This is a genomic window from Microcoleus sp. B3-D2, assembly GCF_036705345.1.
Classification (GTDB): domain Bacteria; phylum Cyanobacteriota; class Cyanobacteriia; order Cyanobacteriales; family Microcoleaceae; genus Microcoleus.
Window position 1 is genome coordinate 1 of the sequence record NZ_JAUBUG010000015.1, and the last position, 57,671, is coordinate 57,671.

The window sequence follows — 57,671 nt, forward strand, 5'->3', positions numbered from 1 at the left end:
GGGCGTGGAGGAAGCATAAGACTATCCCAGGATAGCAGCACCCAAAGAAGCGCTAACCCACCAGAATTTAAGCAATTATCAATTTTTGATTTGCTTGAATAGATGGAATCCCCGTGCGTTCACGCCGGGGTGGATGTCAAATTCTACCTAAATCCTGTAAAATATATAATTTCAAATCTAATGATAATTTATTTTTATAAAGTAGAGGAGCCTTACGGCTGCTTTTCTAATTTTTCACCACACGACATTTGTATGCACGGTCAATATTGGTTGACTGTGGAACATTACTATCAAGCCCAAAAATTTGTCAGCACTGATAAAAGATTAGTGGCGGCGATTCAAGCCGTAGCAACTCCTCAAGAAGCCGCTAAATTAGGTCGCGATCCCAACCACCGGATTCGCGCTGATTGGGAAGCCGTGAAAATTCCTATTATGCGCGAAGCAGTTTTAACTAAGTTTCTCGCTCATACAGACATTCAAGCGATTCTACTCGCCACAGGGGATCGAGTGATTGTCGAGGATTCGCCAACGGATTATTACTGGGGCTGTGGCTGCGACCGAACCGGTCAAAATCATTTGGGTAAAATTCTGATGAGCGTGCGCCAAGAAATTAGTCAGCGCCTTGCGGGCTGATCGAAACTCAAATTCTTTCGTTAATTATCATTATATGAAGTTATACAACAAATGTCAAGTTATCCTAACAATGAAGAATTCTCATAGTGAGAGTTTAAGATTGCGAGAAATTTATAAGAGCATTAAAATAATAATAATTATTTCCTTAAGTCGCTCTGCCTGTTGAAGGCAAGGATTAAACTGGCGCGATCTCAGATTTTACTTACCCCAGCTCACCCTAGGCGATACACCGTCGTCTCTCACAAGTGCGCGACCGATTAATTGTACAGATCGGTTTACTCAAAAATTCCGGGTAATATATTTGAGTTTGAATGTTCCAACAGCACATCAAAACTTCTTATTATTGTATAAGTACAAAAGGAGATTTATGCAACTCACAGAAAATACGGAAGAATTACATTATAAACTAGACAGAGAAGTTTTGATACGGCGGATAACTGAACGTATCCGCCAATCTCTAGAATTAGAAGATATTTTAACCAGTACGGTAGCAGAAGTGCGGTCTTTTTTGAAAACAGATCGCATTATGATTTACAGGTTTAGTGCCGACGGAAGTGGAGAAGTTGTTGCTGAGTCAATTAATAACAACTGTCTCCCTTCCTTGAAAGGACTGCATTTCCCAGCAGACGACATTCCCGCGAGCGCCAGGGAGATGTATGTCGCTTTGCGCCAGCGGACAATAATAGATGTTAACTCAGGGACGATCGTCCTAAGTCCCCTCGATGCAGCAGACACCGGTCAACCTTTAGTAAAGGAGGAGATGCACTACCGAGCGCTCGATCCTTGCCACACCGCTTACCTGATGGCAATGGGAGTGCAATTTTCCTTAGTCGTGCCGATTTTGCATCGCAGGATCGCGTCGCCAAACAGCAAAACAGATATCTGCGAGGCGGCCACGTGTCTGACTCGATACGAGCCAGGAAATAATCAAAAAATTCACATCGAACTGTGGGGACTTTTAGTGTCTCACCACTCTGCGCCCCTCAATATTTCCCCAGCAGATTTAGAAGTAGTTCAGCTCGTATCAGATCAATTGTCTAGCGCTATAGCCCACGCGCTTCTCCTCCAGCAAACCCGCTCTCAAGCCGCCCGCGAAGCTACCGTGAGCCGCATAGCAGCGCTGTTGTACGGTCACGTCAACATTCAACTGCAACAGGGTTTAGAAGCCACCGTCACCGCTTTGGGCGGCAGCGGTGGCAGACTCTATCTCAACCAGCCGAAAATCAACGGTGAAAAGTTATCCAGTCCCAAGATTGAAGGAGAATTGGCAATTGCCCCGGCCCACCGCGATGCTACCTTTGAACTGTTCACCACAGGAGAACAACCGACACTTCCCAACTGGGAAAAAGTTAAGGCTATCGAAGCTCATCCCCTCTGGCAGGAATGGCTAACCAAAGGATTCAAAAATACCGAAGAAATTCCCAAATTTTCAACTTTTACTAATTCTCAATTCCCAGTTTTGATAATTACCGACTTATACAAAGAACCTCTATTTAGAGTTTTAGCTCCCGCTTTCCAATCTACTAAAATTCGGGGTTTGCTGGTAATTCCTCTCCACTACAAACAACAAGTAGTCGGCTGTTTGACCATTTTTCGCAATGCAATAGATACCGAAAAAATGTGGGCGGGGCGCTTTGACAGCAACGCTGCACAAACCCTTCCCAGACAATCCTTTGAACTCTGGCGAGAAATAAAAAAAGGTCAGTCGCCCGAGTGGAAGTACGAGGAAATCGAGCAAGCTTTAGCTATAGGCAGCCAATTTTGTTCGGCAATTGGGCAGTACGTTCTTTATAAAGAAGTGCAAACCCTGAATGCCAACTTGGAGCGCCAAGTTCAAGAACGCACCGCCCAATTGCAACAATCCTTGGACTTTGCCAAAGTATTGACGCGAGTTAGAGACCAGATTCGCAGCACCTTAGATTTAAAAATCATACTGCAAACTATTGTGCGAGAAGTCAGAGTTTTGTTGGATACCGATCGCACGGTAATCTACCAATTTGCAGCAGACAAACAGGGCGAGGTAGTTGTCGAAGCTGTTTGCGGCCAGTGGCGGTCAATTTTGGGTATCACATCTCCACAAGGATGCTTTCCCGAAGGCTCAGAGTGCTTTTATCGAGCCGGAGGGGTGCGAGTAATTAATGATATTTATACTGAGGATTTAACACCCTGTCACCGCGAATTTTTGGAAGAGTTGCAGGTGAGAGGAAGTTTAATTGTACCCATGAGAGGCAAAGATTCCCAATTGTGGGGGTTGTTGATTGCCCATGAGTGTTCGGGGCCGAGAGTGTGGCAAACAGCAGAACAGGAATTGGTGCAACATTTAGCGGCTCAAGCTGCGATCGCCATTCACCAAGCAGAACTTTATCAAGAAAGTCTCAATGCAGCAACTGCCGAGCGATTAAAAGCCGAACAGCTAGCTAAAACAGTCACAGAACTGCACAATACCCAAGCCCAACTGATTCAAACCGAAAAAATGTCCAGTCTCGGACAACTCCTGGCCGGAGTCGCCCACGAAATCAATAACCCCGTTAACTTTATCTACGGCAATCTGTCCCACGCGAGCGAATACACCAAAGATTTGCTCTGCTTGGTGGAACTCTACCGCCAGCACTACCCCAATCCCAACCCAGAAATTAGCGAGTGCTCCGAAGCAATCGACATCGAATTTCTTGCCGAAGATTTGCCAAAAATTTTGGGTTCCATGACAGTCGGAGTTGAGCGCATCCGCCAGTTAGTTGTATCTTTGCGTAATTTTTCCAGGAGCGATCAAGCCGAGAAAAAAGCCGTTGACATTCACGAAGGCATCGACAGTACCCTGTTGATTTTGCAGCACCGGATCAAAGCCAATTCCGATCGCAACACCGTAGAAATCATTAAAGAATACGGCAATTTGCCCTTAGTAGAATGCTATGCCAGCTCGCTCAATCAGGTATTTATGAATCTGATCGGTAATGCCCTTGACGCCCTAGAAATGGGAAAAAAAGAGCGAGTTATGAATCTTCCCTTTAAAGCTGCAAGTGCAGGGGCGACACATTTAAGCTCCCAAATACTGCCTATCGAGTCAGGAGATATAAATGCCACCACCGAGTGTTTGATTCCTGATTTCCCATCTCCTTGCATTCGGATTCGCACTGAATTAATCGATGAAAAAACGGTAGGAATTTGCATTGCCGACAATGGTCACGGCATCCCCCAAGAGTTAATCTCTCACATATTTAATCCGTTTTTTACTACTAAACCCGTAGGTCGGGGCACGGGTTTAGGACTGTCTATCAGTTACCAAATTGTAGTTGAGAAACACCAAGGCGTACTTAAGTGTGTTTCTGTACCCGGTCATGGTACAGAGTTCTGGATCGAGATTCCCCTGAATTAGGTAACCGTCAAGGCAAGATTAGCTTCACCAGCACAGAACCGATCGAGCCCAGAAGACTCATAAAGTTGCCACCGCCGCCCGTGCGGGGTTCCGTAGGCTTTTGACGTGCAACAATGGCTTCGGCTAACTGCTTTGACAAATCCTGACCTTGGGGATTTCCTTGAGCTGCAAAGAGTTTGTTTGCTTGATCGGCGTCTTGAGTCGCGCCGGCGAAGTCTCCCAAGTCAGCGCGAGACATACTGCGCGCAAAATAAACGGCTGCTAAATCCGATTTCAGATTCAGCGCTTGATTGTAATAATCAATGGCGTTTCTGTAGTTTCCTGCTTGAGCTTCCAGCACTCCCAACCGGTAGAAGTCTTCAGCGGTGCCGATATTGGTTGGCATTCCTCTAACTCCGAGCAGTTGCGCGTTAGTTAAATTGGCGTTGAGCAAATTGGCGTCCGTGAGATAGGCACTTCTCAAGTCAGCACCGCTGAGGTTGGCACCGGTGAGGTTCGCCCCTGTCAGGTTGACGCCAAACAGGCTGGTGCCGCTGAGGTTGGCACCGCTGAGGTCAGCCCCGGTGAGGTTGGCTCGACTGAGGTTAGCCAACCTCAAGTCAGCACCTTTGAGATTGGCTCCTGTTAAATTGGCTAAAACCAAGCCCGCACTGCTGAGGTCGCAGTTGGGGCACTGTCGGGTGGCTAGTAATTGTTGCGTGTGTTGGATGTTCTCGGCGGGTGCAGGAGCGATCGGGGCGATCGCGCTCAGCAGCGTTGCCGCAGCGAGGATTCTGAGTTTCATTTTAACCGTCCAAAATCCAAAATATTAAATCTAAAATAGCTTTTATCGAAGCAATTGAAAATCACCATAACACAAGTTCACCCAACAAATCTTTTTGACTTGCCGTATGTAGGAGTTCTGGGCGCCATCAGCACCCTAAATTGAAGTTATCCGCCTTACCTTAGTGTCAAATAAAGATTTCGCTGCCAATAAATTAGGGTAATGAATTACTCATTACCCTTTAGCCGCTGTTCTCGGCAACCATAAAAATTAACAAATAAATTAGTCGTGAATCGTGCCGTCGGGCATCGTTGTACCCTTAAGATATACTCCGCTCAGGTTAACTTTTGTAAGGTTTGCTCCCAACAGGTTTGCTCCGCTTAAGTCTGACGCACTTAAAATCGCTTCAGTCAAGTCTGCCCTAATTAGACTCGCCCCCATTAAGTCGGCTCCGCTAAGGTCTACTTTGCTCAAGTTTGCGCCAATTAAATCGCATTCTGTGAGCACCGCCCTACGCAAGTTTACCCCGTAAAGATTTACTCCGTGCAAGTCTGCACGGCTGAGTGTGGCCCGAGATATGTTGGCTCCAATTAAAGTTGCTTGGATGAGGTTCGCTCCGCTCAAGTCTGCTTTGCTGAGGTTCGCTCCCATCAACTCAGCTCGATTCAGGTTAGCTTCAACTAAAAGTGCTTCTGTGAGGTCGGCTCCACCTAAGTCTGCTCTCCTCAAATTAATTTTGCACAAATTGGCTTTGCCAAAGTTGACTCTGTTGAGTTTGGCTTTGCTGAGATTGGCCCCAATCAGGTCGGCTTCATACAGATTGGCTCCAATCAATTCTGCTTCGTAGAGGTAGACCTCGTGCAGGTAGACCCCGCTAAAATTTCTTTCTCCTATTGCGTATAGCTTGAGCAGTTCGTCAACGTTCATTGTGGCTTCTCTACACCTTTTAAATGAAGAATACTGTCAGCAAGCTGGTTGCACCGGATGTTCTGCTATTTTAGATTCTGAAATATTCACACCCAGCCTGAAACTTCCCTCAATCTGCAAGGTTTGAGTATAAATTAGAGGGTTTGGTGAGGGTGAAGGACAAAGCTGCATTCTATTTTCCCTTTGGTTAAAAATTAATATTTAAAAATTTTAACAACAAGTTTGCTCGCACTTCGTAACTAAATCCCCAAGATTCTACGTGGAAACTCTGATCGAACCCATAACTTTTTGTGGCTAGTTGAGCTTACTGAGTAAGCCTGTGACCAAGATCACAAAGCGAGGTTAGTAGTATCACATAGAAACCCCCCTTTCGATCACAGCAGGCGGGCAAAAATAGCCGATACTTATACTGTAATGCTGGAAAATTGACAATGCCACCCTCGCCGTGTTTTACTCAATTGGCAATAAAGTCAGTAGTTTCACAGATACTTGCCCGCGGCAAGAAAGTCGGTGGCAACGTCACTCGGCGCTACCCGCTCTGACCGATGAGAGTGCTGATATCTAAGGATTTTTCGCACAGCGAAAGCCAAAAATGCACTTCGGGGACTAGGGGAATGTCTGTATAAAAATGCGATCGCTGGTGTACATTCGCCTGTTTGCTAGCACCTAATGACTAAAAATCGCCCGTACGTTCGCAAAAAATACCACTAAATACCAGGAAAACCATGATAGATGTTTAACAATAAGAGAATAAATGGTATTCCTTAAGGGTCACCTATTGCCGCTCATGTTACAGTCGAGCGGTTAACGGCTATCAGTATTAGCAATGACGCTTGTCCATCAAATACAAAACTGACCCAGAAACCGGGTTTTTACTAAAAAAAATCGTTGCAACCTTGCTCCAGGTTAAAATAATCCGGTTTCTGAGCGTCTGAGTGCCTCCCGGAAGGAAAAAGTTTAATGAGAACGAACGCTTTTGTATTGCTTCAGGGCAAACAAAAGGTCAGCATTTAGGATAGGAGCAGCTTTTGCTCCATTGTCAAACAAAGGTACTGTAGAACGCGAATTGTGAGGTAATTGATATGGCTGGAGTATGTAAACTTAGCATCACAGAGACAACTGAAGAACTAAAAAACCTGTTAACGGAACAAAAAACAGCAAGCGGCTTTCAAAAAATTCAAGCACTTTACCTGTTCAAAATTTGTCACGTTAAGACAGTTAAAGAATTGGCAATGACGATCGGGGTTAACCGAATTACAGTGCAGCGGTGGCTGAGAAAGTACCGCTCTGACGGACTCGAAGGACTCCTCGAAACAAAGCACAGCGGCGGCCGCAAGCCCGCCATTCCTCCTCTGGCCCGCGCTAGTTTGGCAATGCGCCTCAGCAACCCCCAGGAAGGCTTTAAAAGCTATGGAGAGATTCAAGAGTGGTTGCAGCAGGAATACAGCATTGAAGCTTCCTATAAAGCGGTTTACGCAACAGTCAGATACCACCTAAAAGCCAAGCTGACGAAAGTCTAGACATTTCATACCATGTGGGATTAATCACTGGTCATCTAATGGTTTGCAGTCAGCTTTTGAAGCTTTTGAGGAGTTCCTTCGTCACGAAAAACCTGATTAATTCTTTTTTAACAAAACTCGCTCTCATAAATTGCGAAGCATATATAGCAATCCTAAATCAGTTGTAAAAATATGTAGGGGTAGTGCTAAGAGTGCCTACCCCAGCCTGCATCGGGGCAACCACGGGGGGTTGGCCCCTACAAGAATTACACAAATCATTTAGGATTGCTATATAGCCAGCCTAAATCATTTGTGAATTTCTTACTCCCTCCCCTTGATAAGGGGAGGGTTGGGGTGGGGTCAAAAATTTACGACTCCTGCAAGGATTGCTATACAGCGTATCCCTGGTTTATGAAGCAGCTTTAGACACGGGGCACTGCCGTGTCTCTACAGGGATTAATTGATAGGCGGGTCTACTTCATAAACCTGCACTCTGCTGTAAATTAGATGTTGCGGCGATTGGGGTGAGGGCGAGAAGATTGGACGCTTTTCTCCTGTTTGTGAAAGATGCTTAAAAAAGGAGCCAGAAATCATAACTTGCAAGTTTTCTCTAATTTGCAGGTTTTGTTATATGGATTTGAAATACTCTGGAGCCGTCAATGCGTGGAGATTCTAATTCATGCTTCATCGAAGTCCACTTGCTATCTCAGGGTGCATCGTCACGAGTAGAGATGGTCTTCTCCCCATGCTTTCCCTGTTTCGAGGCGGATTCCTCTTGTCCAGAGGTACTGTTTTGCTGCTCCAATCGGTTCAGCAGTTTCTTCGTTAAAAAAATATTTGGAAATGATGTTAGACATCAAGCACAAATCGTTGTTTGCGATCGCTCTCATCTGTTGGGTAAAAAAATGCACAACTATTGCATCATTTTTTAGCAAACTTTTTGTGGGAGATATAGAAACTCAAGCAGAGGCAAATCTTACTGTTATTAAAAGCGCTCAAAGGTAGGTCAATTATTAGACCTGATTTTAAGTCTTCTCCGCTGTACCCAATAAGCGTCAAACACGAATCCAAGGGAGATTGTTTGTTCGGCTAGAAGCAGCCAATGACCCTGAATACCCATAAGACCGGCGCAAGTAATATTCCCTAGCATCAGCCAGAAATATCCATGAGGCTTGTCTTTGGAAAGCAGATAAGTTCCCATTAGGAATCCAGAAGCCATTCCTAGTTCCAGCACCTGACTGAGACTTGTGAGGCCTCCGAAGTCATACAAGCTCAATCCCAGACCGATTGCTAAGGCTAGTTTTGCAAAATGGTCAAGCCATAGGGGTGCGTGCCCTTGACCCCTCCGCGCGTTAATCAGCCCAACCAGCATAGCTGGAGCGCCCCCAGTTTCGATAGCTGCGGCTATCCAGTTGCGTCCCGATACCAGGACTATGACCCATGCTGGTACACCAATGAGATAGAATGCCCAGGCCCAAAAACGCGATTTTTGCTTGCCTTGACTGTTTTTACTGCGTTCCGCCCTTGAGAAAAAAACTTTGTTGAGAAGATAAAATAATCCTCCCCATACTTGAAGAAGTAAGTTGAGCACAGGTTACACTTTGATAGAAGATATAGCCATCTTAAATGAGTCGTAAATTTTTGACCCCACCCCAACCCTCCCCTTATCAAGGGGAGGGAGTAAGAAATTCACAAATGATTTAGGATGGCTATAGTCGATAAAATATTCCCAACAACATTAGGCTTAAAACTTAATGTCCTTTGGAAAAGGAACAGCTCGTTATGCCAATTATAACTCGTAGCTTTCTAAACACTTAAAACCCTCCACAAAGTATTGGTAGTGCTACACAAGTAATGATAGATTGTAGTGATGAATGAAATACCAGATGGCACCAAAGTGATTCTCCAACGATTTTAAAAAGGACAAGGTTTTTCGGACTAGCCGAGACACCCGTTGCCTCAATGTATTGTTGAATCGCTCTTCGGTAGCTGGTTTTGCTGTCGGACAGCGGGCGTAGAACGGCTCCATACGCTGCCTAGAAATTGGCGATAGACCGGAGGCAACGATTCCCACAATTTGCGGGCTGCTGCTTCATCCCGTGCGCCAATGTAAACGCCAACAGTCTCACTCTTTGTCTGCATCAAGCGCCAACGGAACCCACTGCTTGTTGTCTTTGTTTTCTACCAATGACCATAACTCATCGCATTGAAACGCTCACGCCTCCCTTTTTTTTGGGTGTTACCTGCACGCTTCGGGCCACCTTGGCATATTTCTCGTTTTTAGTGCGGGGCCTTCAACCCAAATTTTCGGTAAAAATTGGCAGCGGCTAAGGCAAAAACCGATCCAAAGCCGCTTTCAACTCTTCGATTTCCGTATCGATATTGCCTTCTTTAGCGGCTCTGCCAATACACTCAGTTAAATGTTCATCAAGAATGATTCTCGCTACGCGATCGAGCGCGCCTCGAACCGCAGCAACTTGCACGAGAACTTCGGGACAGGGACGGTTTTCTTGGACCATTGTTTTAATGCCGCGGACGTGCCCTTCAATCCGAGACAAGCGATTTACCAGCCGCCGCATCGATTCTTCATCGTGATGGTGAGGGTGGACTGATTTATCGTCGTGATGGTGGTGGGAATTTGAGGGCAAGGATTTGTCAGTAGAAGTATCAGATAGAATCATTGGGGTTACGAGGGAATTTTTAAAAGTTAGAATTCTGAATATGTTGAGTTGGTGCGGGCTCCTGACTCATGTATTGTAACTGTCAAAATATATTTAGGATCTTCATAGCGGCAGATTATTGAGTCCGCACGATCGCACACGTTTACCAGACTAACCCAGACTAACAAAGATTGACGCTATGCGACTATTTAAGTTTTTTCGCCCCACACCTCGAATCGGTGCTCGTTGGTTCGCCCTAATTTTAGCAATGACGATCGCCCTGAGTGCCCTGGGTATCAATGCTGCACCCGCTGCCGCCGCTGATGGCACAAATCCGCCCAACTTACAGTTCCAGAGTTCCCCCGCCACCCCCCCGAATCCGCAACAGTTAGCGCTGCGGGGCGGGGAACTCCCGGCGGATACGGCCAGTTTTGTGACGGCGGCTGTCGATCGAGTCGGGCCGGCAGTTGTCCGCATTGATACCGAGCGCACTGTCAGTCGCAACATCGACCCCTTAATGGAAGACCCCTTCTTCCGCAGATTTTTGGGAGAAGATTTGCGGAGCCTGACCCCCAGACAAGAACGGTTGCGGGGTCAAGGTTCCGGCTTCATCATTGACAAAAGCGGGATTGTTTTAACCAACGCTCACGTAGTTGACAAAGCCGATCGAGTGACTGTCACCTTAAACGACGGCAGGACATTTCCAGGAGAAGTCCAAGGTACTGACGAAGTAACAGATTTGGCTGTTGTCAAAATTAATACCAAGCAATTAAACCTGCCGACGGCCACCTTGGGAGATTCCGACGCGGTGAAAGTGGGAGATTGGGCGATCGCTGTGGGCAACCCCCTGGGATTTGACAACACCGTCACCTTGGGCATTATCAGCACCCTCAAACGCTCCAGTGCAGCCGTCGGCATTCCCGACAAGCGGCTCGATTTCATTCAAACCGACGCCGCCATCAATCCCGGCAATTCCGGCGGCCCGCTGTTAAACAGCAGAGGAGAAGTGATTGGCATCAACACGGCGATTCGAGCCGACGCAATGGGTATTGGGTTTGCGATTCCGATCGACAAAGCTAAGGCTATCTACGCGCAGTTAGCCAAGGGAGAACAAGTCAGCCATCCGTTTTTGGGGATTCAGATGATTGCTTTGACTCCTGAAATGGCCAGAGAGAATAATTCTGACCCCAATGCTCCTTTGATTGTGCCGGAAGTCCAAGGGGTGTTAGTGATGCGAGTTGTGCCAAATACGCCTGCTGAGGAAGCAGGGGTTCGCAAGGGGGATGTCATCGTTCAAATTGACGGCGAGGCAGTGACTGAACCCGAACAGTTGCAAAATTTGGTGGAAAACAGCAAAATCGGTCAAATTCTGCAACTGAAGGTGCGCCGCGGTGCCCAGATTAAAGAAGTTCCGGTTCAAACTGCTCAACTGAGGGATTTTTAACTAGAAGGGGAAGGGGGGAAATCGTTAAAGCCCCCTCCTCGGCTCGATCGCGTGCTGGGCATACAAATTGTTCACAAATGAATTAGGATTGCTATCATAGATGATTTAACTTAACGCAACTATGACCGAATATTGCGTCTACTTTTAACTCAAATCCTGATGCAAAAGGATCTCGCCCTTCAGTCTAGATCGCACTCTAACCGCTTCAGCTCAAATTCGCGCTTCATCGGAATTACAAAGTTGAGTCAAGTCGCAATCATATGTATCTTCGATATATCAGCGCAATTTTGAGTTTATCGACTCACAGTCAACTTTCCACTGTCAACAATAAAAACTCTTGATTGACTTAAATACGGATGGATTTCTAACTATTTAATTTACCCACTAAAAGGCCCAGTCATTGCGATAACCCTGGCAACTATGCAGCGTTATAGTATCATTGGTAACAGTTGCGTAATTCATCAGGCATTAAAGTAAGTGGGTTCAAATAAACATTACAGGGTAGCGCGGTTTTTGCACTCATCACATCTCTCTTAGTATATATTCTAGGCTAAACCAACCCCTACAAAAGCTTACAAAATATTATTGTTTTTTTGTGATTACCTACTTATATTGGCCATAATTAATAGATATAAAATAAAAATATCTGGGAGAATTTAGTATGACCTCTGTGGAGTTTGAAAAAAAAACCATGACTGAAGAAGAGGTGGCAAAGTTATGGGAAGTGTTCAAAGTATTGGACGCGGACGGGAGCGGTGCTATTTCATCAGAAGAACTCGGTCAAGTGATGCGATCGCTAGGCCAGAGTCCTAATGAAACCGAGCTGCGCGACATGATCGAAGAAGTGGACGTAGACTTGTCGGGCAGTATCGATTTTGAGGAATTCAAAATGCTAATGGTGTCCCAGCAAGGCGATCGCCAGAGTCGTCTCAAAATGTCATTTAGTGTATTTGATGAAAACGGTAGCGGTCAAATCACTAAAAACGAGATGCAGGATGTGATGAGCCCGTTTGGGCTGACAGAGCCAGAGCTCGATGAGATCATCGAAGAGGCAGACCATGACGGCAATGCCTTAATTGACTTTGAGGAATTCTGCACACTAATACCCGATGAGCCAGAGATCGCAACAGCAGATCGAGACTCGCCGATTCCGGTTGTCAGTACACAAACAACCGAGATTTCAGATAGTACAGCCGCTGCGCTCGAAAGTATAGCCACTGCTGTCAACGAGACAGCTTCTGCCACTATTGAACCTAATCTAGAAGATCTACAAGAACCACCCACCGAGTGCAATCGAGAAATAGCGCGGCTAAAAGAACTACTCGCCCAACACCCACAAGCCCAGAAGAAGCGCGGTACGTCCCGCTTGGAGATGCAGATTGGTTTGTTTCGTCTGATCCAGGGAGCAGCCTACCGCAGCTTCCGCGAGAGTTTCTGCGCCAACCACGAGACTCACCTGTGCGTGAGAGACTTGCCATACAAAATTGCTGATTTTGTGCGATTTGTCAGGAGTACGATCGCGCTTTATAAAGGATTGGGTGTAGTAGAGCCGGCGTGCAACCCTCTACTGGATGCTGTAGTTAAATCGGTCGAAGATGAATATGCCCGACTAGAGCATCGCATCAAGAACTGGAAAACGATAGAAAAAACTCCTGAAATGTTGGCCCAAGAACAAGCCATGTTGCAGGCGCGGGATAAGTCTGCCACCGCCAAGGAGAAGTTTGGGGCGGCAGTCGAGTTGGCAATGACCATCAAAAAGGATAGTGTCAACTTGCGTGACATTGCCGAGGGTGTGCTTGCGATCAACGAACTCAACCGACTGCGAAACCTGGAGCTGAGTGAGAACATGGCAGCGCCACCAGCCAAATCCGAGGGAGATCCCAAGGAGTACCTGAAGAAGTGGAACCGCGTCATCCTGTCGGAGGCATCAGAGGAAATAGATGGTGCGATGATGCCACTAGCATATTGGTATGAAGACTTTATGCCGAAGTTGCTGGCTGCCTTCAGCGTCATTACCGAAGCAGACATTCCCTTCAACACGGTGCCTGATGAAGCAGCTTTAAACCAGTGGTACGAAGCGACTAAAACGTCAGGGGAATTTGGGCGCTATGGGGCGGATGTTGCAGAAAACTTTCCCAAATGCGCTCCTCAACAGAAGCTGATGCTTCAACAGGCATGGCGCTTGACGCACCACTACCTCAATGGCATACAGAAACGGCGCGAACGCTTAGAGTCTGGGCGCGAGTCTGGGGAACTCTCGCAATATGTGGCGTTCATCGATGTGTATATCGATCGCACTGAAGTAAAGAATTCACAAATGCGGGTCAGCTTCCCTTACTATATTGGCCCTGCGGTGTGGCGTTTCTTGCACACTACGGCTGAGATAGTCTCTACCAAGACCCCAGAACAGCAAAAAACTCTGGTGGCCATCTTCAAGCACTTCTTCAACCTGTTTGCGAGTATGTATCCCTGCCCCTACTGCCGCCACCACCTCAACGCCTACGTCGTGCAGAATAAAGAGGTGGAAATTTACCCTGTGGAGTACCTCGTGCTGGGGCGCGACCCGCGTCTGAATAGCTTTGAGGTATCAATGGAGGCAAAGCTGTCCACCGTAGTAGATGGCCCTTCTCTGCGCTTATTCTTCTGGAAGTTGCACAACACTGTCTCCTCATCAATTGCGCGATCGGAGGAGTGGTATCAAAAGGATGAGGAAGCATTGTACACAACCCGTTATTGGCCCAGCATTGAGTCTGAGCTAGCACAAGCCAAAGCCCTCAAACAAATCAGCATTGCCACCGATCGGATGTACCGCCTCTACGGTATCCTGAAGCCCGCAGCACGACTGACAGGGGTGAGAGCAATATTGCATAAGCTGTTGGATAAGAGGGATGAGGAAGGCATCAAGGAGGTATGCTTAGTTGCCCAAGATTACATCCAGGAGTTGGACGAGGCGATCGTCACCGGACAATTCCTACAAGAGACATACTACTTTGACCCTGACCTTGTGGATGAACCTCCTGTATTCACTCCTGAAGAAGAGGAGTTTGCTCGCAGCGGTGTGTTCGTCGAGGCTAGTTGTTGAATATCAGTAAGTAAAAAGTTAAGCTTTTAAACTTAACTTTTTACGCCTTGATATATATAGCAATCCTCCTGGATTTCGCTACGGGAAAAACCGCGATCGTTTTATGGCAAACGCTTTCGTCGGTTATGGCGTAAACTGAGAATAGTCTCTTTTGTTGCGGAGCGATCGTCTTCGAGGGCTTCACTAACGCACGACTTATGCTACTTGCCTATCCCAAAATTCCAGATAGTAAAAATTGCCCTAACGAACAATGTGTAGCTTTTGAGAAGTACGATGGCACTAATTTGCATTGGGTTTGGGAAGTTGAACTTGGTTGGTATGCTTTTGGTACGCGCCGCAGTAGATTTGATGTGGATGAGATGGGAATTGCAGAATTTAATGCTGCACATCCAGGTTTAGAAGAAGCACCGGAAATATTTAAAAGAGACTTTGCTAGTCCCTTAGAGTCTATATTTCGAGAGAACGAACAGTATCACTGCCCTGAAATTACTGTATTTACAGAGTTTTTGGGTGCTAACTCGTTTGCGGGAAAGCACAAAAAGGACGATCGCAAACAACTGGTGCTTTTTGATGTGGAAACTGAGACCGGTATGGTTGTTCCCGATCGGTTTATTCAGGATTTTGGTAAATTAAATATTGCGCGAGTGATTTATCGCGGCAAACTGACGGGCAAGTTTATGGACGATCTTCGCAAGGGGAAATACGGTGTGGATGAAGGTGTTGTGTGCAAGGGAGGCCGCAATGCTAATAATCTGTGGATGGTGAAGATTAAGACTGATGCGTATATGCAGAGATTGCAGCAAGCTTTTAAGGATGATTGGGAAAATTACTGGGAGTAATATAAAATCTGAAGACTAACTTTTTTCATGAATCGATCGAGTAGCGCGATCGTTAAAACCTCGTCTTTTGCTTGAGTACAATTAACCTTGTCGTTTTCTTCAACCTAATCTGGATTCAATACTTGGTTCAATCAGAGCCATGTGCTAAGGAATTAGCTATCTCATCCCCTAGTCTTCTTGCTCCTAGCGCGTCAATTTCCTGTAACTGCCCCAACAAAGTTCTCAGACCACTACGTCGAAGTGGGCTATGTATTATCCAACTGGGATCTGAATCCCAGAGTTCAGCAAGAAGTTGAACTAAAAGTTCACTTTCGTCATTTCTGCTAATGGGTAAGATTTCCGGGTTTTGAATGAGCCTTTTGAAAAGTAAACGGCGGAAGAGTCTATAATTCGTTGATTTGCCAACACGGTACAATTTTCTTCTTAACCACCAATCAGGAAGTAATACTTCTTGAAAACGCTCTAAAAACTCCATAAGCCATTGATCTGCTTGAGTTGCATACTTAAGATTTTCCTGAGACCATTGCCACAGCAGGTCAATCAATTTTTCCCAAATATCCCTGACGCTACCGAAGCATCGCAGATTTGACTCCTCCTGGTTTCTAAGGTCAAAAAGATATTCTCCCACTGTACAAGCTGTGTATTTTCTAAATGAGTGGTCAATTATATCCGAAGAATTGCCCTCAACAATGCAGTAACTCAAAGCATCTACAACATGACCTAAAACAATACAATCTACTATGTTAACATTTTTGAGAACCTGGAGAATTACATTAATTCGTCTAGCAACTTCGGTAGAAGTGGATTTTACTATTGTATCTATTATTTGAGATTGAGCTGAAGAAAGTTGTGTTTCTACAGAATCATTTCCATCCTCTTCTTGCTCTGCTTTGTTATCTACATAAACTGTTGCCCTTTCGTGAAACAAAGCAAAAAGCACTTGTTCGCGTAATAAACTGATTAAATCCAGCTCTCTCTCGCTATCTGGCTTTGCTTCTAGCACCGGAATCAAGGCTGCTGCTAAAAAATCCCAATCCAAGTAATTGTGTAACCAGCGAGGTTGTTGTTGCAGAGGTTGGAGCAGCATTTCTGGCATCCATTGAGAAGCATCAATTATAGAAATCAGTAGATTGCTTTTCTCCTCAAACTCATTTTGAAAACTAGACCATGCCTCTTCAATTTGAGGATCTTCTCCTTTGCTTATTTCTTCATCAATAAATTCCGGACGCGGAACTAGATAAGACCCATCTGGGTTAGCAAAATTTTGGATAACCTTAGCATAGGATACTGCATGAGTCAGGGAAATGAGGCGGGCTATTCGGGGTACAATATTGATGAGTTCTTGGGTGAGAGGGTGAACAAGCCCATATTCTCTCATCCATGAACTCATAAAAGCAGATGTATTGCAATTGCGGACACCAATAAAGCAACGGAAAGCAGATGATCGAAGTAAGGTTTCAGATTTGCATCTTCGCAGTAATTTAGGGGCTGCATGAGCGATAAAAGCTTCACCATCTCTATTATAATTCTGACAACGACTGCCGTCATCTAAACTTATAGGTAGATTAGAAAAATCACTAGCATAATCAGTGAGATAGTTCTCCAGTTCTGGGTTGAGATTATCAATAGGAAACTCTAGAAGAACAGCAATGGTTGCCCAAATTGTATCGATCAAAGCTTTTTTACCCAAGCGTTCTTGTATAAAAGTAAGCGGTTCTTCACTGGTCAGAAGAGTAACAAACTCCCTATGTAGTTCCGGTGTCTTTTGCAACTCACCATCTAGAATTTTTCGGCACATCATTACGATTTGAAGATGCTGAAGATTCCAAAGGGCAGATTCGGCTTGAGCCTCAACTTCAGTATCTTCAGGTAGAGTACCGACGAAACCAAAGCTTCTAGTTCCATGTTCATCCTTTTCCGACAGCCAGTTGTTGCCCTCAAACCAAGCTCGGATTTTTAATGCACGATACCGACTGACCGCTGGAATAAAATTAAGTTGGTGATTATCCCAGTCTGCCAAAATCTGAGATGTTGCATCAAAAGGAATGTCTCCCTCTAGCCACATTCGGAGTGCTATCTCTAAAAGGGGTATTTTCCTGTGAGATAACTGATGAAATTCAGCTAACTCTTGATATTGTTCCTGTGACAGTCGGTTCCATGCCTTCAAAGAATCGAAGGCAAAATCTTGTCCCTGATCAATTAATTCAATCTCTAACCATACCCAAAGTTGTAATGACGACTGTAGAGGTAGTAAGGAACCTTTCAAAAGATTGGGATCGCATTTAGCCAGCGAAATGAGTACCCCAAGCATTGCAACAGTGTCAGCACGCTCAAAGATAATTGATATAGAACGTTCGAGTGCTGCTTTAGTCGGACGACTGTAGAGCCATCCCTCCAGCGTCATTAAGAAACAAGCGACAATATTTGGTGACCAAGTATACTTGCGATGCCAGTACAGAGCATGACGACCACCTTTGAAGTGTTTTCTGTTCTCGCCAATAAGCAAAGTTACGCCATCAGTATCAGTTTTAAGATTTCCCTCCAGTTTGTTCTTTGCCCAGCGATGCTCATGCCAGTAATCTGTGGCTACCTTACAAAGGGTTGCAATAACATCAATGGCAACAAATTCATTAATTTGTAAGAGAGACAGGAGCGGAATAAACTTGAATGTACAGACATCAATCTCGTCTGAGCCTTTTGTTCCGAGAGAATTGATTAGCCTATCATGGTCATTATCAAATTCATAATGATAACCTGGCGGTGAAATAGTCAGAGCTAAAAGTAATTCAGCACCGAGTTGTGGATTAACACTAACTACATAATTGAGATATAGACCTCCTTGCTTGAGCATGAATTTGCGAAAGTTATTATTAACTTTTCCTGATGGCCCTTTTGGATGTGGAGGCTCAAGCACACCTACACCAGGTCTAATTAGAGAAAGAGAGGTTTCAGTTGCTTCTAATCTATTTGCTGGTGTAATCTGTCGTCCTGCCAAAACTTTCAAAAACCAGGCTGAACGTTCTGGAATAATCTTGAGCGCAAAAACTATACAGGCAAAAGCATTTGATGAAAAATCACGTAAATAGTATTGCTTTTTATGGACAGGGAAGGGTAACACTCCTTTCTGTCTTAGCTCGATTATCTGGTTTAGGTCTTCCCAACTGTCTACTCGCGCTTCTGGTACAGGATCGGGTGGATCAGGATCGGGCAGCAATATTCTTTGCAGCAAGTTAAGGACAAACTCTGCAACCTCAACCCGCAAAGAAAATTTTTCTGCAAATATTCCCCAGTTCAGCCAAGCCTCAGCCGCTCTGAAAACTAAACAAGATTCCTCGATTACAGTCTCTGGATTTTGAGATAAAAGCCATCGCCATACAGGTTCCCACAAATCTGCTTTTGGAATTCCTGTTATCTGCTCTTGTATGGTCAGCCTTGTTCCCGCAGACGTAGATTCAGAAATTCCTGCAAGGGCTGGATTGGGAAAAGTTGCGATCGCTAGAAGACGAGAGATGAGATGCTTGATGAAAAAAGGAAGGTGTTCGCCGGAACAGCCTTGAAGAACTGAACTTGGCTGTCTGCTCAAGATCGCGCCATCGAGAAGTAAGTCAATAAGCTGTAAATGATTACCTTCCTTTGCCTCTTGAAGCAATTCCTGCCATGTTTCACTCTCTTCTGATTCCATCGCAAGATACAAAGCAAACCAGCGCACTGGCTGAGACCAAAGAGGATTTCTCAACGTCGTCGCAAGCTCACGGACATCTAGTTCGCGACGTTTCCCCAGAAGGTAGCGAAACCTTGCACAATCTCCTACAAAACGGTGTGTGACAGCTACTTTTTCCTCTGCAACTCGAAGACAGTCTCGCCGCACCAAGGTATCTAGAATTTGGGAATTAATCCCAGAGTCATAGAGAGACAGATCAGGAGTAAATTTATTGGCTAAGGAAAGCGCTGTGCCAATTAGCGCACGACCTTCTTGACTGTCATCACGTCCATTTCCTACATGAGAGCGCCAGAACCAAGCAAGCAGGTCTAGGTCATTTTGGAAGGCTGAAGTATTGATAACATCCTGCTGAACGCTACTAATCAGCCAGTCAAGAAGCTTAAGGTTCAAGGCAGGCCCAAACTCATCAGCGCGTTGAACAAGACTAGCAACGTCGGCTGGTAAAGTATGAGATGACTGAAGATCGTTAATAGGTAGTTGTGGTAACTTAACAACATTAATAGAAAGTTCTGCGCCAAGTCGAGCATCAATTTTGTCACGAACTCGGCGTTCCGCATCTAGATGCGCCACGAGAACGAAACGTACATCCGTTGATGTCTCGCTAGCCAAAGCATTTTGAAGAAGGTTAAGTACACAATCAAAGCTTTGATCATTGACATCACTCAGGTCATCTATGATGATGATGGGCTTCTCAATTACCTGAGCTGTTAAGAGTTCATCAATACGTCTTGTATCTCGGCTAGATGTGGAGTCTGGGGTTTCTGTGAAGGAAATAATATCAGAGGGATGGAGAAATAAGCGCGTATAATCTTGAAACCTTGTTTGCATACCCAGCTTGCAAAGTGCTGATTTTCCAGATCCCGATGACCCGATGAGAAGGGTTATCCGCTTCGTGAGTACAGAGGCTTGTAGCTGTGAGAGTAAATCTGTTCTGGGTAGAGATAGACTGCCACCGAGTGTATGTCGAACAGCACGAAGTCGATAGCGCGATTGGCTTAATAATCTTGCCTGTGTTGCTCGGAACGCTTCCAAGCTTTGATCATTTATGAGTTCCCGCCATATAAGAGCGCTTATACGCTCAGGAGATAAGCCTGAACCAAGTTGAAGAAGATAGCCTAACCATCGTCCTATAGTTGTTTCTGTATCCTCATCCCGTGAAAGATTTTCTAACTCAGTCGTTAAGTCGGTTCTTGGGTCTGAAACAAGCTCATAACTGACACGAGCTTTAAATTTAGCAAGTTTTTTAGAGTCTTTTTCTTTTGATTTAGTCCCCCACCCATGAATAACGTCATCGGTATTTCTATCGTTTTTAATTTCCTCGTTATTTCCAGAGATTATGAACCGTAAATGTTCTACCAACTCTGGTGTACGTTCAGAAGCAAGATTGAAAATTTTCCAAAGTTCTTCAAGCGCTTTACTAACAGCACTGTCTGAAAGAGTTTGTTTGACTTGTGTCAGAGTAACAAATTTACCTGATTCAGTAATGTCTGAAATGGCTTCTGCGAGAATTTTATGCGCTGTATTTGGGTCTTGGCGCTCGGCTTCTGAAGCTTCTTTCCATTGACGAACAATTTTCAGCAGGGTCAACAGGAATTGGTAATCAAATCCGCTCAAAGCCAGTAAACCACCCTCTGCTTGCTTAGGATAAAATTCCTCCCAAGCATTTCGTAGCTCATCTAACTGAGAGAGCAGATTTATTTCGGAGGATGTTACAGTCGGGCTTGTTGTTTCGCTATTGACCATGCCTAATCCTAACTTTTCCTATAAAAGTTTGTTGCCCCTTTGGACTTAAAGAGTAGTTCCTGAAATAATTACCGCCGATCGACTCTTGCGGATTTCTGTACCGACTCAGGGATCGAAATTCACGAGCCAGATGCTTCCCAGTCGGTAATCGCTGCTTGCTGCCATGCTCGATCCTCATCGGTTAATTGATCGCTCAGTTCATCCAGCAATAAACAGGCTTCTACCATTGCCTGCTGTTCTTGTTGTTTGCGCCACGCTTGCAATAAAATCTCAATTAGCCGACTGCGATTTTCTACACGATTGTCAATGTAACGCACTAGCTCATCTGGCAAAGAGATAGATACTTTCATATTATTTATGCCACTTTTAATACCATTGGTCGCACAACGATCGAGCAGATAGCAAGCAGATGAAGTAAAGCAGCAGCAACGCCCATTCCGTCTGATTCCGATCTACCCAGAATCCTACACAAAATTAGCCGGATCTTGATCTCGCCGATGCTTCAGCAGAATCGGAGAACCTTGGCCATCACCCACCAAAGCCGCCGTTTCCTCCAAGGCTTCCCTCAATCGCTTGGCCGCGTAGATGGACATATCACGGGGCACATTCACCCGATCGCGCAAATACCGCAAAGCCGAATCAGAACCAGCCGGCGGCGTAGAAACTTCGCCAGTCATCATCAAAGTTAAAGCACAACGCAAAGCCTCATCAAATAAATTGTCATCAGCAGGATTGACTCGAACGATGTTGCGGTGGTGCTTAATGACGCGATGAAGTGCTTCAGCGCGGGAGGTTTCCGGTTCTGGATACATCACATCCGGGAGTCCAGCCCAAGGCCCATTATCCACGCGGGCTTTGTTGAGTAGCATCTGAGGTTCTCCGTTTTCATAACACCCGCCCATCTGAGGCGGTAAATCGTGGACGTGGGTGTGAAAATCGCTCTGAGTGCCGCGATAGGTAGGGCGGGTTTCCATCGCGGCAAACCAGTCAGCAAAGCGCGGGTTTTCTTCCCGCATCGAGTAGCCCTTGTAGTAGTAAAGACTGGCATTCATGCGTTCGACGTAGGGCGTAAAGATGACATCCGCAGTGCCAAATTCATCGAGGAAATAAGGCCCCGGAGTGCTAGCCAAGGCTGCTTCTACCTGGGTGACGACGCTGATAAATTGGTTGCGGTTGTGTTGTTCTACTTTGACTGAACTTGCTGGGTAGCACAGCCAAGAGCACCAGGCCCTAAACAGCAGTCGCTCTAAGCGTCGCATGGGTATTACTGCGGGGTTTTCCATGCCCAAACCCAAGGGGCCATAGACTCGTTCGAGGGCGATTAAGATATCATCGCTTTCGGTGATGATACGGCCGTCTAGTTCGATCGCCGGTAGCATTCCCGATGGCACTTTGCGCTTGTACCAGCTTTCTTTTTCCCCATAGCAGAACATAGTAACTTTCTCAATGCGATAGGGGATTTGTTTTTCTTCTAACCACAACCAGATTTTTTGGCAATAGGGACACCAAGCATGGTTATCGCGGTACAGGGTGACTCGCACATCGGATTCGGTTTTGCCAAACAGGCGCAACCGGGATTGAGCGTTGGTTGGCCCGTTGACGCGATCGATTTGAAAGTCTGTGAGGGCTTCTAATTCTGTCCAGCTTAGAGGGGTCATGCGATTTTAGATTTTAGATTTTAGATTTTAGATTGGAGAATTGAAGACAGCGACTGCTTCGTGGCAATAATAGAACTTACGCAGCAACTCTATCTGTAGGGTGCGCTGTGCGCGCACCTTACCCCTACCCATAGCGCATTCAACTATTTTTTGGTCTTAGTCCTGAATAAGATAGTTGGTTATCCGTTAAAAAAGGCTTTGAGGACTTCAGTCCTCACTACCAACTTAACTACAATTAAGGCGACATTTGGGTAGGGGGTGGGGCGTCTTGAATTTTAGCCAGTGCTGCTTTCATTTCAGGAGTGGCTAGCAACTTTTGGGTATCTGCGATTAAACGATCGCCCCAGAGGTTTTCTTTGAGATATTCTACGGTAGCATAGCGTTTGTCGAGTTTCAGAGCTGCTTCTCCCATCGCTAAGCCTTTTGCTTTGTCGCCTTTGCCGTAGAGTGCTACTGCTAGAGCTAGCATTGCTTCGGCTGCTTTGTCGTCGATGGCGATCGCCTGTTCCCAGCGTTTAATGGCGCTATCAACATCTCCCATTTCGTATTTCACTAATCCGATATTGTTAATAGCCGGCCACAGGTTTTTTTCTAAAGCAAAGGCTTTTTCGTATTGGGCGATCGCCTGATCGAACCGCTTCAACTTATAAAAAGCATTGCCTAAATCAAATAATGCACCTGGAGTGTCGGGTTTTAATTTTAACCCTGCTTGCAAATATTCGGCTGCTTTCTCGTAGTTCGCTTTGCGAAAGTGAGCTTCTCCCAAGACAAATTTAATTGAGGGATTTTCTGGCGACAGAGATTGAGCTTGCCCCAAAGCTTCAATACCTTTGTCAAACTCCTCGACTTGAAGGTACAAGCTGCCTAACAAAGTCCAAGTTTGAGCATTTTTGGGGGCTAACTGTGTGGCGAGTTCGGCTCTGGGGACGGCGAGTTGGTACTGCTGGAGTCTGGCTAGCTGGACGGCTTCTTCTGCAAGGCTCAAGGCCGTTTGTTCGAGTTGGGCCGAGTCGATTTGCAGGGTGTAAGGCAGGAGTGCCTGTGCAACAGCAGGCTCGGGCATTGCCCCCAAACCGAGTGCGAGTAGCAGAGATATTAAAGGAATGCGATTAGGCACTGTACAGCCCCAGAAAAAAATATAAGGGTTTCTCGATCGCCTATAATAACTCATATTTTTGAGTTTTGATATTGCTTCTTGACTCGCAACACTTCGGGGTTTTCATTTAAATACTTCTCAAATTCTGTTTGCACTCAGGGTAGCCGTTTTTCTTCACTGTTTTATAGACGACTGAGAACCTCACTACAAATAGGCAAAATTCTGAGTTATTAGCAACTTGAATGAGTTAATAAATAACGCTTCGCTGTTGACAGTTAAAGAGTTTCCCAATCAGTTTAACCTCAAAAATAAGAGTGGATTTTTACGGATTTAGAGACGAGTGAATTCCTAACTAAAAATCGAGTAAATTCTTAATTTTTACGAACTTGAGTGATTTAATAAAGTCTGTTGAATTTTGTCTAACAATTGTGCTGCCGATAAGGAAGAAGGCAAAATTTTGGCAGATACTTCTTGCAGGAGAAAGTCGATCGCCTCGGATTCCGAATTTACAGCAGACCGATAATCCCAGACTAAAATTGGCAGCTTTACTGCCATTTGGCGCAAGTTCGATAGCGCCTGCAACATAGCGGGGGATTCTGAGGGGGCATCTCGCAAACACAGCAAAACTAAGTCAACGCTTTGATATTGCAACTGCTGCAAAACTTCTGTCCAGCAGGAAGCGATCGACCCTCGAAATCCTGCGGTGTGGATGTACTGAATCAAAGCTTGAAAGTTAGGAGTAGAAAACTGGGAATTGGGGAGGGGAATCTCGGCATTTGTCGATCGATCGCAATGTTCCAATTCTTCCGTCGGGTTCCCCCCAGAAGAGGAGTGCAAATCGGGTAAAGTCGAAATGTCTGCAAATAAAATGCTGGGCTTCCAACTCATGCCAGCAGCAACTTGAATCACTTGCCACAAAGCACTTGGTACCAACCCGGTAGGTGAAGTTTCACTGTCGCCAGGAGTGCTAGTGGCTAAACAGGGAAATACCGACAATCCTTTGACTTGATTTGCCAGTTGCGTAGTTGGAGGGTCTAAAGTCACCAAGGGGAGAGAACCCAAATTTCGAGACCGGCTTAACTGTTGGATAAAAGCTAAGGGGTTTTGCAGTTGACTTGTACCGTCCAAGACGATCGCGTCGGGCCGCCAAATTCTGGCCACGAGTTCTGCTTGGCCGAGGTCGTCTGCTTCTAAAACCCGGCAGTAGTTGGGGTTGAGCAGTAAAGCGGAACCTTGAGACGAACTGTTTTGCGGGCTGAGCCACAACACGGTTAAAGAACTCTTCACTTTGGGGCTGCTAGCATTACTGTGACCGATCAAGTCTGCCAGCAGCCGGCGCAAAGCGGGTTCTTCCACCGGCAAGCTCAAAAAGCCTTCGGCTCTGTTGACACTGGCCCGTTCTTTTTCGCCTCTGGTGGCCGTGACGATCGCCGGAATCGATCGGGTATCCGGGTCACTCTTGAGCAGCGTCAGCACGTCCCAACCCGACAGCAGCGGCAGCAGCGGGTTGAGGAAAATCGCTTCGGGACTGAACCTGCGAGCTTTTTCCAGCGCTTCGGTGCCGGAACGGGCGACTATTACTTGGTAGCCCAAACCTGAGATGACGTTGGTTAAATCTTCGATATATTTGGGAACGGCTTCGACTATTAATACTAAACGAGAGCGAGAATTGGCGCTCAGAGTCGGATATTGGGGTTTTAATAATTCTTCCTCAGCGGCTTCCTGTGCCGGGATTTCTTCGCTGCTGTTTCCCGGAGGATTTGGTGGCAGCAGCAGGGTAAATTGAGAGCCTTGGTTTTCTGAGGAAATAAACGAAACGTCCCCGCCGTGGAGCCGAGCTAGGCGTTGAGTCAGTACCAGTCCCAGTCCGGTTCCTTGAAAGCGCCTGGTGAGGGGGCTTTCTAGCTGTTGGAATTTCTGAAAGATCAGGTGCTGTTTGTCGGCGGGGATGCCGATGCCAGTGTCCCAAACAGTGAATGCGATCCAGCCTTCCCAAACATTTACTTTCAATCCGATTTTGCCGCCGAGTTCGGTGAATTTTAGGGCATTGGAAAGGAGGTTAACCAGCATTTGCCGCAGCCGCAGTTCGTCGGCAATTAAGTGGCTCAGTCCCGGTTCTATTTCGAGTGTAAACTCTATTTGGGCGGATGGTTCTGCGTTTGCTGTACCGTCCGTTTTGCTGGGGGCGGGAGGGTTTTTTTCTTCTTGCTGTTGCAGTTGTTTTGCTTGTTCAAAGGCTCTGTGGCAGGTTGATGCTATTTCGACTGCTTCGGGAATTAGTTCTAGCTGCCCGGTTTCCATCCGGGTCAAGTCTAATATATCGTTAACAATTGTCATCAAATGCCGCCCGCTTTTATGGATTAGTTTGGCGTAGCGTGTTTGGCGGTCGTTGAGTTCTCCGATCAATTTATCTTTGAGGAGGCTGGACAAACCGAGGACGGCGGTGAGCGGGGTTTTTAGTTCGTGGCTGATGCAGGATAAAAATTCGTCTTTGAGTCGGTTGAGGTGGATTAAATCTGCGTTTTTCGCTGCTAGTTCTTTGGCGACTAAATGTTCTTCGGTGACATCTTGTCCCATTACTAAAATTAGCTGGTCTGAGAGCGGTTGTTTGACAAATTGCCAGATCCGTTCTTGACCTTTTTGTACGGGGCACTCGCAAATGTAGGTGTCTGGTTTGCCGGCGATGGGACACCAAGCTGGAGTGGTTAATGTTGAGGGGGAGGCTGCAGCGTACAGGGGCAGCGGGCAACTGGTGGCTGCGGTTGAATCACGCGCGGCGAAGCTATCCCGCAGGGAATCGTCCGCTCTACTTGCTCCTACTAGGCTCCTGCAGTCTGTGGTGATGCCCTCTAACTGCACGCTCTTGTATTCGCTTGTTAAATGGCTTGGTTTGCGGGGCGAGTGTTTACCCAAATTTGCTGCTGGTTCTGGAACTGGTTCTGGGCCTGCTCCCAGCAAAATCCGCCACGCTGCGTTTTGGCTGACTATTTGTGCGGTGGGGGTTTGCAATCTCAGGGGCAGGGGCAGTTTTTCCAGTAGTTGGACTAGGGAGTTCAGGTTTTCCGAAGGTTTCAATCCTGCTTCTAGAAAGCGCACTTGAGCGTCTAGGGCGCTGGCGATGGCTTGGGAAATCGGCCTTAATTCGATTTCTTTGACTGCTGTGGCCTGCTCTGTGAGGCTGCAGAACGAGCTGCTGTTGAGTGCGGCGAATTGCAGCAGGCTCAGGCTGTCTAGCATTCCTAAAAATTGACCGCTGGCATCTGTCAGGGCGATCGGGTTGTTTGATGAAACGCCGGCGGTTTGGCGGTTTGGCCGGCCTGGGATGTTCTGTTCCTCTGTTTGCAGGTACTGCCAGAATTCGCTGACGCTCATAGCGGCTGGTAATGCCCTGACTGGTTCGATCGCGATCGGGCTTTCTGACAAAGGTTGCTGCCCGTCGTTTGTGCGATCGGCCGCCCGGGCCCAAAGGCTGCGGAGGTAAACTAATCCCACCGGCTGTAGCTGTTCGTTGACTACTGCGACTCGATCGCAGTTGCAGGAGCTGAAGATTGACTGCAGCGATTCTAGCGCTGCTGTTTGGAGGCACAGCGGCACTGGCTCGATAAAATTTTTGATACTGGGGCTGGTGAGTGGCATAACAAACCTGAGAGTCTGCTCGCGAGAGCAGTAATATTTTTGATTCTCAATGTAGCTGCGGATTTCTGTATCTTATTTGTTTTATATCAGTTCCCTATCAGGCCCGGGATCTGCACCGAGACCTGGGAGTTCGATGCCTACACCTGATTTGAGGCGACTAACAATTATTTTAAGGCTTAAGCTTAATTGCAGAAATCACGCTCAGGGTGCTTGACACAAAAACCACCGAGTAAACTTTGATTCTTCCTCTGGTAGAAGCGCATCACTTATTTTGCGGTTAAGATTGGTTAAAATAAATGTTGAGATGATTGTTAAAATGTTAAGTTTTTTGTAAAGGAGATATCAACTCTGAGCGAGCCAGCACTTTCAGGCAACTTAGGTGGTGCACCTACAGCTTTGCTTCCTCAACTTTCTATCGGTATTTTTGTCCGCTCTGAGGAAATCGCAGCCTCTGCGATTGAGCTTTTGAGGGGCGATCGCTATGCTTTAACCCACATTAAGTCGGCAGGGGAGTTTTTGGGGTTCCTCAAGCACAATTATCACCTTGATTGTTTGGTTTTGGAGGTGGATGGGGATCTGCGATCGCTTCTGGGTAAGCTGCAAGAACGATCGCTCTTTTTGCCTGCTGTGATTTTTTCGCCTCACGCGGACGTAGATGGCAGACCAGAAGCACCATATTCAGATGGTTTTGAGGCCGCAGCCAGTACCGCCAACAAGAGTCAAGACGAAAGCTGTCCTTTTTTTTATCACCCTGGTGAGGTGCAACTGGCAATCGCTCGATCGAGCGAAATAGCTGCCGGTATCGAGCGGGCGATCGCACAATTTCTAAAACTTTCAACTCCGGTTCCTGTCAATTACCAATCCGTAACGGTCGATGCGACAGCCCAATTGACTGCTCAAAGTTTGCTCAGCCGACAGCAGCGGCGGCTGGCGGAAAAATTACGGGAGCGATTAGGATACTTAGGTGTGTATTATAAAAGAAATTCCCAGATTTTTTTGAAAAATCTGTCGGGATCTGAGAAACAAAAGTTTTTGGAGCAACTCAAGTCGAGTTATCGCGACATCCTTTTGAATTATTTTTCTCAAGATACTGCGGTCAACAATCAAATAGATGAATTTGTGAATTTGGCTTTTTTTGCTGACGTTCCCGTGACTCAAATTGTAGAAATTCACATGGAATTGATAGACGAGTTTGCTAAACAGCTAAAAATAGAAGGGCGCAGCGAGGAAATATTGCTCGATTACCGCTTGACTCTGATTGACGCGATCGCTCATATGTGCGAGATGTATCGGCGATCGATTCCGAAAGAGACCTCTCCAGGTAGAATGTAGAAGGGATTCGGCATAATTTAAGAAAGAAAAGGTAGAAGGTAGAATCTAACAAAAAAGAAAGGAGCCGAGAAACGGCCGCGCGAGCGCGAGGCGGAAATTATTATAAAATAACAAAGAACAGCGGATTTAAGACAAATAACAACTACAACTAACATCTGGCAACTAATACTCAACATTTAAAAAAGTTCATGAGTCCTCTGAAGAAAACCTACGTTCTGAAGCTGTACGTGGCGGGGAATACTCCCAACTCCGTGCGAGCTTTGAAAACCCTAAAGGACATCCTAGAACAAGAATTTCAAGGCGTCTACGCGCTGAAAGTCATAGATGTTCTCAAAAATCCTCAGCTAGCAGAAGAGGACAAAATATTGGCAACCCCAACGCTGGCCAAAATCCTGCCGCCGCCGGTGCGAAAAATTATTGGCGATTTGTCCGATCGCGAGAAAGTTCTGATAGGATTAGATTTGCTCTATGAAGAACTTCGCGAAGAAGACCTGAATTCATAAGATAATCAGGTGAGAGTCAGTCGATTTTAGATTTGAGACTTCGGTTTGGCGTGAAACGTTCGGCGAGCGCGAGCGTCGAAGCGTCGAGTCGCGCTCAGTCGAACGATTTTAGATTTTAGATTTTAGATTTACTCAACAGATGAATCTGGGAGGTTGAACAAAAGTCTAAAATTTTTATCTTTCCACGACAGGAGTACGTGGCACGGTATCGGTTTTTGGGGGGGGGTCATTAGTCAGCAGTCAGCAGTCATTAGTTATTGAGCAAGAGCCAAAACTAAAAGCTGGGTACAAAGACTCATGATCGGCGGTTAAGGAGTGACAACTAAAGAATACTGAGAGTTGACAAAAATCGATATGAATGAAATTAGTCAAACGGTTCAACGAGAAGGATTGGGAACGGCAGGAGTTGAAAAAATTCGCACGATGATTGAGGGTTTCGATGACATCAGTCACGGCGGAATGCCGCTCGGCCGAACCACCCTAGTCAGCGGCACGTCAGGAACGGGAAAAACTTTATTTGCCGTACAATTTCTCTATAATGGAATTACCCATTTTGACGAAGCTGGAGTTTTCGTAACTTTTGAAGAATCTCCAGCAGATATTATTAAAAATGCTTGCAGTTTCGGTTGGGATCTGGCACAGTTAATCGAGGAAGGCAAGCTATTTATTTTGGACGCTTCCCCGGACCCGGAAGGTCAAGATATCGTAGGCAATTTTGATTTATCTGCCTTAATCGAGCGAATCCAGTACGCCATTCGCAAGTACAAAGCCAAGCGGGTTTCTATAGATTCAGTGACCGCCGTATTTCAGCAGTACGATGCTGCATCGGTGGTGCGCCGAGAAATTTTCCGCTTAGTTGCGCGCCTCAAACAAGTCGGAGCAACTACAGTTATGACGACGGAACGGGTGGAAGAATACGGCCCGGTGGCGCGGTTTGGAGTGGAAGAATTTGTGTCGGATAATGTGGTGATTGTTCGCAACGTTTTGGAAGGGGAACGCCGCCGCCGCACCATGGAAATTTTGAAGTTGCGGGGTACAACTCACATGAAGGGCGAATATCCTTTTACTATGACTAATGACGGAATTAATATTTTCCCGTTGGGGGCGATGCGATTAACTCAAAAGTCTTCAAACGTGCGGGTTTCTTCCGGAGATAAAACTCTCGACGAGATGTGCGGTGGCGGTTTCTTCAAAGACTCGATTATTTTAGCTACGGGTGCAACGGGAACCGGCAAAACGCTGTTGGTGAGCAAGTTCTTGCAGAATGCTTGTATGAACGGCAATCGGGCGCTGCTGTTTGCCTATGAAGAGTCGCGTGCTCAGTTGTTCCGCAATGCTTATTCTTGGGGCATTGATTTTGAGGAAATGGAAGAGAAAGGAATGCTGAAGCTGCTGTGTACTTACCCGGAATCTGCCGGTTTGGAAGACCACTTGCAGACTATTAAATCAGAAATTGCTGAGTTCAAACCTTCTCGAATTGCTATAGACTCGCTGTCGGCCTTAGCTAGGGGTGTCAGCAATAATGCTTTCAGGCAATTTGTGATCGGAGTGACAGGTTTTGCGAAGCAGGAAGAAATAACCGGGTTTTTCACAAATACAAGCGACCAGTTTATGGGTGCTCATTCGATTACGGACTCCCATATTTCTACGATTACTGACACGATTATCATGCTGCAGTATGTAGAGATTCGAGGAGAAATGTCGCGGGCAATTAATGTGTTTAAGATGCGCGGTTCCTGGCACGATAAAGGAATCCGGGAATACACGATTACTGAAAGAGGGCCGCAAATTAAAGATTCGTTCCGTGGTTACGAACGGATTATCAGCGGTTCTCCGAGTCGGATTACGATTAATGAAAAGAGTGAGCTATCGCGGATTCTGCAGGGTGTGCAAGGCCAAGACGATGAGGATATTTGAGATTTAACAGTCATTCTTTATTAAAAGTAGGTTGGGTTGAGCTAGGAAACCCAACTTTTTTAAGTTGAGGAGCTTGTGAAAATTTATAGCAACCGCGACAATGTTTTGGAGGTTCTTAATTGCTGAAATAGGAGCTTTTATTGCCTTCTGCATCAGCGCCTTTTGCTATAGCAATCCCACTAAATAGGTTTTGGTAAAAATCTAGGGGTAAGCTGTTGTCCCTCTAAATTGTATATTTCAATGATATCTCAAAAATCATAAAATCCTCTCTCTATCCGATTCTCGAACATAACAGAAAATCTTTCTGGCCTAGCAGCTTAGTGCCGCATCGTGCCTATCCCTACTACCCCTAGATTAGGGGAACTAGGGGGGATTACTTCTACAAAAATATTAATAATAATTTTCTTTTCAAAAATCATTATTTACACCTCATCAGCAGTATTGGCGTCTCCCTAGATCCACAAGATGAAATGAAGTTCGATAGCTTGCTAAAAAATGCAGATATTTCCCTATATTACGTTAAGGAATCGGGCTCAATACCTATAGTTTTTACACAGCCACAATACCTTGGGCCAAATCCAATACCCTGGCGATCGCAAATCTCTTGAATTGTGCTTGGAAAGCCAATACTTGCTGTACGATAAACCTCAGCTCGATTGGCAAACAGGTAGCCTTGCTGGTGTTAAAGTTATAGTAGGAGGATATTCTCCTGAACGAGGTTGGATTCATCGCCATCGATGTATTCCCATCGCCGAAAAAACAGGATTGATTTTACCCGAAGAGCAAATGGATTTTAGAGCAAGCTTGCTGGAATATCAGCAGTGGCTAGCAGCAAAACTAATTCTTCCTAATATCGCGGTGAATCTGTCGGCACGTCAACTCAGCCAACCGACTTTAATCGCTAAGAGCGATCGCCTCCTTGAGCGCACCGATATGAAGCCAAAATATCCATAGCTAGAGATTACGGGAACGGCAATAATGCTTAATGTTGACATTACCTACAATCTTTTGAGCCAATGATCGGAGCATAATATTGAGATTTATGTCGATGATTTTGCGACTGGCTATGCTGCTTTTAACAACCTGAAAAATTTTCCGGTGAAGTCGCTCAAAATTGATCGCTCATTTGTCAGCGATTTAGCCAACGCTCCGATCGCTCGCGGAATTGCCCAACCCATAGTTGTAATCCCACATGGCTTAAATGTGAGCACAATTGCCGAAGGAATTGAAACCCCAGCGCAATTGCAATAGTTACAAGCGATCGATCGCGTGTGAAATTGGGAAGTGCTGTATGTTTAGCCAGCCTGTCAGTGCTGAGGTTGCCACTCAATTAATCCGACATCCTGAATTGTTGTCTATCACTATTTGGGATGAGCAATCCTCATAAAAGCGCGCAAAAGTCTTATAATCAATTTAATCCTCGTGTCGAGCAAATGACTCAAAAAATTTTACGGCGGAATAATATAAAAGTGTTTGGACAAGGCACCCAGACGATGATGTTTGCTCATGGATTTGGGTGCGATCAAAATATGTGGCGTTTCGTAACACCGGCCTTCGAGAAGGACTACAAAATCATCCTATTTGATTATGTAGGTTCTGGACAGTCTGATATTAGTGCCTACAGTTATGAACGGTACAGCGACCTCAATGGCTATGTTCAGGATGTCCTCGATATCTGTGAAGAATTGGCGTTGACGGATGTGATTTTTGTCGGTCATTCTGTCAGCAGTATGATCGGCCTTCTGTCCTCAATTCAAGCTCCTAATTACTTTAATCGCCTGATTTTAGTAGGGCCTTCACCCTGCTACATCAATGATTTACCAAATTATTACGGAGGGTTTGAGCGCAAAGATATTGAGGATCTCCTCGATATCATGGATAAAAATTACATTGGTTGGGCAAGCTTTCTGGCGCCAATGGTGATGCAGAATCAGGATCGTCCTGAGTTAAGTGAGGAACTTGAGGCAAGTTTTTGCTCCACCGATCCGGTGGTTGCAAGTCGCTTTGCCGAGGTGACTTTTTACTCTGACAATCGCAGTGATTTACCGAATGCCTCAGTACCTGCACTGATATTGCAATGTAGTGAGGACATGGTAGCTCCCACCGAGGTAGGGCATTATCTCCACCGCCACCTGCCTAAAAGTACGCTACGGCTGATGAAAGCTACGGGACATTGCCCGCACCTGAGTCATCCAGAAGAGACCATCGACCTGATTAAGGAGTATTTGAGTGAACCTCATACTACCTGATTTGTATGGCAAATATGACCTACCAGATAGACGAGCTACTCAACACGTCACCCTGTGGATTCCTCTCGTTTGCTGACGATGGTACGATCCTAATGGTCAACGCCACCTTACTGCAATTACTCGGATACGAAACCGATGAACTGCGGGAACGGAAAATGGACTTTATTCTGCCAATGGCCAGCCGGATTTTTTTTCAAACCCATTTCTTCCCCCTATTGAAGCTTGAGGGTAAAGTAGAGGAAATTTACTTCTCATTAAGGTCAAAGCAGGGTAGTGATATACCTATGCTGATCAACGCTGTGCGTCGGGAGAAGGAAGGAAGCTCCGTCAACGATTGCATCTTGCTCTGTATCCGCCAGCGTATCGTGTACGAAAGTGAAATTATTAAAGCAAAAAAAGCAGCAGATGCAGCTATTATCGCCCAAAAGCAAGCGGAAATAGCTCTGCGGAAACAGTACGACAAGGCGATATTACTTCAAGAAATTACTCTACACATTCGTCAATCTCTTGATTTGTCTACAATTTTTGAGATTGCTTCGCAGGAGATTCGCCTGTTTCTTGAAGCCGAGCGCGTCGGCATATTTAAGTTCGCTCCTGACAGTAAATTTGGATATGGTGAGTTTGTTTCAGAATCCGTAGGCGAAGGATGTAAATTGGTAAGCAGAAATCAATTTAACGACCCGTGTGCTGGTGAACAATATCCTGATTCATATCAAGAAGGGAGAATGCAGGTAGTTCAAGATCTCAATAAGATTGACCTTCAACACTGTTACCGCGCTCTTTGGAAACAATTTCCGGTTCGGGCTAATTTAGTTGCGCCGTTGCTCAATGGACAAGATTTGTGGGGGTTGTTATGTATTCATCAATGTTCTGCTCCTCGGCAATGGGAAGAATTTGAAGTTGACCTTGTTAAACAGATTGCTAATCAGTTAGCGATCGCCATTAAACAAGCGGATATTTTTCAGAAGTTGCAGAAGGAATTGGCAGAAAGGCAGCAGGCCCAAGCGCGAATGAGAGAAATTAATCAACAACTTGCACTCTCTAACGAAGAACTAGCCCGCGCTACTCACCTCTTAGAACAAGTGGTCAATATTGATGGATTAACTCAAATTGCTAATCGCCGCTGTTTTAATGACCGCTTAGAGCATGAATGGCAGCGGCTATACCGGGAACAAAAACCTCTTTCTCTTTTGTTGTTTGATGTGGATTATTTCAAACGTTATAATGATTGCTACGGTCATCTAATGGGGGATGATTGTCTGTTCAAACTTGCTCAGACTGTGCAAGAGGTAGTGTACCGTCCGGCGGATTTGGTGGCGCGTTACGGCGGAGAAGAATTTGCCATCATTTTGCCTAATACTGATCTTGAAGGAGCGAGTTCGGTGGCCCAACGGATTCACGCTGCTATTAAAGCTTTACATATTCCTCACAAAACCTCTGATGTGAGTGATGTAGTTACTATTAGTATGGGTATCGCCAACTTGATTCCGATTTCGGAACTATCATCGGCTGACTTGATTGCGATCGCCGATCGTTCACTATACCGTGCCAAGCAACAGGGGCGCAATCAGTCTGCGATATGCGAGTACAGTGGCGATTCGATTTTTGATACTGACGCTTAAATCACAATAATTGAGACCGAGGACAAAAATTTGTCCTCGGTCTCAAAGTCAGTCATTCAATAAATTTCAATGAGCACGGAGGGATTTGAATCAAAGCCTCGCTCTTGAATTACGATTTTCCGTCGTTCTAGCCATTTTTTGCACCCACTCTGAAAGTCCTGTTTTTGATTTGAGCGAACACTGAGCGACTTGCTGTAGGCTGAGTGCATCACTCAAACTCAGCACTATCAGAGTAGGGAGCGAAAGATGAGCGAAAAATCAAATCCAGTCACAGCGAGTACCAGCGCAGACTACCTTGTCGGTTACGAGCGGATTCTAGACTACTTCCAACAAGCACAGAAAGAATGCCCCAAGGGCGTAGGGCTAAAAAGAGACAGGAAAGCCAGCGGTGGTTACATAACGTTGCAATTCAAGTTAGGTGACAAGCGGGTCAACAAAACTTGTGGGTGCTACCTGACGATGCAAGGTATCACTGATGCTCTGAGGAAAGCTCATCTAGTTGCTAGCGCTTTACAATCCTTCTCTAGCGAGAGTCGATTTTTAGTCTGGTATGATGATGTTATTTTGGATAAAAACGTTATCAAAAATGATTTGATAACGTTTGGTGAGGCGATAGCAAAAGTAGAGAAAGAATACTGGGAAGGACGCACTAAACGCCGTCAACAGCGTGACAGGAACAATGCTAGCCATCAAAGCTCCTGGGGATGTGTTTACGGACAATATTTTAAACTGTTACCAAAAGAGGCAATTATAAACTCAGCGGATATTTTGGCTATCATTCACGTTAAGAAGCAAGGGACTAAATGCTTTAAGAATTGCTTGTGTGCGATGAAAAAACTAGCTGAGACTATTGGCGATACTGAGTTGTTGTGTAGACTTAAAGAGATTGACGGTACACAGACAGAATTCCGGGAAGACCTTCAAACCTTATCAGTCGATGATTTTCTAAAGCTTCGCATTCAGGTTCTCAGTGTCTCAGATGATAAGCGATACCATCTGGAATCGCGCAAACGGTGGCTGTGGGTGTTTTCAATGCAGATGGTGTATGGGTTTCGGGTTCACGAAGTGTTTGCTATTCAGAACATTGACAAACCTTTTAAAACAAAGGATGGCGTTATTATCCCGGCACTGATTGAGCCAAGCAACATAAAGATGATTGCTGTAGTTGGTGACAAGACATTACTCGACACGACGACTAAAACTGGCTACCGACTGTGTGTGCCGATGCTTCCCCCTACTCATCCTGACTTAATAGAATGTTTAGAAATTAAGTCAGGTAAATTGCCTGAAATTGGTACGCTATCAAGTAATCCGAAAACAATTGCTGGACTGTATAGTGACCGCGCCCAAAATATTTTAAGAAGATGGAATAAAGGTTTTACCCAAACCCACGCTTTACGCCATCTAGCTAATCTCAGCGGTCAAATGGCTGGGATGTCTCAAGAAACAAGAGCTAAAAGTTTGGGGCATTCACCACAGATGAATGAAACTGTTTACAAGCGTCGCGCTAACACTGAGACAACAATTGATTTGTTAACTCAGTCTACGAAGGAAGCTATTCCTTTGGGTAGTGCAATTGGGGTTCTTAAACAGTTAGGAAGTGACGGGAAAAGTATCAAACTGCTAGCTGCTATTTACGGCATTACACCCCACGAAGTGATGGAGTTGCTTGCCGAATAATTTGAAACAAAACTTTACAGTCTCTGTGTTGACAAGGAACTGTAAGTCTGCAATCGTGAGTAACTAAGGAAGATTGATGCGCGGTTGACGAGCACTTGCAATGCTAGCCAAACCACGACTTCCCCAAACGTTTTCGACCAACGCTTGGAGCCTATAAATTATGCCACTTTCAGCCGAGTGTCCTAACGGACGATCGCAACTCTTAATGATTGAGTTGACGGGGTTTTGCCATGACTAAACCCACCGTCAGCTACCGTCGCATTGACCAATTAAAGGCGATCGCTTTCGCTTCTGGATTCACTAATGAAGACGCCAGACAGTTCGGCAAGCTTTCAAAAACTGCTACGTGGGAAGCACTGCTGGAACTGTACCTGGTTGAGGGTGAAACGCTAGACCAGTTATCAGACACGGCGCTAGACAATGTAGACAGTGTAGACGACGCTGTAGACATGACATCTGACTTGCTTCGTGTAGACGATTCCGTAGACACTGTAGACACCCTTGATTGGACTAACGACGGCTCGTTCCCTGTGTGTGGCTTCACCCGCCAGAATTCCACCAGTTTCTTAGACTGGGTTGATTTTGGGCAACTCATTGCCGTCTTGCTCGCATCGGCGGGAGTTTTTGTGCTGGCAATGTCTATGTGGCGACAAATCAACCCCTTGAATTTATTTCCCTCCCCAGTTCGCATCAACATTCAAATTGGGACAAAATTATGAGCTTACAACTACGCCTATTCGGTGGCGGTCAGTCCGACACTGGCAAAATTTCGGCTAGCAACGACGGCAACCACGCGATCAACAAATCAAAAGTTTTGGCCCCCACTGACGCTGCCGTCATCACTCCCACAAATCCCGGCAATTTTGGATCAATCCGATCGGTGCCGGTTGTCCCGGAGCCTCGCTATTTCTCAAAAGATGAAGCAGATGCGATAAAGGACTTAAAAAAGGAAAAAGTCGAGGGTGCTCGAATTTCCAAGCGCGCTTATAAAGACCTAGGGAAGATTGAAGCAGCCGACGCAACTGTGCACAAAGCCCACAGGAAATATGAGGGTGAGGTGGCAGACAACGAGCTTAAAAAGGTTCGAGGTAACGCTTCATTGGCTAAAAAACTGCACGGTCTAACACCGGGATATGCTCGGCTCGGACTTGGTATCGATAAAGCTGAGAATGATGCACGGACTCGGATTGATGCAATCAAAGCCAAGCTCACCGGAGGCGCAAGCTAATGGAATATATGTGGATTGCCGGCAACAAAAAAGAAGTGAATAAATTGGTAGAAGCCTTAAGAGCCAATGGTTTCACGTTCGAGCTTACCCACTATGCGGAAATAAGCAATTCTCCCTTTGGTAGCAACCGATACTCTTATACCCTGAAGAATTTTCGTCCCCCCGCCGTAGCTACTCCCCAACCTCGACCGTGGGATGCCGTGTTAGGAGGCAAAAAATAATGAAAGCGATGTATCTGGCAAATTACTTCGTTGCCGGGTGCGTCGCTTTCTCCCTTTTGGGGTGGATAGCGAGTCTGCATCCAATGGCAATGAAAGCCGTTTTATTCCTGTTAGCAGCAATTGCGATTGCTTGGGGTTTGAGTTGGTTACTTGACTACTCCCTGAGTAAATTACTCAAGATTTCAGTGGCTGATTTACAGGCAGTTTTAATCGGCGGTTTGGCGATGCTGCTGATTGGTTTGGGGGTGTTTCTATGCAGCTAAAACTGTTTGTCTTGAGTGCGTCCTCTGTCGTGCTGTGGTTGGTTCCACTGGCAGCACTAGACAAAACGCTAGACACTCACAAAGCGGTGCAAGGTGTCAGCTTGTGTTCTGCAATTGCCTGTGCAGTGTCGGCGGGTAACATCGCCCGCAAACTGTCAGAGCAGGGTGAGATTGAGGCAATTAAAGAGCGAGCAATCACCGCCGATGTGATCGATGAAATCAGTACGTCTGCCTACGTTTCACAGCAACAAAGACAGCAGGAAGCTGAGCTTATCCTGACTTCCCCAGGCGTTGATGTGGAAGCTAGCCGTCAAGCGCTGGAAGCTATATACAGTAGCGACTTACAGGAAACCGCTTCCGCTTCCGACTCTCCCGATTACCCTATATATTTGGAAGTTTGTAAGTCAATGGAAGCGGGTAAGTCTGTGACTTGGATTGTTGAAAATGTCCTCAAAATGGGAGGGCGCAAATTCTCAGAAGGCAAAGTGAAACTGCAAAATTTACTCGATCAGTTTGAGGGGGAGAAATGACAACAAATCAAATACCGACACAAGCTGCGATGCGACTGACTGGAACTAACGCGGAACTAAAGCTCTGCTTAAGCGCTTTGTTGGATAAAGGGTTCACATGGAAAAGCAACGGCAGGTATTACCCGCAACGAGGGGAGGGCAACAAGTACGCTTACTACCTCGATGACCTGCAATTGCCTCAGCTCGGGGTAGCAGTCCCGCCAACACCAACACCAGGGGAACCACAACCTCGACCGTGGGATGCGGTTCTGGGTGGTCAGGGCGATCGGTAATTCACCTCTAAAGTTTTTGGCGCAACCCTAGGGCTGCGCCAAAAACTTTAGTGCTGAAACCAGTACAGAGCAAGGGTTTTAGACCTTGGTTTTTAATCACCTGTAAAACTCCTTTAGCCAAACCGCCAAACCTATATCCTGTGTGAGTTCTAGCTCTAAAATATTTTCTACAACCCTAGGGCTGCAGAAAATACTTTAGAGGTGAATCCCTAACTCTTCACAAGAGCAACTCAAAGTAAAATTGGTTCTCATGAACAAGTGGTTGATTCGCAATGTAAAACCATCAACTAAAAATATGGCTCCGCAAGCGGCAGCCAAACTTGTTCGCATGATCGAATCTCGGACGCGGGGGGCAAAGACTCGGCAAGAAGCAGAAGAGAGAATCCAAAAGCTTCTTGCGGAAACTCTTAACGGGTTGCGAGGACGAGGGATGTCTACCGAGCGCGCCCTCGAACGAGTCGCAATAATAGGAGCTTTCGCCCTCACCTGGATTGACCTTACTTTTGCCCTGCTGCTAGCTTCCTTTAGTCCCGCAATCCTTCTGTTAGTTTGTCTAGCATCAACACTAGACGAAAACCTAGTGCCTGAGCGGCGAGACTTTACCTTTGAAGAGATAAAGCAAAGTCTCCTAGACCGACATTGGCCGCCACAGAGACAGCGTTGTGATTTCGTAGCTGCGTCCGCTTACTAAAGTTTGCGGAACGGTTCCACCTGTCTAGTTCCAAGTTTTCAAACTGTAAACGCCAAAAAACCGCTGCCAGCAATTGGAACCTGTCGTCAGCGGTCTTTGGCAATCATGCTCGCCCAGGTGGCGAGCAACAATAATGAACACATCATATCCCACCGGGTTAAATTCTGCATTTCAAAATTTCAATCCTTTTATCCCGAAACACTTGGCTGAATGGGTTGAAGGCTCAGCCGTATCGGAAGCGATCGCCTCTCTCAACATCGAATCGCTGACGGCAAAAGAACTCAACGAACGCATCCGTCCAAAAGAACCCATCAAAACAGGGGGTTGGTGGTGTCGAGGTGTCTTGTGGCGTACCGGTGAACGGGCCGGCAACTGGTACGGACAAGGTAAGCCAGACAAGGCACATCATCCTGAAGGTTCCAAAGAGCGGAAATATCTCACAGGCAGCGGCATGGAACCCGATGCAATCTTCCTAGCAATGCCTGATAAAGATTATTGGGCGAAAGTTCACGCTGATAAATCAATTCCTCGCCATTGGACAGAGGGAGCTAAGAAAGCCGGCGCGGGTCTAAGTCTTGACCTAGCTGTTATCGCACTTACGGGTGTTTGGAATTGGGGCAAAGACGGGGAACTAGCGCACTTTGTGAAGGAGTGGGTACAGCCCGACACCATCCACTACATAAACTTTGACTCCGACTATGCGGCCAACCCATCTTGCCGGGAAGCCATTTTGAGGTTTGGCCGCTTACTGGAACAGGAGGGCTGTGAGGTATACGTAACGGTTTGGGATACCAAGTTTAAAGGGATGGATGATTTTATCAAAGCTAACGGTGGCGACGCCTTCAAAGAGGCTATAGCGAGCGCGCCAACTCTAGCCAAGTGGGAGAAGCAGCTTAAGAAAGGCGATCGCAAAATTGACGCTTCCAACCCTAATATTTCTTTAACTCCTCACCCGCGCACGCGAGAAGAAGTAGTATGCCAGAAGTATGACAGTAGTGCGAACGACTACATCCCAAATACAGCGCCGAGTCCAGAGCAAAACTACGTGCAGAAGGCTGTCGAGGCGCTGTATTCTGGCGCGCCTTGGGCATCGATTGGCGGTCGGCTTTTTGAGTTTTGCGGGACGCATTACGAGTTGCGATCGGAGGCTGCGGAGAAGCGGCGCATCCTTGATTGGTTGAGCACCTATTCTGAATTTGTGAATGGGAAATATCGCTGCAATCGTGCTAATTCTGCCAGCGTCAACGAGGTGTGGAATTACATCGTTCTAGCTAGGGCGATAGATCCGAATGCTATCAACCCTGATGGTTTGAATTGCTCTAATGGGGTGTTGAAAATTAACGCTGATGGGTCGCACACTTTAATGCCTCATGACCCAAAAAATGTTTACACATTTGTGGGTTGCAAGTATGACCCTGGTATTGATCCGGCAGACTGCGATCGTCTTTTAGAATGTCTCGATCCGGCATCGCGTGAAATATTCTTGCGAACTACTACTGCTGGACTCAACTTGCCACTGGTGCGGAGAAAACTGGGCCGAGGAGTGAAAGCTTTGTTATTAGATGGTGACGGGCTTAACGGCAAGGATACGCTGCGAGTCGCGACGGAGACTGTGTTTGGGCGGGGAATGACTGGGCTAACACTTGCTGATTTTAAGGCTTACGACATGGGTCGCAAGTTTACTCTGGCAGGATTGGAAGGAAGCATTTGTAATTGGGCTTCCGAGAATGCACCCAACATCAGCCTCGACTCGATCCAAAGTCTTAAGCAATGCGTTACTGGTGACTTGATCCAAGTTGAGCGCAAGGGCAAAGATAGTTACGAGTACAAACCGACGGCTATATGTTTGTTCAACTGCAACAAACTACCGTCTATTACCGGGGGAAATGCTGCCATAGACGATCGTTATGGGGTCTTGAAATTTACAAAGACTTACAAGCGTAACGCTGATGCTTCCCAAGGAGAACTAGAGGCTGACCCACGTTTTAAGGAGGATCTAGATTTTGTCCGCGAGCGGGTTGCGCCGGCACTTCTCAATAAAATGCTGGAGCGGATGCCAAAGTTGCTGACTGAGGGGATTGATTACACTGCGACCCGCGAGGCGATGCGAAAAGCTCAGGAGGAAAGCCGGCACTTGTGGCAGTTTGCCCGCGAGGTTGGCTTGGAGGTTCAGTCTGGCGGTCGCGTCTGGGTTAAAGATTTGTGGGAGCAATTGCAAGCTTGGTATGAGGATGCAGGGATTCTAGAGAGAGACACTAGCGGTGCTAAGGAGAAGCTGATTTGGAATGAACTTTCCAACAAGTATGACGCTCCTGTAAAAGCTATAAACCAGTTGGGGTCAAGGTTTAGCGAGATTTTTCCTAAACTCCAAGTGTGTCGCCATAACGAACGAGACGAGATGGAACGGAAAGGGCAAAGATATTTGCTTGGCGTCGGATTTGTACACACCTCACCACAAACTGCAAAAACTGCGTCACCATCGTCTCCAGTAGATACAGCAAGGAAAACTGCGTCACCAAAAAATACTGGTGACGCAGTTGGTGACGCAGTTGGTGACGCACAAACCCTTATTCAGGGCGGTGGAGACGATGGTGACGCAATTTCCTCACCTTTTATGAAAGTGTGCAATTTACTCCCTCAACTTACCGATAGCGAGCGGCGGAAGTTGGCAGAAATGCTAACTCGGCCTAAGAGCGTAACTGCCAAGAAAGGTCTCCGAGTCCGTTACGTCGGGGCAAAGTACGCTGAACAGTTAGCGGGCCTAGAGTTGGTGGTGGATGCAATCGACAAATACAGGCAGATTACTTGTGTAAAGCCCGACGGAAGTTTTACCACATGGCTTGACCCCAAAGACTTGGAAGTCGCCGACTGACAACTGATGACTGATGACTGAATCCCATCCCCCTTAACTGGGGGATTTTCGTGTCTACAAGTTCTGTAGACAATATGTTGACACTGTAGACAGTTGTCAGCTATTGTAGACAAAATCTGTATACAGGTGTCTACAATGAGTCAAAGTCAAGTCGTATCGTTCAGGGCTTCCGGTCACTTCCTGAACTGGATAGAAGCTCAAAGACTAGAGGGGGAGTCGGTAAGTCAAGCTGCACAACGCATTCTCAAGGAACTTTCAGGCACGTCTACGGCGGTGGCTACAGAGAGTGACACAAGCCTCGTGTCTACAGTGGCCGCCGAAAGTGTAGACATACTGATATCCGATCGTATTGCCCCACTAATTCAACGAATAGCCGCCATTGAAGAACGTCTGGAACAACTCGGTGTTAACTAACTAGACAGGTACTAGACAGATGCTAGAATCTAACTAAACAACCACTAGACATAGCGCTAGACAAAGCTAGACAAATACTAGACAGGTACTAGACATGACAGACAGAGTACAGCTTAATTTGAGATTGGATGGCAAGCGGGAATTGCTCGAAACCATTAAAGATGTCGCAGCAGCAGAGGGCTTGAGCGTCAACGCTTGGGTAGTACGAACTTTAGAGCAAGCGGCCAACCAGGCAATATCAGCGCCGCCAAACCAACCTCAAACACAAGTGTCCGAAATTTCGGACATCGAACCAGTGCTAGACAAATTGCTAGACAGTAAGCTAGACACTCTGCTAGCGGCTAAATTAGCAGGGATTGAAGAACGCTTGGGAAAATTGAGTGCCTGAGTGATGGCAACGATGAATCACTCAGGCAGGAATTGAAAGCGGCCAACAAGCAGCTTGCAGAATGGGACGCGGAACTAAATCAGTTACACGAGCGGAATGGTGAGTTAGGTTTGGAAGTTCAGAATTTGAAGGAAGAGCTCAAGGAAGTGCAGCGCGATCGGGAAGCAAATAAAAAATCGGCTCCGACCGTGGCAGTATTTCCAGAGCCAGCCGACTTACTCAACCAGTTGAAAGCGCAGCGCAAAAAGTCCGGCGCAAACTTGGCAGATATGGAGGTGGTTTTGGAGATACTTGGAACAGATGGGAGCGAAATTTGAGCGGAAAATAGGACTATCGGTAATACAATTAACCTGAAACCCTTACTCCGCAAAAGACATAGAAAGTGAGCACGGAGGGATTTGAACCCCCGACCCTCAGGACCGGAACCTGATGCTCTATCCACTGAGCTACGTGCCCTCGACTGTTTACAGTATAACACGTCTTGCGGAAAATGGCGAGTGCCGATCGCAAATTTCCTGACCAGCCTCCAAACCGCTTGACCCCTGCGGGTTCAACTCGCCCGCGCGATCGAATACCAGGCTGTTCTCGAACCCAGAGACTGCAACTTTTACCTAAATGGTAACAATAATACGACAATGGATAAAATAATAGATTTTAATCGAGTAAACATTAGGTGCACATTCGATCGGGATCGAGCATCTACCACAGCTAAAATAGCCCGCATCAATTCCCCCTACCTAAGCGGCAGTAAATAAATGGTGCTGCTATTAAGACCGGTGGTGCAAATACGGTTCTAGACTAAGTTCACCAAACCTCTCAATCTTATGGTTTCTAAACTTTTAGACAAATTACCGCTGCGAACTGTTCTCATATTTCCCTTTGTACTGCAAATCGTGGGAGCCGTGGGACTCGTAGGATATCTGTCTTTTAGAAACGGACAAAAAGCAGTTAATAACCTTGCCAGTCAGTTAATGAGCGAGGTGAGTTTGCGTGTCGAGCAAAACCTGCAAGTTTACCTGACAACTCCCCATCTAATCAATCAAACCAAGCTGGATGCTGTCAAGCTCGGCTTGTTAAAGATGGAGAACTTATCAGCTTGGGAGAAATATCTTTGGCGACAAGTACAATTATATCCCTATATCAATTTTACCTCGGTTGGCAACGAGAAGGGAGATTATAGATCCGGTGAACAACTTTCTAACGGCTCCCGCACGATGAATGTGATAGAAAAATCTACTGGGTTAAATTTTTATTCTTACAACACGAACGAGCGAGGCGAGCGCACTACAGTTGCCACCGTTGTCAAAAAGTTTGATAATCGGCAAAATACTGCGTATAAAAGTGCCATAAAAGCCGGCAAACTTACTTGGAGTTCGGTTTATGTTTCCTTGCTAGAGCCGACCTTAATTATCAGCGCTCTCCAACCAGTATACAGCGAAAAAAATCAGCTACAAGGAGTCTTATTTACTGCCTTGCGTCTCGACCATCTTGGGAGATTTCTCCACAGTCTCAAAGTTGGAAAATCCGGTCAAACATTTATTATAGATCGCCAGGGTACTTTGTTAGCAACTTCCACAACAGAAAAACCGTTTCGCACTGAAGGTAATGAAAGACAATTGTTTAAAGTGGAAGAAAGTAGCAACCCTTTTACTCGCTCTACAGCTAAATATTTAACTGCACAGTATCAAAAATTCGACCTAATTAAAAAATCGGAGTTATTGAGCTTTGAAATAAATGACAAGCGACAATTTTTAAAAGTCCTGCCGTTCCAAGACGGCAAAGGTTTAGACTGGCTGATTGTCGTAGTTGTTCCCGAAGCAGATTTCACCGCAGAAATCGATGCCAATACTCGCACAGCGGTTTTGCTTTGTTTCGCAGCTTTAGGAGTAGCGGTGGCGATCGGCATTCTGACTTCTCGGTGGGTAACAAACCCTATTTTGCGCTTAAATGCAGCAGCAAAAAATATTGCTAAAGGTGAATGGGACACAACCGTAGAAAGTGAACGCTCCGACGAATTGGGGGAATTAGCCAAGTCATTTAACAGCATGGCTCAACAACTGCAACAATCTTTTGAAACTTTAGAAAACCGAGTGCAAGAGCGCACGGCAGAATTGGCTGTAGCTAAAGACAAAGCAGAGGTAGCGAATCAAGCTAAAAGCACATTTCTTGCTAACATGAGCCACGAATTGCGATCGCCTCTCAATGCAATTCTGGGCTTTTCCCAACTGATGACTCGCAGCCGAACTCTATCCCCAGAACATCAAGAAAACATTAGCATAATTAGCAGCAGCGGAGAGCACCTGCTCACCCTGATTAATAACGTGCTGGATTTATCTAAAATTGAATCCGGGCGTACCACCCTCAATCCCAAAAAATTTGACCTCTATCGCCTGCTAAACGACTTGGAAGATATGTTTGAACTCAAAGCAGATGACAAGCAGTTGCAGTTAGTTTTTGACCGGAGTCCCGACGTGCCGCAATATGTAGAAGCCGACGACGTAAAGTTGCGACAAATCTTAATTAATCTGCTCAACAACTCTCTTAAATTTACCCATGAGGGGAGTGTAGCCGTCAGAGTTAGCAAGCAGTCATTAGATAGAAATCAGCAGGTAGAAGGGGGAAAATTTGCTCACCCAGAACTATCACAAAATACAGAAATTCCAGCAAGTTATGGTCTTAACATATCTCAATTCAGTCACTCGAAAAACCCGATAATTGCCACGCCAAATGACGATTCAGCGTCTGCCTTTTCCTTCTTCCTTCATTTTGAAGTCTAAGATACTGGTTCCGGTATTGCTACCAATGAATTAGACGCTATTTTTGAACCTTTCGTGCAAACCAAGACAGGGAAAGATTCGCAAGAAGGTACAGGCTTGGGATTGCCAATCAGCCGCAAATTTGTGGAATTAATGGGCGGCAAAATGAGCGTCTCTTCTGCTGTGGGAAAGGGAACTAATTTTAAGTTTTACATTCAAGTTATTGCGGTCAATGCGGCTGATATTGAAAGCCCCAAACCCAGCCGGAATGTTATTGCACTGGTTCCCAACCAACACACCTATCGAATTTTGATAGTAGACGATAAACCGCTCAACCGCCAACTGTTAATTAAAATCCTCTATCCTCTGGGTTTTGAACTAAAAGAAGCTACTAACGGTCAAGAAGCTATTGAGATTTGGAATAGTTGGGAACCGCATCTAATTTGGATGGACATGAGAATGCCTGTGATGGACGGCTACGAAGCTACGCAATACATTAAAGGTACTATTAAAGGTCAAGCTACTGCGATTATTGCGCTGACAGCGAGCGTTTTGGAGGAAGAACGGGCAGTTATTTTATCGGCGGGTTGCGATGCTTTTATGAGGAAGCCTTTCCGGGAAGCCGATATTTTTGATGCTATGCACAAACATATCGGAGTGCGCTATATTTATGAAGATCCGGGTCAAACTAATTTATCGGCAATCAAAGATGGCGATCGCGCAATGACGGCGGCTGATTTCGTGAAATTGCCTGAGTCGCTGGTATCAGATTTAAAGCTGGCTATACTAAATGCAGATACGGATGTAATTGATAGCTCGATCGAGCAAATTCGATTAAAGGATGCAGTAACGGCTGGTGCGATCGCCAATTGTATAGAAAATTTCGAGTACGACAAAATTTTAAAGTTAATATCTCAAGCAATATCACATGAATAACGACCTTGCTAGCACCGATCGCGGTAATATTTTAGTAGTTGACGACACCCCAGCTAATTTGCGACTGCTAGCCGGAATTTTGAATGGCAAGGGCTATAAAGTCCGCCCCGTACCTAGCGGTGAGTTAGCGCTTTCTGCGGCCAAAGGTATGCCTCCAGATTTGATTTTGCTGGATATTATGATGCCCGAAATGAATGGGTATGAAGTCTGCGAAAAAATCAAAGCTGATGAACGCACTCGCGACATTCCGGTGATTTTTATTAGCGCGATTAATGACGTACTAGATAAGGTCAAAGCCTTTGCGGTGGGCGGCGTAGATTATATTACCAAGCCCTTTCAGGTGGAAGAGGTTCTAGTTAGGGTAGAAACCCATTTAGCAATGTGCCAGTTGCAAAAAAAACTCCAACAGAAAAACAATGAACTTACAGTTACTTTAGACCAACTGCAAGCTACTCAGAATCAATTAGTGCAATCAGAAAAAATGGCGGCATTAGGGCAACTGATTGCGGGCATTGCTCACGAAATTAATACGCCCTTGGGCGCGATTCGGTCGTCAATTGGAAATATTACCAGCTTTTTGGATAACAATCTCGAAAGTTTGCCAGTTTTTTTTAAAGAACTGTCAGCAGAACGCGAGCACGATTTCTTGCGTTTGATGTACAGTTCCAGCCAACAAACTTACTCTTTATCTACGCGAGAAAAACGGGGATTGAAAAAAACCGTGAAGCAGCAACTAGAGTCGGAAGAAATTGACAATGCTGACAGCCTTGCTAGCATTTTAGTCAATATCGGATTGCAGGGAAATTTGCAAGAATTCTTGCCGTTGCTCAAAGACCCGGACTGCGAAAATATTATAAAAACAGCCTACGACTTTGCTAGCATCCACCGAAGCGCCCGAACCATCGCTACCGCTACTGAACGCGCTGCCAAAGTCGTCTTTGCCCTGAAAAATTATGCGCGTTACGATGTAAATGGGGAAAAAATACAGGGGAAGATTACGGATGGAATTGAAACTGTATTAACTCTTTATCAAAACCAAATCAAGCAGGGTGTGGAAGTGGTCAGAAATTATCAAGATCAATTGCCTGTGGTACTGTGTTATCCCGACGAACTCAATCAAGTTTGGACAAATTTAATTCACAATGCCTTACAAGCGATGGACAATCAAGGAACTTTAACAATTGACGCGGTACAACAAGATACCAGCGTCTTGGTAAAAATTACTGACAGCGGTAAGGGGATTCAACCGGAGATTATTCCCAAAATTTTTCAGCCTTTTTTTACTACTAAACCTGCGGGAGAAGGCAGCGGGTTGGGATTGGATATTGTCAAAAAAATAATTGAAAAACATCAGGGTAAAATTGATGTGGAGTCAGCACCCGGTAATACAGTATTTACAGTTTCTTTGCCGATTAATTTAACTGAGTAGGTAAAGCGTCGCAGACTGAAGGCGGGGGCTAAAAATTTGCAGTCTACCCGCGCGGAATGTAGAATTTGGAAAATGGTGTGCTTACCCATCGGGCTTCACCCTCCCAAACTAAAGAAGGAAACTAGCGATGTCTAAACCAGCAATTTTGTGTGTTGACGATGAAGTAGGGGTGTTGCAAAGTCTGGAAATTGAACTGCAACAGGCTTTTAACGGTAAATATCTTTGGGAATTTGCTGAAAGTGCTGCCGAAGCCCTAGAGATTATTGAAGAGCTATCTGAAGCTGAGGTTAAGATTCTAGTGATTGTCTCTGATTGGTTGATGCCCGGAATGAAAGGAGATGAGTTGCTAATTAAAATTCATCAAAAATATCCGCAAATTGTGACAGTGATGCTGACGGGACAAGCAGACCAAGAAGCCATCGAACGAACAAAAATTCAAGCAAATCTTCATGCTTTCATAGAAAAACCCTGGCAAAATCAAGAACTAATTGAAGCGATTAAGTCGGGTCTAGCAAATTTATGAAAAAACCAGTCATTATTTGTGTCGATGATGAGCAGACTATACTCGATAGTCTGGAAATAGACCTGCTAAAAGCCTTTGAAGATAAATATTTAATTGAAACGGCCCAAAGTGGCGAAGAAGCTTTAGAGTTGCTGTCCGAACTTTTAGCAGAACAGTATGAAGTTCCTTTGGTTATTTCCGATCATATTATGCCTAGTATGAAAGGAGACGAACTATTAAGGAGCGTTCATGCTATCTCGCCGAACACTCTCAAGATTATGCTGACGGGGCAGGCAGATTTGGAGGCGGTAGCCAATGCTATTAACTATGCTAAATTGTACCGATATATACCTAAACCTTGGCAATCTGATGACTTAAAGTTAACTGTTACTGAGGCCATATATAGATATTTTCAAGATAAAGAGTTAGTTCAAAAACAAATAGAACTTCAGGAAATGAATCAGGAGTTGGTAAAATTAAACCGCAAGCAGGCAATGCTGATTGCCAAACTCCATGAAAACGAAAGTCGCTTGACCCAATATCTAGAAGCTATGCCATTGGGCGTATGTGTACTTGATGCAAACGGGCAATCTTTCTACGCTAACCAGAAGGCGCGAGATGTATTTGGCAAAGGCACTGTGCCGCATATTAATTCAGAGCAAAAAGCAGCAATTTATCAATTCTATAAAGCCGGGACTAATCAGAGATGCCCCGTGGAAGAATTGCCAATTATGCGGGCGCTTCGGGGCGAAAATGTGCGGACTGAAAGTGTAGAAATTCGTACAGCTAATAAGATTATTCCTGTAGAGAGTTGGGCAACTCCAATTTATGATTCTACAGGCGACATTTCCTATGCGATTATTGCTTTTAGTGACATAACTGAACGCAAGGAATCTGAAGCGGCGCTAATTCAAGCTGAAGAGAAGTATCGCGGGATATTTGAAAATGCTCTAGAAGGTATTTTTCAGACGACGCCGGACGGACATTTTATCAGTGCGAATCCTGCTCTGGCGGAAATTTACGGCTACGATTCTGCGTCAGAATTGATAGAAAGTATGAATAATATTCAGCAGCAATTGTACGTGGAACCGAACCGCCGTCAAGAGTTTCTGGCGCTGATGAAACAGCACGGTACTCTGTGTGAGTTTGAGTCTCAGGTTTACTGTCGAGATGGCAGCATTATCTGGATTTCTGAGTATGCACGCACAGTTTATGATGCTAACGGTGAAGTGCTTTACTATCAGGGTTTTGCTAAGGATATTAGTTTGCAAAGACACGTGGAAGTGGAACGAATCAGGTTTACTAATGATTTAGAAAAAGCTTTGGCAGCCCAAGAAAAGTTAAATGAGGCACTGTTAGAAAACGAAAGCCGATTGACTCAATTCCTGGAAGCGATGCCCGTGGGAATATTTGTTGTCGATGGTAAGGGTAAACCTTTTTACATGAATTCTTGGGGGGAAAGGATACTAGCCCAAGGTTTAATTTTTGATGGGGGTACTGACGAATTTCCGGAAGCTTATCATTTTTACGACGCTGGAACTAATCAATTGTATCCGAGGGATAGCCAACCGATTGTTCGGGCGTTGCGGGGAGAATTTGTGCGTATGGACGATCTAGAAATTCATGGCTCGGATCGGATTGTGCCGATCGAGGTTTGGGCGACTCCAATCTACGACGAACGAAAAAACATAGTTTACGCCATAGCTGCTTTTCAAGACATCACGGAACGTCTAGAGGTAGAAACAGAGCGCCGCCAATTCACAGAGGAGTTACAAAAAGCTTTAGCAGCGGAAGAAAAATTAACAGATGCTTACGGGCGGTTTGTGCCGCACGAATTTCTCCACTTTCTGGGATATGAAAGTATTCTGGAAGTCAAATTAGGCGATCAGGTGCAGAAAGAAATGTCGGTGCTGTTTTCAGATATCCGCGATTTCACTTCTCTTTCGGAAAGGATGAATCCCGAAGAGAATTTTCAATTTATTAATGGTTATTTGTCGCGGATGGAACCGGCAATTACTGACAATTTTGGTTTTATTGATAAATACATTGGCGATGCGATTATGGCGCTGTTTGATGGCAGTGCGGACGATGCGGTGAAAGCTGGAATTGCCATGCTAGAAGAGCTTAACGAGTATAATATTAGTCGTAATCAGGTCGGTTCCCCGCCGCTGCAAATTGGCATTGGCATCAATACGGGTTCTTTGATGTTAGGCACGGTGGGCGGCCAAAGTCGGATGGACAGCACGGTGATTAGCGATGCGGTAAACTTAGCCTCCCGCGTGGAAACTTTGACGAAAGAGTATGAGGTTTCGATGTTAATTACTCACAATACTTTTATACAGTTAAACGAGTTTTATGATTTGAGGTTGATAGATCGCGTAGCAGTTAAAGGCAAATCGCGAATGGTAACACTTTATGAAGTATTTGCGGCAGATCCGCCAGAGTTACGACAGAAAAAGTTAGAGACAAAGACAATCTTTGAGCAAGCTTTGGTACTCTACAATAGTGACAAGTGTGGCGAAGCTATAAGATTGTTTTCGGCCTGCTTGGAAATCAACCCTAATGATAAGGTAGCTCAAATTTATCTGCAGCGGTGTCTGAAAGGAGCGATCGCTCCTGCATAATACCCTTTGAGAGTTGAGATTTGAGAATTGGGAATGAGTTATGCCATAAGGGTTGGGAGTTTGCCTACAGTTTTATTCTTTTTGGAAACTGGTATAATCATTGTTTAGACAGGCAGGGAAACGCAAACTATGGTTTCTTGCTGCGGTAAACTTTCTATTTTAAATTCTCCTCCGTGCAATTCTACAAGGCGTTGAACAATAGCCAGGCCCAATCCCAAACCTGCTTGTTGGTAAAGTTTGCGATCGAACTGCCTGTAAGCTTCTAGCTGTGCAATCTGATCGGCAGTCATGCCGCGGCCTTTGTCTTTGACAGACAGAATAAAAGTCTGATTTTCGACGAAAGTGCTTAATAAAATCGGTGTTCCTTCTAATGAAAATTTGAAGGCATTGTCCAATAGTTCTTCAACAATTTTTGCGAGTCTGACAGAATCCATAGCTACCGACGAATCTTGCAAGTTTAATTCTAAATCTTTTGTTCTACTCGCGTGTTTTGCTTGCTGCCGCGCTTTTTGACTCAGCAAAGATTTTACACAGCTAAATTCGCTATTTCGCATCTCCTTTAGCAGTTCGGGATTTGTGGCTGCTATCTCCAGTTCTGCATACAGCAAAAAGTTCTGAATCAGTCGATACAAGCGATGACCGGAAGTTTGAATTTGACCGATCATCTCTAAGATATCTGATTCCTCTAAGACCTGATATTCTGACAGAATCAGCTCAGAAAAACCTAGGATTGCATTCAAAGGAGTCCGCAATTCGTGGGGCAGCGACATACTAATATTAGTGCGTAATTCGTCTAGCGTCTTTTGAGATTGTCGGCTAATTGTTTTTTGTTTTTCAAGTCTAATAGCAATGGCTTTTAGCAGTTCTTGCGGCGTACACGGCTTAGTAATGTAATCGTCAGCTCCCAGTTCCATGCCCGTGCGAACGTCAACTTTATCGGCTTTGGCTGTGAGGAAAATAAACGGAATTGTGGCAGTCAAGGGTTCGGAGCGCAAAGCTTTGATGACGCCGTGACCGTCTACTTCCGGCATCATCATGTCGCACAAAATTAAATCCGGGATTTTTTCGATCGCCAATTTGATGCCGACTTTGCCGTTAATCGCTCCTATTCCTTCAAAATTCTCGGCTTCCAGCAACTCTAAAATATTCTCTCTAATCGCTTCTTCGTCTTCTATTACCAAAATCTTAGCCACGGTGATAGCTCCTTTTAGTTAGTAGTTTGTTGGAAAATTCGGGGTTCAGACACTTGATAAGTTTGTTTGTTAGGCGCTTAATTAATCGTTAAGTAGCGGATATGTATAGTTGATAATTCAGTTGGTTATTGATTGGGAGGGCAAATTAGAGGCAAGGTAATAGTGAAAGTTGTGCCTTTTCCTTCTTGACTGTCGATCGCGAGTTGGCCGCCGTGAAGTTCCACAGCCCTCTTCACAATTGCTAAACCGAGACCTGTTCCCGAAATATTGCCGACATTTGTAGCTCGGTAAAAAGTTTCTAATATCCGCTCTCGATCGGCTTGGGGAATGCCGATGCCCTGGTCTTGAACTTGGAAAACAGCTTCTTTGTTTTGGCAGTTGAGGTGCAAGGAAACTGTACTGCCGACAGGGGAATATTTGATGGCATTTGAGAGGACATTTCCCAAGATTTGCTGCAGCAGTTTTTCATCCATTTGAGCCTCGCAGTTGCCGCCTTCATATTGAAAGGCGATCGGGTGTTGGTTGCTGTCGTTGAGCTGCTGCTCTTCTACCAGTTGACGGCAAAATTTTTCGAGGTTTAAGGAAACCGGTTGAAACTGCAAGGTATTGGCTTCGATTTTGCCAATTACGAGGATATCTTCTAATAACTCTGTCATGCGTTTAATTGCTAATTGAATCCGCACAAAATGAGTAGATTTTTTATCTTGGGACCACTGAGAACTGTAATCTTGCAGCAATCCAGCGGAAAATTGGATGGTTGTCAAAGGTGTGCGGAACTCGTGGGAAACCATTGTGACAAATTTAGCTCGCAGTTCTGAAAGTTCCTTTTCTCGTGCGAGGGCTTTGAGAATTTCCGCTTCTGCTCGTTTGCGATCGCTAATGTCACGGGCTTCAGCAATCAGCAGCAAAACTTGTCCTGTCTCATTTTTAACAGGTTTCAGTGAGAAATCAACTGTCATAATTTGGCCACTTTTGCCTAACAAGTCGATTTCGCTGCGGAAAAACTCGCCGCGACTTGCTTTGCCGATCGCGCACTGCAATTGTTCAGAAACCTGTGGCGACTGGGCCCAAATCGCCATTTCCCACATCGGGCGGCCCACAATACCCTCCGATCGCAATCCGGCAAAATCGAGGGTTGTCTCGTTCACTTCCAGCACAATTCCTTCGGGAGTCAGCAGCTTGGTTAGCTGAAATGATGAGTCAAAAATCGCCCGAAAGCGGCGCTCGCTTTCCCGCAGCATTTGAAAGGTTTGAGAACGTTCGATCGCGTAGCGGATCGTCCGTACTAATAATTGAGTAGTAATTTGACCTTTAACAATATAGTCTTGAGCTCCCAAGCGAACTGATTCGAGGGCGATCGCCTCATCGTCCAAGCCTGTCATTACCACCATTGGCACATCAGGAGCAACTTCTCGCAGGCGAGTTAGGGTTTCCAAACCGCGGCTGTCCGGCAAAGAAAGGTCGAGCAAAACTACATCAAAGGATTGTTTGCACAGTTGTGCGATCGCCTCATGGAGGAACTCAACAGACACCAGTTCCCACTCGACGCCCACAGATACTTCTAACAGTTCTGCAAGTAAATCAGCATCAGCAGGATTGTCTTCTACTAACAGAATCTTAATCCACATAGCTTAGACGTTTTTGACTGTAAAATTTTTACTCTACCAATCTTAGGTTAAACTTTTCCGCTTTCCCATGCAATTTTCAACTTGAAAATTATTATTTGGGAACTATCACCACCAGCCACCAATCCTTAATCGATCTCACCAGCTTAGCGACTTGACTAAAATCGATAAGCTTAGTGATGTAGTACCGGGCTGACAGGGCATAAAACTTGAGCATCTCTTCATCGACTGCTGAGGTTGTCATAATTACCACCGGAATCATTTTTAACTTGAGTGCTGAGTTGATTTATATCAATATTTTCAACTGTTTTTTTTAGGCCTAATCAAGTTAAGCAGAATTAAATTAGGACGAGACTGCGAACAGAAAAGCCTGCTTATTCAATAAAATTCTTGCCTATACCATATCTTATACTATTTGCAAATGGTTAAAAATTGGCTGGTCGCCCGCTTTTATAAAGTCCATTCAGCCTCGCTGAGCAAATCATCCACCAGCAGAATTTTCATAGGTTAAAAGTTTTTAGAAGGCTCATAAGCAAACCATCTGTTCGTTTAATTTAGAGGAAGTTTGACGACTGCCAGCCAGAATTCCTCAATTAACCTGACTACTTTAGTAAATTCTACGAAGTCTACCGGCTTGGTTATGTAACAGTTGGCGTGGAGCGAGTAGGACTTAAAAATATCTTCTGGAGCTGCTGAAGTGCTGAGAATCACTACAGGAATTAATTTTAAGGTTGGGTCAGTTTTAATTTCTTCTAGCACTTCAATACCGCTTTTTTTCGGCAGATGCAAATCGAGCAAAATCAAATCGGGACGAGGTACCCTAAGATAGGGTTCTTTTCGGCGCAAAAACTTGATTGCTTCGACTCCATCCTCCACAAAATGCAAGTTATTCAATATTTTACCCTGATTGAGGACTTCTATTGCCAAATCGGCATCGCTGGGAGAATCCTCAATCAGCAGAATCTCTATAGGTCTAACAGTGCTTCGATCGCTCATAACCGGCGTATCCTTTAAAGTATAAAAACAACATTGAACTTTGAGGCTTCAGGTACTAATTATAGGAATAGTGAAGTAAAAAGTCGCTCCTTTTCCCTCCTGAGATTCCACCCAAATCCGACCGCCGTGGCGTTCAACAATGCGCTTGCACATCGCCAAACCTATACCAGTACCGGAATATTGGCGGCGGGAGTGCAGGCGCGCAAAAATGATAAAAATGCGATCGGCATACTGCGGATCGATGCCAATGCCGTTATCGCGGACACTGAACACCCATTCGCTCTCTTGCCTGCAGGCAGCGATATGAATCAACGGGATATCTTGGCGACAAAATTTGATGCTGTTGGCGAGCAAATTTTGGAATAATTGCACCAGTTGAAATTCATCCGCCATGACGGTTGGCATCGCGTCGCAGGTGATTACAGCTTTTGTTTCGGCGATCGCAATTTGCAAATTGCACATAGTTTGCTTAACCACAGCCTTGCAATCGGCCTGCTCAAACTCCTGACCCCTCGTTCCCAGGCGCGAATACGCCAACAAATCGTTAATTAGCTGCTGCATTCTGGTGGCGCCATCGACTATATAATGAATATACTTATCTGCGCGATCGTCCAAATTTCCTTGATAGCGCTGGGCCAGCAATTGAGTGTAACTGGTAACGGCTCGGAGCGGTTCTTGCAAATCGTGGGAAGCCACATAAGCAAATTGTTCTAATTCCTCGTTGGAACGCTTCAAATCTTCTGTAAGTTGCAGCATTTGCTGCTCTGCTTCTTTGCGGCCTGTAATGTTGTAAACCAAGGCGCAACAAGACAGCAGATTACCCTGAGAGTCCATGACTGGACTGGTAGACATATGAGTCCAAATATCTTTGCCGTCCTTACTTTTGAATTTAAATTCCTGTTGTTCAGCAATACCTTGCTTGCGCCGCTCGACATTATCAAGAGCTTGTGGTTTTTCCGGTTCGTCCATGAAATCAAAAAGCGACCGCCCGAACATTTCTAATTCACTATAGCCGAGCATTCGCGCCATTGCATGGTTCACGTAAGTAGTGAGGCCATTTCTGTCAATTACCCAAATACCTTCTTCTGCTAATTCAACTATTTGCCTGTACTTGAATTCGCTTTCCTGCAAAGCTCTTTCAGTTAGTTTCCGCTCAGTGATATCTTTCATAAAACAGTGGTGGCCGTTAAATATCCCTTGTGCGTCGCAAGCTTTTACCATCGTTAATTGCTTGTAAAAAAACGAGCCATTTTTCCGAACGCCTCTAGCTTCAACTTCTACTTTGCCAGAAATTAGCATTTCCTGATAAGCTGAGATCATCATCTCAAGATCGCTCGGATGTACGGTGGGCTGCCATTCCATGCCAAGCATTTCTTCCGGTTCGTAACCGCATTTATGAGCGTAAGCTCGGTTAACCTTCACGTAGCGTCCCTCAATGTCCAGCCGCGAAATGCCTTCCACCGCATTTTGCATGGCACTGGTTAGGTCGCGCAGCTCTTTTTCAGCTTGTTTGCGATCGCTAATATCCTGACCGATACCCAAAAAACCGTTAATATTTCCGTTACTGTCAAATAAGGCAGTCACCGACAGCAGTACCGGAAACCGCGAACCATCTTTGCGAATGTAAGTCCATTCATTTTCGTCAGCGATTTTCCGGGACGGCAAGGCAAAAAACGCTTCCATTCCCGGCTCTATTTTCACTGCCAATTCTTGAGAAAGAACTTCAGCTCTTTTAGCGACCTCCAGAGGATCGTGAATTATTGCTACCGTGACTTTCCCCACCACTTCTTCTTGCGAATAACCTAAAAGTTGCTCTGCCGCCCGATTAAATGTTTTAATTGTACCGTCGGGATCTGTAGAAATAATTGTGTAGTTAGCGCTATTAAGAATTGCATTTTGCAGTTGCGTCAATTCCAACAAAGTGAGTGCTATTTTTTCGCGGTAGGCTATTTCTTTTTGCAATGTCTGGTTAGAAATTTCAATTTGAGCAGTGCGCTCAGCAACTCGATGCTCCAGAGTTTCATTGAGCCGTCGATTTTCCTCTTCTACCTGCTTGCGTTCTGTAATATCAGTAATAGTACACACATAACTTTTAACCTCCCCATTTTCTCCGATTTGACCGACAGCTTGACCGAATACCCAAATGATTTGAGAGTGATTAATGCCTTGAAAGCGGTACTCAGATTTAAACGGCAATTTCTCCTGCGTGGGGCTATACCATTCAGTAAAAACCCGATCGCGGTCGTCTGGATGAATGCCTTGCAACCACCCTTTGCCCAAAGCTTCATCGCAGGTAATTCCCGAAATTTGACACCAGCGCTCGTTGACATACAAGCAGTCTCCTACAGCATCTG

44 protein-coding genes, 1 tRNA gene and 1 pseudogene (1 of these 46 running past the window's edge) are annotated in these 57,671 nt (G+C 45.5%); 29 read left to right on the top strand and 17 right to left on the bottom strand.

The window, feature by feature from the left end; all coding sequences use genetic code 11:
- Positions 1–180 precede the first annotated feature (180 nt).
- Together QUB14_RS08235 and QUB14_RS08240 are read left to right on the top strand one after the other, a co-directional pair.
- The gene (locus QUB14_RS08235) at positions 181–633 is read left to right on the top strand and encodes an NADAR family protein (RefSeq protein WP_190661306.1); all 453 of its coding nucleotides are present in this window, start codon (positions 181–183) and stop codon (positions 631–633) included.
- A 367-nt stretch (positions 634–1,000) separates the two neighbouring features.
- Entirely contained in the window at positions 1,001–4,006 is a 3,006-nt protein-coding gene (locus tag QUB14_RS08240) for a GAF domain-containing protein (protein ID WP_333216229.1), read from the top strand.
- Positions 4,007–4,013: 7 nt separating this feature from the next.
- Here QUB14_RS08240 and QUB14_RS08245 read toward each other — a convergent pair whose 3' ends face one another.
- Positions 4,014–4,790 carry a pentapeptide repeat-containing protein gene (locus tag QUB14_RS08245; RefSeq protein WP_333216227.1) on the bottom strand — a complete coding sequence of 259 codons (777 nt, stop codon included), beginning with the start codon at positions 4,788–4,790 and terminating at the stop codon, positions 4,014–4,016.
- Positions 4,791–5,051: 261 nt separating this feature from the next.
- On the bottom strand, positions 5,052–5,696 hold the full coding sequence (locus QUB14_RS08250) for a pentapeptide repeat-containing protein (RefSeq protein WP_190655462.1): 645 nt from the start codon (positions 5,694–5,696) through the stop codon (positions 5,052–5,054).
- 1,082 nt (positions 5,697–6,778) lie between these two features.
- Here QUB14_RS08250 and QUB14_RS08255 point away from each other — a divergent pair.
- Entirely contained in the window at positions 6,779–7,216 is a 438-nt protein-coding gene (locus QUB14_RS08255) for a helix-turn-helix domain-containing protein (protein ID WP_333216224.1), read from the top strand.
- 698 nt (positions 7,217–7,914) lie between these two features.
- On the opposite strand, the gene QUB14_RS08260 is transcribed toward QUB14_RS08255, so the two are convergent.
- From QUB14_RS08260 to QUB14_RS08275, 4 genes are all read right to left on the bottom strand, one after another.
- Positions 7,915–8,130 carry a hypothetical protein gene (locus QUB14_RS08260; protein ID WP_333216222.1) on the bottom strand — a complete coding sequence of 72 codons (216 nt, stop codon included), beginning with the start codon at positions 8,128–8,130 and terminating at the stop codon, positions 7,915–7,917.
- 71 nt (positions 8,131–8,201) lie between these two features.
- Positions 8,202–8,786: a hypothetical protein gene (locus QUB14_RS08265; RefSeq protein WP_333216220.1), complete on the bottom strand. Its 585-nt coding sequence runs from the start codon at positions 8,784–8,786 to the stop codon at positions 8,202–8,204.
- A gap of 252 nt (positions 8,787–9,038) precedes the next feature.
- Entirely contained in the window at positions 9,039–9,224 is a 186-nt protein-coding gene (locus tag QUB14_RS08270) for an IS1 family transposase (RefSeq protein ID WP_445251824.1), read from the bottom strand.
- 298 nt (positions 9,225–9,522) lie between these two features.
- Positions 9,523–9,876 carry a metal-sensitive transcriptional regulator gene (locus QUB14_RS08275; protein ID WP_190659600.1) on the bottom strand — a complete coding sequence of 118 codons (354 nt, stop codon included), beginning with the start codon at positions 9,874–9,876 and terminating at the stop codon, positions 9,523–9,525.
- Between the two features lie 178 nt (positions 9,877–10,054).
- Between QUB14_RS08275 and QUB14_RS08280 the strand changes: the two genes are divergently transcribed.
- The 3 genes from QUB14_RS08280 (at position 10,055) to QUB14_RS08290 (ending at position 15,220) form a co-directional block, all read left to right on the top strand.
- Positions 10,055–11,299: an HhoA/HhoB/HtrA family serine endopeptidase gene (locus QUB14_RS08280; RefSeq protein WP_333216217.1), complete on the top strand. Its 1,245-nt coding sequence runs from the start codon at positions 10,055–10,057 to the stop codon at positions 11,297–11,299.
- Positions 11,300–11,990: 691 nt separating this feature from the next.
- On the top strand, positions 11,991–14,381 hold the full coding sequence (locus tag QUB14_RS08285) for an EF-hand domain-containing protein (RefSeq protein WP_333216215.1): 2,391 nt from the start codon (positions 11,991–11,993) through the stop codon (positions 14,379–14,381).
- A gap of 197 nt (positions 14,382–14,578) precedes the next feature.
- Entirely contained in the window at positions 14,579–15,220 is a 642-nt protein-coding gene (locus QUB14_RS08290) for an RNA ligase family protein (protein WP_333216213.1), read from the top strand.
- A 127-nt stretch (positions 15,221–15,347) separates the two neighbouring features.
- On the opposite strand, the gene QUB14_RS08295 is transcribed toward QUB14_RS08290, so the two are convergent.
- The 5 genes from QUB14_RS08295 to QUB14_RS08315 form a co-directional block, all read right to left on the bottom strand.
- Positions 15,348–20,684, bottom strand: coding sequence for a hypothetical protein (locus QUB14_RS08295; RefSeq protein WP_333216211.1), 5,337 nt, complete (start codon positions 20,682–20,684; stop codon positions 15,348–15,350).
- 119 nt (positions 20,685–20,803) lie between these two features.
- Complete coding sequence (locus tag QUB14_RS08300) at positions 20,804–21,034, bottom strand: hypothetical protein (protein ID WP_333105692.1); 231 nt, start codon at positions 21,032–21,034, stop codon at positions 20,804–20,806.
- A gap of 114 nt (positions 21,035–21,148) precedes the next feature.
- Complete coding sequence (locus QUB14_RS08305) at positions 21,149–22,342, bottom strand: glutathione S-transferase family protein (protein WP_333216209.1); 1,194 nt, start codon at positions 22,340–22,342, stop codon at positions 21,149–21,151.
- A 235-nt stretch (positions 22,343–22,577) separates the two neighbouring features.
- On the bottom strand, positions 22,578–23,459 hold the full coding sequence (locus tag QUB14_RS08310; RefSeq protein WP_445251822.1) for a tetratricopeptide repeat protein: 882 nt from the start codon (positions 23,457–23,459) through the stop codon (positions 22,578–22,580).
- Positions 23,460–23,816: 357 nt separating this feature from the next.
- Positions 23,817–27,074 carry an ATP-binding protein gene (locus tag QUB14_RS08315; protein WP_333216206.1) on the bottom strand — a complete coding sequence of 1,086 codons (3,258 nt, stop codon included), beginning with the start codon at positions 27,072–27,074 and terminating at the stop codon, positions 23,817–23,819.
- Positions 27,075–27,470: 396 nt separating this feature from the next.
- Here QUB14_RS08315 and QUB14_RS08320 point away from each other — a divergent pair, with 396 nt between their 5' ends.
- The 19 genes from QUB14_RS08320 (at position 27,471) to QUB14_RS08405 (ending at position 43,573) form a co-directional block, all read left to right on the top strand.
- The gene (locus QUB14_RS08320; protein ID WP_333216204.1) at positions 27,471–28,406 is read left to right on the top strand and encodes a circadian clock protein KaiA; all 936 of its coding nucleotides are present in this window, start codon (positions 27,471–27,473) and stop codon (positions 28,404–28,406) included.
- Positions 28,407–28,594: 188 nt separating this feature from the next.
- Complete coding sequence (kaiB, locus tag QUB14_RS08325; protein WP_006632119.1) at positions 28,595–28,909, top strand: circadian clock protein KaiB; 315 nt, start codon at positions 28,595–28,597, stop codon at positions 28,907–28,909.
- A 354-nt stretch (positions 28,910–29,263) separates the two neighbouring features.
- Positions 29,264–30,826, top strand: coding sequence for a circadian clock protein KaiC (gene kaiC / locus QUB14_RS08330; protein WP_190734728.1), 1,563 nt, complete (start codon positions 29,264–29,266; stop codon positions 30,824–30,826).
- A 567-nt stretch (positions 30,827–31,393) separates the two neighbouring features.
- Positions 31,394–31,780, top strand: a complete 387-nt coding sequence (locus QUB14_RS28730; protein ID WP_445251821.1) for a hypothetical protein — start codon at positions 31,394–31,396, stop codon at positions 31,778–31,780.
- A 78-nt stretch (positions 31,781–31,858) separates the two neighbouring features.
- The gene (locus QUB14_RS28735) at positions 31,859–32,077 is read left to right on the top strand and encodes an EAL domain-containing protein (RefSeq protein WP_445251823.1); all 219 of its coding nucleotides are present in this window, start codon (positions 31,859–31,861) and stop codon (positions 32,075–32,077) included.
- Positions 32,078–32,196: 119 nt separating this feature from the next.
- Positions 32,197–33,075 carry an alpha/beta hydrolase gene (locus tag QUB14_RS08340; protein WP_333216201.1) on the top strand — a complete coding sequence of 293 codons (879 nt, stop codon included), beginning with the start codon at positions 32,197–32,199 and terminating at the stop codon, positions 33,073–33,075.
- A 5-nt stretch (positions 33,076–33,080) separates the two neighbouring features.
- Positions 33,081–34,697 (top strand): diguanylate cyclase domain-containing protein, encoded by a 1,617-nt coding sequence (locus QUB14_RS08345; RefSeq protein WP_333297146.1) that lies wholly within the window; start codon positions 33,081–33,083, stop codon positions 34,695–34,697.
- Between the two features lie 246 nt (positions 34,698–34,943).
- Positions 34,944–36,377 carry a hypothetical protein gene (locus QUB14_RS08350; RefSeq protein WP_333216197.1) on the top strand — a complete coding sequence of 478 codons (1,434 nt, stop codon included), beginning with the start codon at positions 34,944–34,946 and terminating at the stop codon, positions 36,375–36,377.
- A 230-nt stretch (positions 36,378–36,607) separates the two neighbouring features.
- Positions 36,608–37,096: a hypothetical protein gene (locus QUB14_RS08355; protein ID WP_333216195.1), complete on the top strand. Its 489-nt coding sequence runs from the start codon at positions 36,608–36,610 to the stop codon at positions 37,094–37,096.
- Positions 37,093–37,605, top strand: a complete 513-nt coding sequence (locus QUB14_RS08360) for a hypothetical protein (protein WP_333216193.1) — start codon at positions 37,093–37,095, stop codon at positions 37,603–37,605. The genes QUB14_RS08355 and QUB14_RS08360 overlap by 4 nt, the downstream gene beginning before the upstream one ends.
- The gene (locus QUB14_RS08365) at positions 37,605–37,826 is read left to right on the top strand and encodes a hypothetical protein (protein WP_333216191.1); all 222 of its coding nucleotides are present in this window, start codon (positions 37,605–37,607) and stop codon (positions 37,824–37,826) included. The genes QUB14_RS08360 and QUB14_RS08365 overlap by 1 nt, the downstream gene beginning before the upstream one ends.
- The gene (locus QUB14_RS08370) at positions 37,826–38,089 is read left to right on the top strand and encodes a hypothetical protein (protein ID WP_333216189.1); all 264 of its coding nucleotides are present in this window, start codon (positions 37,826–37,828) and stop codon (positions 38,087–38,089) included. The genes QUB14_RS08365 and QUB14_RS08370 overlap by 1 nt, the downstream gene beginning before the upstream one ends.
- The gene (locus tag QUB14_RS08375) at positions 38,080–38,619 is read left to right on the top strand and encodes a hypothetical protein (protein ID WP_333216187.1); all 540 of its coding nucleotides are present in this window, start codon (positions 38,080–38,082) and stop codon (positions 38,617–38,619) included. The genes QUB14_RS08370 and QUB14_RS08375 overlap by 10 nt, the downstream gene beginning before the upstream one ends.
- Positions 38,616–38,891, top strand: a complete 276-nt coding sequence (locus tag QUB14_RS08380) for a hypothetical protein (RefSeq protein ID WP_333216185.1) — start codon at positions 38,616–38,618, stop codon at positions 38,889–38,891. The genes QUB14_RS08375 and QUB14_RS08380 overlap by 4 nt, the downstream gene beginning before the upstream one ends.
- Before the next feature lie 250 nt (positions 38,892–39,141).
- A complete protein-coding gene (locus QUB14_RS08385) occupies positions 39,142–39,582 on the top strand; it encodes a hypothetical protein (protein ID WP_333216183.1) in 441 nt (146 codons plus the stop codon).
- A 133-nt stretch (positions 39,583–39,715) separates the two neighbouring features.
- The gene (locus QUB14_RS08390; protein ID WP_333216181.1) at positions 39,716–42,454 is read left to right on the top strand and encodes a DUF3854 domain-containing protein; all 2,739 of its coding nucleotides are present in this window, start codon (positions 39,716–39,718) and stop codon (positions 42,452–42,454) included.
- Positions 42,455–42,589: 135 nt separating this feature from the next.
- Positions 42,590–42,868, top strand: a complete 279-nt coding sequence (locus tag QUB14_RS08395) for a hypothetical protein (protein ID WP_333216179.1) — start codon at positions 42,590–42,592, stop codon at positions 42,866–42,868.
- A 94-nt stretch (positions 42,869–42,962) separates the two neighbouring features.
- A complete protein-coding gene (locus QUB14_RS08400) occupies positions 42,963–43,256 on the top strand; it encodes a hypothetical protein (protein WP_333216177.1) in 294 nt (97 codons plus the stop codon).
- Between the two features lie 32 nt (positions 43,257–43,288).
- Positions 43,289–43,573 (top strand): flagellar alpha dynein, encoded by a 285-nt coding sequence (locus QUB14_RS08405; RefSeq protein ID WP_333216175.1) that lies wholly within the window; start codon positions 43,289–43,291, stop codon positions 43,571–43,573.
- A gap of 66 nt (positions 43,574–43,639) precedes the next feature.
- Here QUB14_RS08405 and QUB14_RS08410 read toward each other — a convergent pair.
- Positions 43,640–43,712 (bottom strand) — tRNA-Arg (locus QUB14_RS08410).
- Between the two features lie 368 nt (positions 43,713–44,080).
- Here QUB14_RS08410 and QUB14_RS08415 point away from each other — a divergent pair.
- The 4 genes and pseudogenes from QUB14_RS08415 to QUB14_RS08430 all read left to right on the top strand — a co-directional run bounded on the left by QUB14_RS08415 (position 44,081) and on the right by QUB14_RS08430 (position 51,503).
- A pseudogene (locus QUB14_RS08415) lies at positions 44,081–46,948 on the top strand (ATP-binding protein).
- Entirely contained in the window at positions 46,941–48,377 is a 1,437-nt protein-coding gene (locus QUB14_RS08420; protein WP_333216173.1) for a response regulator, read from the top strand. The pseudogene QUB14_RS08415 and the gene QUB14_RS08420 overlap by 8 nt, the downstream one beginning before the upstream one ends.
- Positions 48,378–48,504: 127 nt before the next feature.
- The gene (locus QUB14_RS08425; RefSeq protein WP_333216171.1) at positions 48,505–48,900 is read left to right on the top strand and encodes a response regulator; all 396 of its coding nucleotides are present in this window, start codon (positions 48,505–48,507) and stop codon (positions 48,898–48,900) included.
- On the top strand, positions 48,897–51,503 hold the full coding sequence (locus QUB14_RS08430) for a PAS domain S-box protein (protein WP_333216169.1): 2,607 nt from the start codon (positions 48,897–48,899) through the stop codon (positions 51,501–51,503). The genes QUB14_RS08425 and QUB14_RS08430 overlap by 4 nt, the downstream gene beginning before the upstream one ends.
- Before the next feature lie 104 nt (positions 51,504–51,607).
- Here QUB14_RS08430 and QUB14_RS08435 read toward each other — a convergent pair whose 3' ends face one another.
- The 5 genes from QUB14_RS08435 to QUB14_RS08455 all read right to left on the bottom strand — a co-directional run.
- Positions 51,608–52,696: a response regulator gene (locus tag QUB14_RS08435; RefSeq protein WP_333216167.1), complete on the bottom strand. Its 1,089-nt coding sequence runs from the start codon at positions 52,694–52,696 to the stop codon at positions 51,608–51,610.
- Between the two features lie 125 nt (positions 52,697–52,821).
- Positions 52,822–54,324, bottom strand: coding sequence for an ATP-binding protein (locus tag QUB14_RS08440; RefSeq protein ID WP_333216165.1), 1,503 nt, complete (start codon positions 54,322–54,324; stop codon positions 52,822–52,824).
- Between the two features lie 91 nt (positions 54,325–54,415).
- A complete protein-coding gene (locus QUB14_RS08445) occupies positions 54,416–54,565 on the bottom strand; it encodes a hypothetical protein (RefSeq protein ID WP_190660989.1) in 150 nt (49 codons plus the stop codon).
- A 305-nt stretch (positions 54,566–54,870) separates the two neighbouring features.
- The gene (locus tag QUB14_RS08450; RefSeq protein WP_190660988.1) at positions 54,871–55,317 is read right to left on the bottom strand and encodes a response regulator; all 447 of its coding nucleotides are present in this window, start codon (positions 55,315–55,317) and stop codon (positions 54,871–54,873) included.
- Between the two features lie 48 nt (positions 55,318–55,365).
- On the bottom strand, positions 55,366–57,671 hold the 3' portion of the coding sequence (locus tag QUB14_RS08455; RefSeq protein ID WP_333216162.1) for a PAS domain S-box protein. It continues 493 nt past the right edge of the window; only the last 2,306 of its 2,799 coding nucleotides appear in the window; its start codon lies off the right edge, out of view — the gene reads right to left on this strand; the stop codon is at positions 55,366–55,368.

Bases quoted from the DNA above. Each gene is read 5' to 3' on its own strand.
- QUB14_RS08295 (WP_333216211.1), bottom strand. From the start codon at position 20,684: ATGGTCAATAGCGAAACAACAAGCCCGACTGTAACATCCTCCGAAATA.
- QUB14_RS08360 (WP_333216193.1), top strand. From the start codon at position 37,093: ATGAGCTTACAACTACGCCTATTCGGTGGCGGTCAGTCCGACACTGGC.
- QUB14_RS08315 (WP_333216206.1), bottom strand. From the start codon at position 27,074: ATGCCACTCACCAGCCCCAGTATCAAAAATTTTATCGAGCCAGTGCCG.
- QUB14_RS08305 (WP_333216209.1), bottom strand. From the start codon at position 22,342: ATGACCCCTCTAAGCTGGACAGAATTAGAAGCCCTCACAGACTTTCAA.
- QUB14_RS08425 (WP_333216171.1), top strand. From the start codon at position 48,505: ATGTCTAAACCAGCAATTTTGTGTGTTGACGATGAAGTAGGGGTGTTG.
- QUB14_RS08380 (WP_333216185.1), top strand. From the start codon at position 38,616: ATGACAACAAATCAAATACCGACACAAGCTGCGATGCGACTGACTGGA.
- QUB14_RS08395 (WP_333216179.1), top strand. From the start codon at position 42,590: ATGAGTCAAAGTCAAGTCGTATCGTTCAGGGCTTCCGGTCACTTCCTG.
- QUB14_RS08270 (WP_445251824.1), bottom strand. From the start codon at position 9,224: ATGGAGCCGTTCTACGCCCGCTGTCCGACAGCAAAACCAGCTACCGAA.
- QUB14_RS08300 (WP_333105692.1), bottom strand. From the start codon at position 21,034: ATGAAAGTATCTATCTCTTTGCCAGATGAGCTAGTGCGTTACATTGAC.
- kaiB (WP_006632119.1), top strand. From the start codon at position 28,595: ATGAGTCCTCTGAAGAAAACCTACGTTCTGAAGCTGTACGTGGCGGGG.
- QUB14_RS08235 (WP_190661306.1), top strand. From the start codon at position 181: ATGATAATTTATTTTTATAAAGTAGAGGAGCCTTACGGCTGCTTTTCT.
- QUB14_RS08345 (WP_333297146.1), top strand. From the start codon at position 33,081: ATGGCAAATATGACCTACCAGATAGACGAGCTACTCAACACGTCACCC.
- QUB14_RS08420 (WP_333216173.1), top strand. From the start codon at position 46,941: ATGAATAACGACCTTGCTAGCACCGATCGCGGTAATATTTTAGTAGTT.
- QUB14_RS08355 (WP_333216195.1), top strand. From the start codon at position 36,608: ATGACTAAACCCACCGTCAGCTACCGTCGCATTGACCAATTAAAGGCG.
- kaiC (WP_190734728.1), top strand. From the start codon at position 29,264: ATGAATGAAATTAGTCAAACGGTTCAACGAGAAGGATTGGGAACGGCA.
- QUB14_RS08370 (WP_333216189.1), top strand. From the start codon at position 37,826: ATGAAAGCGATGTATCTGGCAAATTACTTCGTTGCCGGGTGCGTCGCT.
- QUB14_RS08375 (WP_333216187.1), top strand. From the start codon at position 38,080: ATGCAGCTAAAACTGTTTGTCTTGAGTGCGTCCTCTGTCGTGCTGTGG.
- QUB14_RS08245 (WP_333216227.1), bottom strand. From the start codon at position 4,790: ATGAAACTCAGAATCCTCGCTGCGGCAACGCTGCTGAGCGCGATCGCC.
- QUB14_RS08280 (WP_333216217.1), top strand. From the start codon at position 10,055: ATGCGACTATTTAAGTTTTTTCGCCCCACACCTCGAATCGGTGCTCGT.
- QUB14_RS08390 (WP_333216181.1), top strand. From the start codon at position 39,716: ATGAACACATCATATCCCACCGGGTTAAATTCTGCATTTCAAAATTTC.
- QUB14_RS08445 (WP_190660989.1), bottom strand. From the start codon at position 54,565: ATGACAACCTCAGCAGTCGATGAAGAGATGCTCAAGTTTTATGCCCTG.
- QUB14_RS08450 (WP_190660988.1), bottom strand. From the start codon at position 55,317: ATGAGCGATCGAAGCACTGTTAGACCTATAGAGATTCTGCTGATTGAG.
- QUB14_RS08250 (WP_190655462.1), bottom strand. From the start codon at position 5,696: ATGAACGTTGACGAACTGCTCAAGCTATACGCAATAGGAGAAAGAAAT.
- QUB14_RS08385 (WP_333216183.1), top strand. From the start codon at position 39,142: ATGAACAAGTGGTTGATTCGCAATGTAAAACCATCAACTAAAAATATG.
- QUB14_RS08285 (WP_333216215.1), top strand. From the start codon at position 11,991: ATGACTGAAGAAGAGGTGGCAAAGTTATGGGAAGTGTTCAAAGTATTG.
- QUB14_RS08340 (WP_333216201.1), top strand. From the start codon at position 32,197: ATGAGCAATCCTCATAAAAGCGCGCAAAAGTCTTATAATCAATTTAAT.
- QUB14_RS08350 (WP_333216197.1), top strand. From the start codon at position 34,944: ATGAGCGAAAAATCAAATCCAGTCACAGCGAGTACCAGCGCAGACTAC.
- QUB14_RS08275 (WP_190659600.1), bottom strand. From the start codon at position 9,876: ATGATTCTATCTGATACTTCTACTGACAAATCCTTGCCCTCAAATTCC.
- QUB14_RS08430 (WP_333216169.1), top strand. From the start codon at position 48,897: ATGAAAAAACCAGTCATTATTTGTGTCGATGATGAGCAGACTATACTC.
- QUB14_RS08240 (WP_333216229.1), top strand. From the start codon at position 1,001: ATGCAACTCACAGAAAATACGGAAGAATTACATTATAAACTAGACAGA.
- QUB14_RS08365 (WP_333216191.1), top strand. From the start codon at position 37,605: ATGGAATATATGTGGATTGCCGGCAACAAAAAAGAAGTGAATAAATTG.
- QUB14_RS08440 (WP_333216165.1), bottom strand. From the start codon at position 54,324: ATGTGGATTAAGATTCTGTTAGTAGAAGACAATCCTGCTGATGCTGAT.
- QUB14_RS08290 (WP_333216213.1), top strand. From the start codon at position 14,579: ATGCTACTTGCCTATCCCAAAATTCCAGATAGTAAAAATTGCCCTAAC.
- QUB14_RS08255 (WP_333216224.1), top strand. From the start codon at position 6,779: ATGGCTGGAGTATGTAAACTTAGCATCACAGAGACAACTGAAGAACTA.
- QUB14_RS08400 (WP_333216177.1), top strand. From the start codon at position 42,963: ATGACAGACAGAGTACAGCTTAATTTGAGATTGGATGGCAAGCGGGAA.